Raw genomic sequence first — 45,975 nt, forward strand, 5'->3', positions numbered from 1 at the left:
TGGACTCCGCTTCGTGACCGAAAATCTTAAATCGGTTGCCCGAAACCTAAATAGCTAACTCCATCGAGAAACACAACCGCAGCGGCTAAAGCCTGATCAATCCGAAACTTCAAACGGCACGGCTGAAGCCGGTGCCCTTCCCCAAGCTAATTTGGACAGCCCTGTAGCACGCTGCGTTTCTACCATGTCGGTGGCCCATGCTAGGCCGCTTTAGTGCGTCAGAACGCTTGTGATGAAGTCTAGGGCTCTGGGATCGTTCGATTGACCCAACCAAAATACCGCCTGCTTTCTTACTACAGGGTTTCTGTTGTTTCGCGCCACCTCGATCAACTTCAGCACGCCTTCGTGGTCCGGCAATTGCGATAGCGCGAACACTGCCTTCTTCTTCACGTCGGTGTCGGGATCGTTTTCGATGGAATCGTTGATTACGCCGGCGACCCTCTTCCCCGCCTTCTGCGCCAGCCAAAACAACGCTTGTCCACGCACGCGTGAACTTGAATCCTGCTTGGCAACATGAATCAACTCTTCTTCCGCTCCTGGTTCCTTGCTTTGACTCAGGGGAAACGTAAGTTTGTCGCGAAAGTGATCGTCGGGATCGGATTCGATTAGCTTCTTCAGCGTGGCGTATCCATGTGCGCCGCGCGCGACTCCGAGCCAGAACGCGGCGTGCTCGCGAATCTTCTCCGGATAATCGGCTGCGGAGAACCGATCCAGGGCCGCATCGGCAGAGGCATCGGCATGCTGGGCAATTGCGTCGAGTGCGCGTCTACCCAAGTGAGCATCCCCGTCTTTCGTCACGAACGTGCTTAAATATGCGATGCTCTGCTTGGGATCGGCTCCAGTCACGATCGTCACCGGAACTCCGCCGGCATCGATCGCGCAGTTTTCGCTGAACAGACGAATGCTGCCGATCTTCTTGTCTTCCACTCGATAGAGCACGGTAATGCTCTTGGTCTCGACGTCGTTGCAATCATCGCGTGATCCCGAAAAAGTGTTGTGCTCCGACTCCAGACGGCATGTGCCGCAGCAGCCGTTCGTCTGCCAGCCGCCATCGAAGCAGCAGATCGTGCGATTCCCGCTGACTGCGGGAACCGCATAACCGATCCAGCCGATGCCGCTCTGGCGGGCGGCGAAGCCGGAGATTTGCTCCTGCAGATTCGCAGAAGTGGACACGGTCTCAAGCTTCGCATTGCGAATCTGCGGAGGCTGAGTCTGTGGGCCCTCGAGCCGCGCGACCTGCGCGCTGCCGAAGCACGAACTAATCAGAATGGCTATAGCGAATAGTCTTTGCATGGTGTCTTCTCGTTGGCTGCTGGATTCGTTTGAGTGTTACCGGCTACGGAATTCCTTTTTAAAACTGTCATCCCTCGCGCGCTGTTTGCGCGGGGGATCTGCTGTTTTGTGCGCACCGAGAGACAGCAGATCCCCCACTCCGCGTTAAGATTCTCGGCGCCATAAACAGCTTCGCTGCGGAGTGAGGGATGACAGTCTCTAGGGCGAAGCGCGCTCATGGAATTGAACTAACGTAGGTGCCATGTTTCGAAAACTGCCTAGTGCCTCTGGTTACTTGTTCAGAATCTCCATCAGATAATCGGTGGCCTCGCGATTGCCCATCACCGACATCTTCTGGACCAGCTCCCGCTTCAGTTCCGGATTGGTCTCTTTGCGCGCCAGTTCCACCAGGGAATGTGCGTCTCCCTTGATGAACAGCGCGTTGATCACCGCGCTGCGCACGTCGGGGTTCTGATCGTTCTGGTAAATCTTTGTCAGCGTCTCGCTGCTGCCACCGGAGATGCCGAGGTCTTTGATCGCTTCCATCCTCAACTTGGGATCCGTATCGGTAAGAGCAACCTTCTCCTGCAACTCGGTGTCACCGGAGACGATGGTGGAGTGCAGGACCTCTCGTTTCATATCGGGAGTAGTGGCCTTGCTATAGAGATCACGGAGCTGTTGCTGACAGCCGCCAACTCCCATGGCCTTAATCGCAGCATGGACCACTTCTGGATCCTTCTCATTTGCGGAGAAGCCCGAAAGCTGAGTGCACCCTCCGGAAACACCGAGATCCTTGAGCGCCTCGGCTCGCATTTTTGGATCGGGATCGCTCATCGCGACTTTCTGTTGCAGTTCGGTATCGCCAGAGACGATAGTTGAATGCAGAAGATCGCGCTTCACTCCGGGATCAGTGGTTTTGTTGTAAAGATCGCGCACCTCGCTCTTGCAGCCAGCGATTCCCATGGAGTGAATCGCCTCTTTGACGAGCGACGTGTCCTTCTCGCCCGAGGAAAGAGTTAGCAGTTCGCTGCAGCCGCCTGAGATACCCAGGCTGTGAAGAGCCGACTTCTTGGCTTCAACATTGCTGCTTCCCTGATAAATCTTCATCAGCGTGTCATGGTTCCCACTGATGCCGAGATAATGAATCGCCTTCTTCTGCAGCTCGGGATGGAGCTTGCCGGTGGCGATTTGCAGCATGAGTTCCCGAGCTCGAGGACTGTCACTCTGGGAAAGCACGAAAAGTGCTTTATCAAGAATCTTGCCTTCGCACTGTCCTGAATTGGTGCTGTTCAGCAATTTCTCAATGATCGGTACGGCCTTATCAGGATCGGTGTTCATGAGGCTGTTGACCGCGAGTAGCTTTAAGTCGCAGTCGGACTCCCGATCGGGTGTCGGCGTCTTTCCCTGCTTCTGTAGAATCTCCTGCTCAAGCGCTCCAGCATCCTTGATCCATTGGCTGCGTGGATACTCTCGTTTGATCTGGCCAATGGTTTTGAGAGCTTGCGGATCCTGTCCAAGTTTGTCTTGAGCTACGGCTTGCCAATAGAGGGCTTCGTCCACTCGGGCGCGGCCCGCCTTTATTACCTGTGAATAAAGATCAAGCGCCTTCTGCCACTGCTCCTGGTAAATTGCGTCTTTGGCCGCGGCAAGGGCGTCGTCAGTCGCGCGATCTCCACTCTTCTGCGGCTGAAAGCTGGAGATCGCTCCGGTAGGAAAATCGTCGGTTTGCGCTGCGGCGGTCACGCCCAGCGCAGTAATAAGAATCAGAATGAAAGTTATAAAAGACGTTGTTGTTTTCATTTCCTCAATTGCCTTGTCGTGCTTGATGTATGTGCGAACTGTTGAAGCCGTTCAATTTGAATTCATGAAACATAGGTAAACATCTGTCATCCTGAGCCCTGTTGTTGGCCGAAGGATCTCCCGGGATGTTTCGGACTTGAATATTGCGTCCTGGCACTTCCTCCAGAATCCTCGTGTAAGAGCCGGGACGCAGCAACTAAGCCGGAAATATTGCGGGAGATCCTTCGGCCAACAACCGGCCTCAGGATGACAGCTCTCAAAATGGATTTCCGTAATTCCATGCCTACAACCTCGAATCGCCAAGGCTCTTCTGCGGTGCTGATTCCGCCCGGCTACGGGCCTTCACCTTTGACTCGATCACCCGCACCTTGAACAGCACGCCTTGCGCTTCGATCCGTTGCTGAAGCTCTTCCAGCTCTTTTCCCGAAACGGAATCGGGATGGTGCGCGATGTCAATCAGAACTCGCTCTACCTGATCGAGGACATTGGCGATCTCGGGATCTTTGTCGCGCTGGGCGGTTTGGCGGTAGAGCCGATTCTCATTGACCAGCTCCTGAGCGAAATCGCGTTCCGCGGAGATGTCAACCTTGCTTTCAGGTCGAGTGTTGGCCAACTCCACGAGAATCATCTCGGTGCGGTCGAGGTGGTCGCCCACGGCGACCATGAGGACGCGGTCCCTGCCTGAGGGCGTCTGCTTGCTGACAACCTGAGTCGGGCTGGGCTGCTTCGGTCCTGAAATTCGACCAGCTAGGAACGCCAACACGATGACCGCGGCAAATGCCCCGGCAATCGCCCAGCGACGCGGTTGAAGAACCGCAGCCCATGCTGAGCGTCTTGGCGCCTCGCTCTGTTCGAGGCGTGGCCGCAGGGTGCTCCAGAGCTGAGCTGCATAGTCTGCCGCACGCTCAGGCACGGGATAATCGATGGCTGAAAGAGTCGCCCTAAGTTGAGCGAACTCGGCGGCGCACTCTTTGCACTCCGCGAGATGGCTTTCGATCGAAGAGGCTTTTGGAGCGTCGCCGTAAAAGTAGAGAACCAGATCCTGTTCGTCGGGGTGAGTCATCGTACGCCTCCCCGCATCGGTCCCGTGGTCATGAGCGGTTCAAGTTCGGTGCGCATCTTTTTGACTGCACGAAAAATCGTGTTCTTCACTGCTTCCTCACGAACTTTCAGAACGGCGCCGATCTCGGTAATCGAACGGCCTTCGAAATGGCGAAGCACGAATGCAGTGCGTTCAACATCCGTCAGGCGCTTCATGGCACCCGCGACGCGCTCTCGTAGCTCGGAGCTGAGCAGCATGCGTTCTGGACCGGGCTGCGGGCTGGCATAGTCAAGTGTCCGATCTTCGGGATTTGGATCGTCATCGCGGGCGTCGCTCTCGACAATGTGAGCCTTGTCCTGCTTCCGCTTGGCGAGCAGGTCGAGCGCGCAGTTGGAGGCGATGCGATAGAGCCAGGTCGAGAACGTGGAGCGGGCCTCGAAGCTGTCGAGCCGCTTGTAACAGCGCAGGAAGGTCTCCTGCACCACTTCGTCCGCGTCATGTTCATTGCTGGTCATGCGATATGCCAAGCCGAAAACCTTGCGTCCGTGACGATCGACCAGCACACGAAAAGACTCGTGTTTGCCGGCGAGCACCTCATCAACGGCCGCCCGGTCGGTAAGCTCCATTCGCAGGATTAGACCAGCTTTGAGAGGAAGGGGTTAGGGGAGATTTGGGGGACCGACCTAAAAAACATGAGACGGATCTCACGGAAACTGCACGGATTACACGGATTCTTCTGGATCCGGGTACTTGCGCCGACAGTCTTGCAGTTGGAAGCCGTAGAGACGCAGTAGGCTGCGTCTCTAAGAAACTGTGGCACAGCCGCCCTCGGCTGTGGACGATGCACTGAAAGCACGCGAACGCGTCTGTGCTACGCGATCATAAGCTGCGCAGGGCTAATACTGGGGACAGTACTCCCGCCAACGCATACGCCAGCGCTCCGCAAAAGAAGGTTACGTTCAGCCCAAAGTGCAAGGCGATCACCATCGCCAGCACCGATCCCAGAACGCTGGCGGAAGCATTCATTGCCCACGCCCATTCGGTGAGTCCATTAGTTCCAATTGCGGACTCGTCGAGTAGGCGCAGTCCCGTCGGAAAGGGCATGCCCATCACGAAGCCTAGCGGCACGATCAGTGCTCCGCTCACGAGCAGCTTCACCGCGAAGTTCAGTCCAACGAGCAATCTCAGGATGACAGGCAGCAATCCCAGGTAGGCCACTACAGCAATAACAATGATTAGCAGGACGGGTTTGAGTGCGCGCGTGCCTGCCGTCAGCCGTCGTGCGGTTAAGCTTCCGGCGCCGCTTGCCAGTAACATAAGAAAGATGACCACCGTGAGCGCATACGTCGGATGTCCCAGGAAGAGGACGAAGCGCTGAATGAGGGTGATCTCCACCAGAATGTAGCCGAGTCCTACGGCGATGAAGTAACTGAGGGGCAGAACCCTCGGGTGTGATGCTTGCGGTTCATACGCGAGTGGAATCACTAGGAAGGCGAGAACCGCGACGATCGAAATAAGAAACACCATTCCTAAAATCACGATGCCCAGATTCACGCGCCAATCCATGCCTCCGCGTGTGCCGCGCAAGTCGGCTATCGCGTTCGCCGTCTTCAGAGTGAAGAAAAAGAACGGAGAGGAGTCAAAGACGGGAGCTACGTTGTATTGGTAGCTCGCGGCGAATCCGCGCGGATCGTTCGAGCCAATGAGCCGGGTAAAGGCATTTTCCGCATTGTCATTGCCGGGGAGATACAGGCTTACAAGCTTCGGATGCAAAGTGAGGTGCGCTCGAACTGCATTCACCTCCTCTGTGGTGAACGCTGATTTCTTTGCCATCACGATCACTGGGCGTCCGTCCTGATCGAGCGGACCGTCGGAGGCGATGATGAAGTTCTCTCGCGGATTCGCAATGCCGAGTTGGTGCAATGCCTCTGTTGCTTGCGACACAACGCGCAGGGCTTCACGCGGCTGGCGGAATTCCCAGCGCGTGATCGCGATTATTCCGTCCGGACGCAGGTGATCGAAGTACTCGCGAAATGCCTCCACCGTGTACAGGTTGTTCTCGCTCAGCGCGTATGCTCCGGCTGCGGTTGACGCCCAAGTGTCTACTAGCGTCATCTGCACAATGTCATATTGATCGTGACTACTGCGCAGGTACGAGCGGCCATCCCCGACGTGAATGTGAATCTCTGGCCGCTCGTACAGGTGATACGCGTAATCCGCGTATCGTTCGCGCATGATCGTGTTCGCGATCAGCGGATTGATCTCGATGCCGGTGACGTTTCTGCTGCCATTGGCAACGGCGCGCAGCACGTCGACTCCACCGCCGGGGCCGATGATGGCGAAGTCGCCGCGCGGACGCAGCACGTTTGCAAGCGACGGAGCCGCATCCATGAGGTTGGACTTCCAGTTGAACGGTGAAGACTGCTTCCACGTTCCCGGATCGGAACCAACCGGCACGTCGCGATCCCAAAGCGCGGGATCCACGTTCATCATCGCCGTCGAGGCGTCGGCGTCGATGACTATGTACTTTGCGAGACCTACTTGGTCTACCTCCACCCGTGACAGCGCATTCCAGCGGGCGAACTGTACCCAGGAGGCATCACGGCGCAGTCCCTTGGCATAAATAATGTCAATCAGTTTTCCGCTGTGGTTGGCGGCGATGAGTGCGACATACGCGAGTGCAATTACTGCCGCGACTGTTTTCTGCCGCTGAGTGCTGGCACAGAGAACCGCAGCAACCGCCATGAGGATAGCCGCGCAGAGTACGGCGTTAGGTGCCCCGAGAACGTTGAGAATCGGTACGAGCATCAGGCAGGCAAGCGCGCCGCCGATGAGGTCGAATCCGTAGAGACGAGCGATCTGCGCAGTTTCGCGCGCAAAAACTACAGAAAAAAGCAAACCGGTAATAAAGAAGGGAACTGCGGCGACGAGGTAAATGACGGTTAGCTTCTCGAAGTTGCGCAGCTCCAGGTTCAACGAGACGGCGGAGTGCAGCACAACTTCGAGGACAACGAGCATGATTACCGAGTTTGCAATCAGCAAGGTCTGACCCAGTTGCTCGACGGTCCACCGCGAAAGTCTTGCACGGAAGAGATGCGCGAAGACTCCGCCTGCTCCGAGTCCGAGTAGCGCAACTGAAATCGCGAGGAATGCAAAGTGGTAGAAGAGGACAACTGAAAAAAGTCGAGTGAGCGCGAGCTCAAGAAGGAGGCTGGCGCAGCTGACGATGCCAACGATCAGCGGAAGGCGAAGGCCGATAGTTGCAGCGGTCGCCGGTTCTGGTTGGGCGACCAGAGTCGAATCGGACATCAGGTGAACATATCAGATTGCGAGTGTGGCATTTGTTGGTTGCATGGCGCAGACGCAGCATGCTGCGTCTCTACCATGGCAAGAATAGAGGCTAGGGAACAAACATGAGATTTGTTGCGTAACATGTTGGCAGGAGATGTGTGATGTTTAGATTGATCGCATTCTTCTGTGCGGTCGTGCTCTACTTTGCGCCGGCGATCGTTGCTCATCACCGCCGACACCACAGCGCGGGAGTCATCTTTTTGGTGAACCTCTTGCTCGGCTGGTCGGTTATCGGCTGGATCGCCTGCTTTGCCTGGGCGTGTAGCGGAAATTCGCACCGAGTCGTCATACTCCCGCCGGAGCGCTATCGCTGAGTCTGGGTATCTACGTGCTGCTCGGATTTCGCGATTCCGGATTCAGGCGCGTGTGAAATCGGATACATACGACCTCGCTCCAACCGGAATTTCTCTCCTCTCCAAACCACGGTATTCCCTGCATAACTGGCAAACCAAATTGCCAATGCCAGCAAGTCACGCAGAGGCAACAGCCACAGGTTCGGAAGCACATGCTGATCACGCAGTGTTCTAACACCGACGCTTAGGGCAACTGCACAACGCGTAAGCAGGGCCGTTGCCAATAGCGTCCAGGCCCACCAACTGCCGGGGGCGACCACAGCGAGAAGAATTGCCCAGGGCAGGCCGTAGGTTAATGCCAATCCGCGGTATCCGGAGGAACGGGACACGCGCATGGTCCGCGCCCAGCGGAGTTGATGCTCCCAGAATTGCTGGAAGGAGTAGGCCGGGACGGACGTCTCGACTATTTCGTGTGAGAGAGCGACTTTGAAGCCGCCATCGGCGATGCGTTTACCTAATTCATAGTCATCGGCCAGGCAGTCGACTACGGCATGGAAGCCCCCGATTTTTTCCAGCGCTGTGCGGCTCATTGCCAATGTTGAGCCAAGGCCGAACGTGAGCCCGCGGTCGAGAAGGCGCGCCGTCAGAACTCCAGGAGCGAAGTCAGTCGCGATGCCGAGAGTCTCGAGCCTGGAGCCGAGCGTTTTGGCTGGATTACCCTTGTACAGGCAGGTGACCATTCCCACTTGCGGATCGTGAAAGTCCGACATTACTGCTTGCAGATACCCTGGCGAAACCTTGATGTCGCCATCGTTCACGACGACGTACTGGTATTTCGCCTGATGCAGGAGATGGATTAGATTGCTGACTTTGCGATTCGAGCCAAATACTTCCCCACAAACTATGAGGCTGATTTCTCGATTCGGGAATTCCGCTATGAGCTTGCGGACTAGTGGAACCGCCTCATCATTGGAATCGTTGACGCCGAAAAGAATCTCGTAGGTCGCATATTGCTGTTCGCAATGGCTGCGAAGAGCAGCATAGGTTTGACTGTCAGCGCCCTTCAGAGGTTTCAAAATGGAAACTGCGGGAAGAAATTTCGAAGCGAGGGGCGGGCTGCTTTCCCGCCGGAAGTCGCGAGCGCTCCACAGAGCGATCAGATAGAAAGCAATCCCGCACAGAGTCAGGAGTGCGAGCACGGCTTCGATGGCGAGGTGCAGCATGTCTGGTCGGTGGCGCGGCTTCGATTATCGCAGGTAACATTTGCCTAGCTACTTAGATAGACGATGGCGAACTTCGGACCTGACCTTCCTATTCAATCTGGATTTCTCCTGGCCGGAGAGTGGCTCGCCGATGGCGAGCGCGTCAGCATTCACTCACCTTATGACGGCAAGGAGATCGGCGTAACCTGGCTTGCTGGTCGTAACGAACTGGAACGAGCGATCGCTGCTGCTTCCCAAGCCTGTTCGGAGCTACGGGAGATTCCTTCATTCAAGCGTAAGGAAATTCTGCTCAAGACTGCAGAGGCGATCGGAGCGCACGCGGACACTTTCGTGCGGTTGATGGCGCTCGAAGCGGGCAAGCCAGTGAAGGCCGGGCGGGCGGAGGTCGAGCGGGCAGTTCTGACGTTCACGACCGCTGCCGAAGAGTCGGTCAGAATCTACGGAGAGTACCTGCCGCTGGACTTCATTCCCGCTGCCGAAGAACGCTGGGGAATTGTGCGGCGATTTCCTGTAGGAGCGATCGCGGCAATCACGCCATTCAATTTTCCATTGAACTTGGTCGCGCACAAACTGGCTCCGGCTATCGCTGTCGGATGTCCGGTCGTGCTCAAACCAGCCCCGCAGACTCCATTCTGCTCGTTGCTTCTCGCGAAGCTGATTCTCGAAGCAGGATGGCCGCCGTCCGCACTAAGTGTTCTGCCGTTGACTAATGAAGACGCGGCACTACTGGTGGCCGACGAGCGCATAAAGCTGCTCAGTTTTACCGGCAGCGCTGCTGTGGGCTGGCAGCTCAAGCGAAATGCGGGCAAGAAGCGGGTTTTGCTGGAGCTCGGCGGCAATGCCGCTGTGATCGTCCATAGTGACGCAGACCTTGAGCAGGCAGTTTCGCGTTGTGTCTCGGGAGCCTTTACGTATGCTGGACAGAGTTGCATTTCCGTCCAGCGCATTTTCGTGCATGCGGAGGTCTTCGATCAGTTCACGGCGCAGATGGTGGAAGCTGCTGGTCGTCTACAAATAGGGGATCCCTCAAACGAAAAAACTGATGTAGGTCCGATGATTCGAGCTTCGGATGTGCAGCGAGTGGAGCGATGGATCCAAGAAGCCGTCACCGGCGGAGCGAAGGTGCTTTGTGGCGGTAAGGAAAAGGGTTCTGTTTTGGCGCCCACGCTGCTCTCGGCTACGGCTCCACAGATGAAAGTTAACTGCGAGGAACTCTTTGGACCAGTGGCGACTGTCGAGCCGTATGAAAACTTCGATTCCGCACTCGAGCAGGTGAACCAGACACGTTACGGTCTGCAGGCTGGGCTATTCACGCGAGACGCTGGCTTGATCTTCCGCGCATTCGAAAAGCTCGAAGTCGGAGGCCTGATTGTCGGCGACGTGCCGACACTCCGCATCGATCCGATGCCCTACGGTGGCGTGAAGGATTCTGGGCTCGGACGCGAGGGAATTCGCTATGCGATGGAAGAGATGACGGAGAGGAAGCTGTTGGTTTTGTCAGGGTTCTCGGGTTCTTGAGCACCGAGGAAAGGCGAACACGAAGGTCACGAAGGGAAAAAATGAGGTCACATGGCGAAGGGATGTTCGAGAGTCGACACACATTAAGTAGATTTTCAAATTCGTGACCTCTTCAGTTGCCTTCGTGACCTTCGTGTTCGCCATGCTCGTACAAAAACTTTTCAGAAACACTTTTCAGAAAATTCTCGCCTGTTATAATCGTCCGTTTTATTCCCGAGTGTCGTAACTAATTGTTCGCAAGTTTTAACTGGTGCACTCCTATTGGCTGACGTCAGTCTTGCGCGGCCTCACCGTGCCCCTTACATGAGATTCAGGACACGTTTCGATGCCACAAGTTTTTAACCGAGGTGCCAACGGGCTTGCGCGGATGAGTCTCGTGATCCTGGGGCTCGTCGTTACCAGCTTGGCGCTGACTCTGAACGAACTGCAGCGTTCTCCCTACGTCACCAAGCAGGGTGAACGGCTCGAGCAGCCGGTACCGTTTAGTCATCAGCACCACGTTGCCGGTCTCGGACTCGATTGCCGTTACTGTCACACGTCAGTGGAGAACTCCAGCTTTGCTGGCATTCCGCCTACCAAAACGTGTATGAACTGCCATTCGGAGATCTGGACGAACGCCGACATCCTCGAGCCGGTGCGTGCGAGCTACCGCAACAACACTCCGATCTGGTGGACTAAGCTGCACGACCTTCCGGACTACGTGTATTTCAATCACGAGATTCATATCAATAAGGGGATCGGGTGCAAGTCGTGTCATGGACCAGTCGACGAGATGCCGCTTACCTATGCTCACGCGAGCTTGCAGATGGAATGGTGTCTCGATTGTCATCGCAATCCGGCGAAGAACATTCGTCCGACCGGCGACCCGATCTTCAACTTAGGATGGAAGGGCCCGAGCACAGACAATCCGGTTTATTGCGAGCAGGGAAGCGGCAATTGTTCGTTGACTGGTCCTTATTATCAAACCACCGGACAGCAGATGCAGCATCCGCAGAAATTTGTTGACCAGATGAGTATGGGCAAATACCTGGTCGCGCAATATCACATACGCACGCCGAATGAGATTCAGAGCTGCGAAACCTGCCATCGGTAATGTACGCGTGGCGCAACTGAGTTGAGACGCTGAAGAGAGACATGGAGAATCACCCCGACGAGTTGGTGCAGATCAAGGCTTCACCCCAGAAGCCGAAGCTGACCTTGCAGGAAGTGCGCGAGCGGCTGTCTACCGCCAGCGGGAAAAAGTATTGGCGGAGCCTCGAGGAGTTGGTCGACGAGCCCGGCTTTGAGGAATTGCTGGAAAACGAATTTCCGGCCGGCGCCGCTGAGTATGAAAACGATGGTGTTTCACGCCGCAACTTCCTCAAGCTGATGGGCGCTTCAATGGCGCTCGCGGGAATGACCGCGTGTACGCGTCAGCCCGACGAGCCAATCGTTCCCTACGTTAAGCAACCCGAAGAATTGATCCCGGGAATTCCGAAGTTTTTCGCAACCACCATGCCGTTCCCCACGGGTGCGATTCCGCTGCTGGTGAAGAGCAATGAATTCCGACCGACGAAAATCGAGGGAAACCCGCAGCATCCGGCGTCGCATGGCGCGACTGATGTTTTTGCTCAAGCCTCGATCCTCGATCTCTATGATCCGGACCGCTCGCAGGCCTCGAGCTTTCGCAGCGAACATCGCAATTGGGGCGACTTCCACACGGCGATCGATCAGTACAAGGTGAAGGCTGCAGCTTCGGGTGGCGCGGGATTGCGCTTCCTGTCAGAGACGGTGATTTCGCCGACTCTGGCGTCGCAGATTCAGGCGGTGTTGAAGAAGTTTCCCGCTGCGAAGTGGTATCAGTGGGATGCGGTGAATCGCGATGCGGCGCGCACGGCTTCGCAAACGCTGTTTGGGCAGTATGCCGAACCGATTTATAAGTTCGAGGCCGCGAACGTCGTGCTGTCGCTCGATGCCGACTTCCTCTCCGGCGCGCACTTTCCCGGATTCCTGCGGTACTCGCGCGACTTCATCAGCCGCCGGAAACTCACCACCGACGCACCGATGAACCGTTTGTATGTGGTGGAGAGTTTCTCGACCACAACCGGAGCGCTCTCCGACAATCGCTGGCCAATGCGCGCGTCAGACATCGTGCCTTTTGCCGCGGCTCTGGCAGGGATGCTCGGCGGTGGTTCGGCAGCGGGTGCGCAGGGCTTTACCGCTGAGGAGCAGAAGTTCTTAGAGGCTCTGGCGAAAGATTTAAAGGCGAACACTGGAGCCTCCATTGTTGTTGCCGGAGATCAGCAGCCGCCGGAGCTGCACATGCTTGCGGCGCAGATCAATCAGGCGCTCGGAAATATCGGAAAGACTGTCGTCTATTCGGATCCGGTGGAACTAGTGCCGACCGATCAGGCTGCGGGGTTGCAGCAGCTTGTCGCGGACATGAACGCCGGCAAGGTCGACATGCTAGTGATCCTCGAAGGCAATCCTGTGTACACCGCGCCGGTTGATCTGAGCTTCGAGGCCGCGATGGGCAAGGTGGCGACCAACGTTCACCTGAGCTGCTATCGCAACGAAACGACGCGTTTCTCGCAGTGGCATATTCATGGTGCTCACTATCTCGAGACCTGGAGCGATGCCCGCGCTTACGACGGAACCTGCTCTGTGGTGCAGCCGCTGATCGCGCCACTCTATGGCGGACGCAGCGCACATGAACTTGTCGCTTTGTTCTCCGACAATCCGGATGTGACGCCGTACGAGGCACTCACGACGTACTGGCGCCAAAATGGGAAAGCTTCCGGAGACTTCGATTCCAATTTCCGCAAGTGGCTGCATGACGGAATCATTCCCAATACCGCATCACCGGTGAAGACGCTTAGTCCGCGCGGAGGGGCTCCGGCAGCGAATCCGCTCGACAAGAACGCGATCGAGGTCGTGTTCCGTTCTGATCCAACCATTTACGACGGTCGCTACAACAACAACGGCTGGCTGCAGGAATGTCCGAAGCCGGTGCTGCGTCTGGAGTGGGACAACGCGGCGATGATGAGTCTCGATACGGCCGCGAGCAAAGGCTTCAATCAGGAAGACATCGTCCGCATCACCGTAGATGGCCGCACGCTGGAAGCTCCGGTGATGGTCGTGTACGGAATGCCCAACAACAGCATCACGCTGCACTTGGGCTATGGGCGCGATTTCGCCGGTCGCGTTGGTAACGGCTCCGGTTTCAATGCTTATGCGGTCCGCAGCAGCAAGACTCCCTGGATCGGCACGGTGGAGAAGATCGAGAAGACCGGCGACAGCTACAAGCTAGCCGTCGTCCAGAACTTCACTCTGATCGATGCCCATGGCAAGAAAGAGTACGAGAGTCGCTCTGTGCAAGGCTCAGAAGCTCTGCGGCGCGATTTGATTCGCGTAGCTTCGTACGAAGAATTCAAGAAGAATCCGCACTTCGCCCATGACGAGCAGTTCCTCGAGGATCCGAAGCCTGCGGAAACGATGTATCCCCCCTACGATTACAGCAAGGGATATCAGTGGGGCATGGCCATCGACATGAATTCGTGCGTGGGCTGCAACGCCTGCGTGATCGCATGTCAGGCTGAAAACAACAGTCCGGTAGTCGGCAAGGAGCAGGTGAAGATCGGTCGCGACATGAAGTGGTTGCGGATCGACGCGTACTTCACCGGCGACCTCCACAATCCTCGGGCTTTCTTCCAGCCGATGTTGTGCCAGCACTGCGAGAACGCGCCTTGCGAGCCCGTATGCCCAGTGGGTGCGACGACGCACACGCCCGAAGGCATCAACATGATGGTTTACAACCGCTGCGTAGGGACGCGCTACTGCCTGAACAACTGTCCTTATAAAGTTCGGCGCTTCAACTTCCTGTTGTTCTCCGACTTTGAGACGCCAAGCCTGAAGCCATTGCGCAATCCTGATGTGACGGTCCGCAGCCGTGGCGTCATGGAGAAATGCACGTTCTGTATTCAGCGGATCAACGCGGCCCGCATTCAGGCGGAAGTGGAAGAGGCTCACCTGCAGCAGTCGGATCCGAACGCCACGCGCGTGATTCGGGAAGGCGAAGTAGTTACCGCTTGCCAGCAGGCGTGTCCGACTGAAGCGATTGTCTTTGGCAACATTAACGATCCAAACAGCCGCGTCAGCAAAACCAAAGCGCAACCTCGCAACTACGGGGCGCTGACGGATATCAATACGCGTCCGCGCTTGACTTATATCGCCAACGTTGTGAATCCCAATATGGAAATCGGCGATCGTACCGGAGCGCCGGGTAAGAGCTACATTACAGACCTCCCAACAGCCGCAACACCGGCGTCTGCTGGGGACCCCCGTGGAGCCGAATCGTAATCATGGCAACCAAAGGCCTAACCGACCTGCCGCCATCTCAACGGCCTTATTTGGCCGATCCGCCGGTGATCGCGCCGGGGCATACATTTGCCTCGGTCACGGAAAAGATCATGCGGACCGTGCTTACGGGACGCACGCCGCTCGGTTGGATCGGCGGAGTGCTGATCGCCTTCGGCATCGTCAACATTCTGATGGTCGCCTTCGGATACCTGTTCTGGAAGGGTGTCGGCATCTGGGGCATTACCGTTCCGGTGGGTTGGGGATTCGCGATCGTTAATTTCGTTTGGTGGATCGGTATCGGTCACGCCGGCACCCTGATCTCCGCCATTCTTTTGCTCTTAAAGCAGAGCTGGCGTACCTCGATTAATCGCGCGGCTGAGGCGATGACACTGTTCGCCGTCATGTGCGCCGGCATGTTCCCTCTGGTTCACACCGGGCGTCCCTGGCTGGCTGTGTATTGGCTCTTCCCATTGCCGCTGACGATGGGAGTGTGGCCGCAATTCCGCAGCCCGCTGATCTGGGATGTCTTTGCGGTTTCGACTTACTTCACGGTCTCGCTGCTGTTCTGGTTTACCGGACTGATTCCCGATCTGGCTACGTTGCGCGATCATGCCAAGTACCGCATCACCAAGATGATCTATGGGGTGCTGGCGATGGGGTGGCGCGGTTCTGCGCGTCACTGGGCGCGGTACGAAACCGCCTATCTTCTGCTCGCCGGTCTCTCGACGCCGCTGGTCCTATCAGTCCACACAGTTGTGAGCTGGGATTTCGCCGTGTCCGTAATTCCAGGTTGGCACACGACGATCTTTCCGCCGTATTTCGTTGCGGGCGCGATTTACTCGGGATTCGCAATGGTACTCACGCTGATGATTCCGATTCGTGCGGCATACGGCATGAAGGATTTCATCACCATGCGCCATCTTCAGAATATGGCGAAGGTGATGCTTGCGACCGGATTGATCGTGGCTTACGGGTACTTCATGGAAGCCTTCATGGCGTGGTACAGCGGAAATCGCTTTGAGCTCTACACATTCAAGAATCGCGCCTTTGGGCCGATGGGTTACTTCTACTGGATGCTTATTACGTGCAACATCGCGTTGCCACAGTTATTGTGGCTGCGCGGCTTCAGGAATTCACCAGTTCTGCTCTGGATGATGTCGATCGTCGTGAATATGGGTATGTGGCTGGAGCGTTTCGTAATCGTTGTCACCAGCTTGCATCGGGATTTCCTGCCATCTTCATGGGGAACGTATAAAGCGACGCGCTGGGACTACGCTGTATATATCGGCACGCTCGGCTTCTTCACCATGATGTTCCTGCTGTTTATCAGAGTGTTGCCCATGATTTCGATCTTTGAGGTGCGCGCCTTGCTGCCGCAGTCGCGGATCAACTCGCTCGCCCAGGAGAATCCTCAATGATCGAACCGGGAATCTATGGGCTGATGGCGGAATACGATACGGTTCCGGGCCTCGTAGCTGCTGCCGAACGGGCGCATGAGCATGGCTATCGGCGCATGGATACCTTTTCCCCGTTCCCGATCGAGCCCGCGGCTGAGGCGATTGGCTTCCATAAAAATCGTGTTGCGCTTGTAGTTCTCTTGGGTGGATTGCTTGGCGGCATGGGAGGGTATTCGCTGGAATATTGGGTATCGGTGCTAGCTTATCCGATCAATGTAGGCGGCAAGCCCTGGCATTCCTGGCCGGCATTCATTCCTGTTACGTTTGAATGCACGGTACTGGGAGCTGCTCTCTCCGCGTTTATCGGAATGCTGGCGATGAACGGTCTGCCTATGCCGTATCACCCAGTGTTCAACGCGCCGAACTTCACGGCGGCCAGCAAGGACAAGTTGTTTCTCTGCATCGAAGCCGCCGATCCACAGTTCGATTTGACTAAGACGCGGCAGTTCCTGGAGCAGACCAATCCGCGTATTGTGACGGAGGTATCGAATTGAGCCGCCGTCTCGATCTGCCAGGTGTGTTCGCAGTCCGTCTGATGTTCGCGGCGAGTGTCTTGCTCGTCCTTTCCGGATGCCGGCAGGACATGCACAACCAGCCGAAGTACGTTCCCTACCGAAGCAGCGAATTTTTCCAGGATGGACTCTCGGAGCGTCAGCAGCTTGTTCATACCGTAGCTCGCGGCGAACTACACGAGGACGCGTACCTGTACACCGGCAAGATTGGAATAAAAGAAGGAGATCGTTTTCCGTTTCCGATTACGCAGGCGGTGATGGAGCGCGGCCGCGAGCGCTATGACATTTACTGCTCGCCCTGCCACTCACGTGTAGGCGACGGTAACGGCATGATCGTGAAACGTGGTTACCGGCAGGCAGCGAATTTCCACGACCAGAAGTACGCAACCCAGACGGTTGGCCACTACTACGATGTGATTTCGCACGGCTCGGGAGCAATGCCTGACTATGCGGCACAGATCGAGCCTGCCGATCGCTGGGCGATTGCCGCGTACATTCGTGCACTGCAGTATGCCCGGAATGGAACTATGGCCGATGTGCCTGCCGATCAGCGCGGTCAATTAAAAGATCAATCGGAGATCACTACTAAAGAAGGTGTTCCATTAGCGCAGGCGATTGCGTCCGGCGGTAAGGGCGGTCAGGAGAGCGTGCCTGTGGGCACTAGTCCGACTTCTCCACATCCACCTCAATCCGGAGAGCCGCAGGAAGGAACACAGAAGAAGTGAGCATGGAAACTCACGCGAAACATTTGCCTGCCGACTTGAATGGTCCCGCGTGGCTGTTCGATCGCTACCAGAGCCGCGCTCTCATCGTTGGCGGCCTGTTCACGATCCTGCTGATTATCGGAGCGTTCATAACTCCGCATGGCTACGATCACTTTCTGAGTGCGTATCTGGCTGGTTATGTTATGTGGGCGGGCGCCAGCCTGGGATGCATGGCGCTACTGATGGTGAACCATCTATCGGCCGGCAAGTGGGGCCTGATCATTCGCCGGATTCTCGAATCGGGAACGGCGCAGTTTCCTTTGATGCTGATTCTGTTCATCCCCATCGCCATCGGAATGAACCATCTCTTTCCGTGGATTCCGGACGGCGTGCGCTGGATGCAAGCGAATTCCGATGCACACACCATCATGCAGCACAAGGAGATGCTGCTCAATAAGACGTTCTTCCTGATCCGCGTGCCGATCTACTTCACTATTTGGTGGGCCTTCTCAAGCACTCTGCGGCGCTGGTCGATTGAACGCGATCGCAATCCGCAGGGCCGCGATTGGCAACGCATTCTGGAAAACCTGAGCGGGATCGGCATCGTTGTCTACGCGATCACCATGACGTTCGCCATCGTCGACTGGATCATGTCGCTGGATGCCATCTGGTTCTCAACGATCTATGGATTGATTTATCTGGCGGGTCAGGGGTTGACGGCGTTCTCGATCTGCATCATCACGGTGCTGCTGCTTTCGCAGGAAGAGCCCATGCGCACGATGCTGCGCAAAACCGAGATGCATGACATCGGCAAGCTCCTGTTCGCATTCGTCATGCTCTACGCGTATCTGTCGTTCTCGCAGTGGCTGATCATCTGGTCAGGAAACATGCCTGACGAAGCACACTGGTACTTGAGCCGGCTGGCAGGGAACTGGATCAACCTTGGGAGATTCCTGATTCTGTTCGAGTTTGCTGTGCCGTTTGCGTTGTTGCTCTCGCGCAGATTGAAGAAGCAGCCGGCATTCATGGTGCCTCTGTGCTGTTTGATCCTTTTTGTGCGCATGGTGGATTTGTACTGGATGGTGGAGCCGAACTTCATTTCCATGGAACGGCAGATCACGTTCAACTGGATGTACATCGCCGCGCCTTTGGCAATCGGCGGATTCTGGGTCTTCTTTTTCATCCGTGACCTGAAATCGCGGCCGGTGCTGGTGGCCTACGATCCGCAGATGGAAGAGCTTCTGGAGCCTGAACATGCAACCGCCTAAACCGATGAAGCCGCAAGGCGGCCCGCTGAAGAGCACAGATCCGAATCTCGCGCACGAGACGACCGACATCAGTCTTACCGGTGTCGTAGCGTTCATCGTCGCGCTGGCCTTCTGCGGCATCGTCATCTTTGTAGTGCTGTGGGGTGTGTTCCATTTTGCAACCAACTACGCGGCTAAGCAGGACGAGATCGATAAGCGCGATCCCTGGGTTCAGCGTTCCGAGGGCCAGGTAGAGCAGGCAGCGAAAAAGCTACGCACCCCGGAAAACAAGGCGAAGGAACCGGGATCGATGGAGATGGCCGATTCGGAATCGCGTGTTCGCGTGAGTCGTTTCCCGCAGCCGCGCCTTCAAGACGATGACGTCCGCGACTTGGCCATCATGCGTGAAGCGGAAGATGTTTATCTGAATCAGTATTTCGTTTTGGACAAGAACTCCGGCAAGGTGAACATCCCGATTGCGCAGGCGATGCAAGTAGTCGTGCAGAAGGGATTGCCTGCTGTGCAGGCTCCTCCGGGCACGTCGTTACCTCCGACTGCCGAGAGTACTGGAGTTGTGAGACCGTCGATTCAGAGCAATCATGCCAAACAGCAGGGAGGCGGCATTTCGCCGCAGTAGCTGGAAAGATACAGAAGGGAAGTGTAGTCGTGAGTTGTACAGAAATAATGAGAAGAATCGCTAACGCGCTCGCATTGGCCGGACTGTCGTTGACGCTGGCATTGCCGCTGTGTGCGCAGGACGCGCGAGCCGGCGGTGCGGGCCTGCAGCCATCGAACGATGGCTCGACCAGCAATCAGCGCCCCCCGATTCTTCAACAGGTTGGTATCGATCAGCACTTGAATGAGCAGCTTCCTCTGAAGCTGCATTTTCGCGATGAAGCGGGAAAAGATGTCACCCTTGGCGATTACTTCAACAAGCGTCCGGTGATTTTGTCGCTCGTGTACTACCGCTGCCCGATGCTTTGCGGCGAGGTTCTGAACGGTTTGACTAGTTCGCTGAACGTTGTGAAGTTCGATATGGGACGCGATTTCGACGTGGTGAGCGTAAGCATCGATCCGCGCGAGACTCCCGACGTTGCCGCGAAGATCAAGGAAGTGTATCTGCGGCGATACAGCCGGAACTCAGTGACATCGCAGCAAGGATGGCATTTTCTAACCGGGAATCAAGATCAGATCGATCAGCTGGCTAAGGCCGTGGGCTTCCGCTATGTGTACGATCCGCGCATCGATCAGTACGCCCATGCCAGTGGGATTCAAGTAGCCACACCGGACGGACGGCTCTCGCAGTATTACTACGGCATCGAGTACTCACCGAAGGACTTGCGACTTGGCCTGATTGAGGCCTCAAAGAACCATATTGGGACAGTTGTAGACAAGCTGATCCTGTATTGCTATCACTACGATCCCACGACCGGCCATTACGGCGCGATCGCCATAAGGATTCTACGAATCAGCGGAATTGTGACCGTGCTGTTGCTCGGAGGATTCATCATTACTATGGCCAGGCGCGATGTGCGCGCGGGAAGACAAAACACAGGACGGACTGCCTAGATCATGCTTCCCCAGTACTTTCCGCTGTTCCCAGAATCGGCGTCGACGATGTCCACCCGAGTGGACGCGCTCTACTTCTTTATTCTGGGCATCACCATCTTCTTCACCATGCTGGTGGGGCTGCTGATCCTGGTGTTCGCCACCAAGTACCGGAAAGAGAAGCATCCGGTACCGGTGCAAATTCACGGCTCCATTCCACTGGAGATTTTCTGGACGCTCGTGCCGCTCGGTATCGCCATGGTGATCTTTGCCTGGGGAGCCGTTCTCTTCTTTCAGGAGATGCATCCACCAAAGTCGGCGATGGATATCTACGGCGTCGGCAAGCAGTGGATGTGGAAGTTCCAGCACCCGGGTGGACAGCGCGAGATCAACAACCTGCACGTCCCCGTCGGCAAGGCGGTACGGATGACGCTCATCTCTCAGGATGTGCTGCATTCCTTCTACGTGCCTGCATTCCGCGCACAGATGGACGTGATTCCTGGCCGTTACACCACCGTCTGGTTTGAGGCGACGAAGCCCGGCACCTATCATCTATTTTGTAATCAATACTGCGGCACGAAACACTCCGGCATGGTGGGAGAAGTAACGGCCATGTCGCCGGACGACTATCAGGAATGGCTTCGTGGGGCGGGCGCCTTCGGATCGCTCGCGACGGAAGGACAAAAGGTATTTGCCTCGATGGGATGTCCTACCTGCCACACGGGTGCCGACAACGCACGCGGCCCGAACCTCTACAATCTTTACGGAAGGATGGTTCGCACGGAAGACAATCGCACGGTGCTGGCCGATGAGGGATACATTCGTGAATCGATCCTGAATCCGAGCTCGAAGATCGTATACGGCTTTCAAAACATCATGCCGACGTTCCAGGGTCAGCTCAATGAAGATGAGATGATCCAGATCATCGAGTACATCAAATCACTGACTTATAACGGACAACTACTACAATTGCAGACCAATACCCAGCAGGAACCGCCGGTGAACCTTAATAAGATTCAGCAGGGCGTCGACGTGACCAAGCCGGGTACAAACCAGAATCCGGCGCCGCGCACCAGCGCAGTGCCGGTGACAGAGGAAGCCGCACCTGCGCCGCCGAGTACGCCTCCTGCCAAACAGAACGCGCCAAAGCAGCCCAGAGGCGCCGCGCCACAGGCAAGGCCTAATGGATCACAAGTGGAGCAACGATAGATGAGCACGGCAACGCAGAATTCGCTCGCGCTCGAAATGCCAAGCGATACCTATTTAAATTCCAGCTATGGCGTGAAGTCATGGTTCCTCACGGGGGACCACAAGCGCATTGCAGTGATGTACATTGTGTCCATCAGCCTGATGTTCCTTCTGGGCGGAATTTTTGCCACGCTGGTGCGTCTCGAGTTGCTGACTCCGCAGGGAGACCTGTTCCAGTCCGATACCTACAACAAACTGTTCACCATGCACGGCGTGGTGATGGTCTTTGGTTTCCTGGTTCCGTCGATTCCGGTCACGCTCGGCAACTTCCTGATCCCGATCATGGTTGGCGCGCGCGATCTGGCCTTCCCCAAAATTAACCTGGCAAGCTGGTACATCTACATCATCGGCATGGCGTTCATGCTGGCCGCGATCATCAGCGGCGGCGTCGATACTGGCTGGACCTTCTACACCCCTCTCAGCACGCAGTACCTCACGACTCATGTTATGTTTACGGCGATCGGTATTCTCATCGCCGGATTCTCGTCGATCTTTACCGGCCTGAACTTCATCGTCACCGTGCACCGCATGCGTGCTCCGGGCATGACCTGGTTCCGGCTGCCGCTCTTCGTGTGGGCGAACTACGCGGCCAGCATCATCATGGTGCTGGGAACGCCGGTGCTCGCTATCACGCTGATTCTCGTGGCGCTCGAACGTGGATTGGGCATCGGCATCTTCAATCCGGCGATGGGCGGCGATCCGGTGCTCTTCCAGCACTTGTTCTGGTTCTACTCGCACCCGGCGGTTTACATCATGATCCTCCCGGGATTCGGAGTGATCAGCGAGATCATCCCGTGTTTTGCCCGCAAGCGCATCTTTGGCTATAGCGCCATCGCTTTTTCGAGTATCGCGATCGCCGTATTCGGATTCCTGGTTTGGGCACATCACATGTTCATCGCGGGAATCTCCACGTACTCCGCGCTGATCTTTTCGTTCGTCACCTTCCTGGTTGCGATTCCGTCGGCGATCAAAGTCTTTAACTGGACAGCGACGCTATACAAAGGATCGATTCACTTCGATACGCCGATGCTGTATGCGCTAGCGTTCATCGGGCTATTTACTATTGGCGGGCTTACGGGATTGTTCCTCGGTGCGATCGGGGTTGACGTGCATGTAACGGCGACTTACTTCGTTGTGGCGCACTTCCACTACGTGATGGTGGGAGGCATGCTCGTGGCGTATCTGGCCGGCATGCACTTCTGGTGGCCCAAGATGACCGGCAGGATGTATCCGGAAGCTCCGGCCAAGCTCTCAGCGTTGATCGTCTTCATCGGGTTTAACCTAACGTTCTTCCCACAGTTTATTTTGGGATACATGGGCATGCCGCGCCGGTATCACAGCTATCCACCGGAGTTCCAGGTGCTGAATGTGCTTTCTTCGGCCGGCGCGTCCGTGCTTGCAGTTGGCCTGCTGATGCCGATGTTCTACATGCTGTGGTCGCTCAAGTACGGTGAGGTTGCGGGCAACAATCCTTATCGCGCAACTGGCCTGGAGTGGCAGACTACCTCGCCTCCCCCGACGCATAACTTCCATGAGACACCTATCGTCACTCAGGAAGCCTACGATTACGAAAGCCAGACTGAGGAGGTCGAAGTTGTCGGATAGCCAGACCACGACGCTCCAGCCGGCGCATCAGCACCACGATCCGTCCCTGCTGGTGCAGTTCGATAGCGCTGACCAGCAGAAGGACGCTTCCCAATTCGGGATGTGGGTATTCCTCATCACTGAAATCATGTTCTTCGGTGGACTGTTCGGCGCTTACCTCATCTATCGTAATCTTTACAATCCGGCATTCGTGGCCGCGAGTACGTCGATCGACATCAGGCTTGGAGCCGTCAACACTGTAGTGCTGATCTGTTCCAGCTTGACGATGGCGATGGGTGTTCACAGCGCAGCTTTAGGTGCACGCAAGCTGTTGGTTTTCTGGCTGGTGGCGACGTTAGTGCTTGGCGGCGTGTTTCTCGGAATCAAGGCGGTCGAGTACCACGAAAAGTATGTCGAGCACCATATTCCTGGCGCAAACTTCGATTTCAACTACGAGCGTGTGAAAAACGGCGAACAACCTGTTCCCGCCGACGTAGCCACACAGACATCGATCTTTTTTGCTCTCTATTTCGCGATGACCGGCATGCACGCGATGCACATGATCATTGGCGCCGGCATCCTCATATTCCTGATCTGGCGAGCGTATAAGGGAGCTTATCCACCGCATCACTATACGATGGTCGAAAACTTCGGCCTGTATTGGCACTTCGTGGACATCATCTGGATTTTCCTGTTCCCGTTGTTGTACCTGGTCAGTCGAAGTCCGGTGCATTGAGCGTTACGTGAAGCAAGTGCTTAAGGGGTGAGTTGCTTAAGGAAGTAAATTCGGCAGGAGCTATTGAGGTAAGAGGAATGTCGGCTGGCGGAGACCACATCGTTTCACCCAAGATCTACGTAACCATTTGGCTGATTCTGCTCGCCTTTACCGGAATCACAGTTTGGGCAGCCTTCCAGCACTTCGGAATCTTTAACCCGATCGTCGCCCTGGCGATTGCCTGCACAAAAGCCACGTTGGTGATCCTCTTCTTTATGCACGTAAAGTACTCGCCCAAGATGATCGCCCTGGTGATCGGCTGCGGTCTCTTCTTTCTATCCATCCTGATGGTGCTCACCTGCGCGGATTACATCAGCCGAGCGTGGGCGACTTAGACCCGACGCCAGGGACTCGCGAGCGGAATAACACATAACAGCAAAAAATATAGGGAACTTTCCAGTTCTAGGTCGCAGAATTGCCAAATTCTGCCCAAAATTCCCGGCGAGGCGCAGGGAACCAACAGGGAACCCAGGGATTTTTCTCGATAACCCAATATCAATCAGCGCCTTGCCGTCTTTTTTGGCGGCAGGCGTGGAAACGAAACAGGGACCACTCACGGATTTCGTCTGTGAGTTCGGCATTTCGGAGTCCCGCGACCGCACCTATGCGCGACTCTTAAAACCGAGAATTGCATTTTTCCTCAATCCCTATTAATAAGCGTTTCAACCCTTGCTAATCGTGCTAAGTAATCCAATATAGGCGTTTAATCCCCTATGCAATTTCATATGTTGCCCCCGCAATAGATGCAGAGTTCTGTAGGGAATCAACTTTTCCACAGTGTAAGTTACTGAATCCTAATCATCTCGTTTGGTCCCGCATATGCTCTTTCCATACCTGTTATCCGTTGCTATATCCCAGCGTTGGTGAAAATCCAACTGTCTTCTTTGTCCGACGTTAGCTCCGCTGTTCGACGTCAACCCGCTCGGTCGCCCTAGAAGACCTGGGTAGAAGTTCCAACAAATTTCAAGCTCTGGAGGGGACTGTGAAAGCTTTGCATAGAACAGCTCTTGTCACGTTTTGCGTTTTGCTGCTGTCGTTTACAGCGTATGGCCAGTTCACCGGCGGTGACCTCGTTGGGTCGGTGGTCGACAGTTCCGGCGCAGTGGTTCCGGGCGCCACAGTTACAGCAACCAACCAAGCCACCAACGTAAAGTCAACGACCACAACCAACAACAGCGGCGAATATCGCTTGAGTAATCTTCTCGCCGGAAACTACACCGTAAGCGCTACCGGTAAGGGATTCGAGACCACGACCGTGAGAGATCTGCTTGTCTCACTGAACCAGACCACCACCGTGCGAATCCCCCTGAAAGTCGGTCAGGTTGAGACCACTGTGGAAGTCACTGCCGAATCGGTCGGGATCGACACGACCACGGCTCAGCTTGCGACAACCTACGATATGAAAGAAGCTGCCGACTTGCCGACTGCAGCAGTCGGAAGCGGTGTGCTGAACCTCTCGCTGCTCCAGGCTGGAGTTGGCACTAGTGGAGGCATCGGCGCGGGTTCGGGTCCGTCGGTCGGCGGACAGCGTCCACGCAATAACAACTTCATGATTGAAGGTGTCGATAACAACGACAAGGGCGTCACCGGCCCAGACATCATCATTCCAAACGACGCGGTGCAGAACTTCACCGTGCTTCAGAACCAATTCAGCCCTGAGTTCGGACACTCCACGGGCGGCCAGTTCAATCAGAGCGTGATCAGCGGAACGAATACTTGGCACGGTCGCGCGTATGAGTACCTGCAGAATCGCAACCTGAACGCCCTTGATGTCTCACGCAAGCTGCAGGGAATCACCAAGCAACCACGCTATGACAACAACCGCTTTGGCGGGCAGGTCGGCGGTCCGATCATTAAGAATAAGCTGTTCTTCTTCACGAACTACACCTATAACCCCATCGGGCAGGCAACCACTCCATCGGCGGGCGTGTTGGCTCCAACAGCGGCGGGATACACGCAGCTGGCGGCGATCAGTGGTCTATCCGCTAATAACCTCGGTATCCTGAAGCAGTACGCCACAGGAGGCGGATCGACTCAGAACGTTAACGTGCAAGGCCCGAATTGTCCTGCCGCCGGCTGTCCGGTGCAGGTTGGAATTGTGCCCATCGTTGCTCCCAACTACAGCAACACGAAGTATTTTGTCAGTTCAGTCGACTACAACATTGGTAATAACGATCAGCTGCGCGGCCGCTACATCTATAACAAGAACGTCCAGATTGACACTGCCGCTACGCTGCCGGTGTTCTATACACCGATTGAGACCCCCGGCCACATCTTCACTCTGAGCGAGTTCCACACATTTTCACCGAGCATCACCAACGAGTTTCGTGTGGGCTTCAGCCGCTATGGCAACGCCCTTACAGTGGGTCCACAAACGTATCCGGGCCTCGACGCATTTCCGAACATTCAACTTGAAGATCTGAATCTGAATATAGGTCCTGACGGGAACGCGCCGCAGTTCGGCTTTAAGAACTTCTATCAGGCAGTCGACAACGTGAGCTGGGTGAAGGGCAATCACACTCTGAAGTTCGGTATTGACACTGCCCAGTATATTTCGCCGCAGCAATTCACGCAGCGTGCGCGTGGCGATTACGACTACAGCACCATGGATCAGTGGCTGCGAGATGTGGTGCCGGATGTGTTGGCAGAGCGCAGCCTTGGCAATTCCAATTACTACGGCAATCAGTACTGGATCTTCGGCTTCGCAAACGACATATGGAAAGTTCGTTCGAACCTCAGCCTCAACCTCGGCCTGCGCTGGGAATATTTGTCGACGCCCCAAGGCTGGGCTAAGCAGGCTCTGAATACTTCTGCGAATGTTCCGGGACTCATTACCTTTGACGCTCCGTCGGCGCCCAAGACTGACTTCGCGCCGAGAATCGGATTTGCCTGGTCGCCTGAAACGAACGGTGGACTGTTAGGGATGCTGCTCGGTTCCAGCAACTCGAGCTCTATCCGAGGCGGTTTCGGAATGGGCTATGACGTTCTGTACGACAACATCGGCGTTCTTTCACTTCCCCCGCAGCTTAGCCAAACCAGTGATTGTCCTGGTGGCCCAGGTTGCGGACCTAATACGGGATTTCTCGCGGCCGGTGGCATTAAGCCGTTCACTGGAACTCCGGTGCTGACGAAGGACTTCTGCACGAACGTTATCGGCGTGCCGGTTCCAGATGACGCCCACTGCGCACGACTGCTGACGGCCTCGTTTCTGCCGAACGGTACTCCGGCGACTGTGAAGTATCCGCAATCGTTCCAGTACAACCTGGGCATTCAGCGAATGTTCGCTCGAAACTACGTGGTCGAGGTGAGATACGTAGGAACGCAAGGCGCCCACCTGAACGTGCAGAATCGTCTCAACAAAATCGCGTCGGTGGATTCCACTCATTTCCTGCCGTACTTCACTAGTGCGCCCAGTCAAGCGACACTCGACTCTTTGAGCACTACATTGACAGGCCTGCGTAACCGCTTCACTGGACCCTTTGGCGGTGTAGGGTTCGATCCCGTGTACGCTAACCCAGGATTCACCTTGTCCAACATCGTTGGCTTTGTACCGTTCGGGCACTCCAGTTACAACGGTCTGCAGACGCAGATTACTCGTCGCCTGAGCGAAGGCCTGCAGTTCCAGGTAGCTTGGACCTGGAGCCACGCGATCGACAACAGCACAGCCGACTTCTTCTCCACCGTGCTGTCGCCTCGTCGTCCGCAGGACTTCCGCAATCTCCAGGCGGAGCGCTCAAACTCCGCGCTTGACCGCGCGCATCGCCTGACCATCGCAATGATCTATGACATGCCGTACTTCAAACATTCCAACTGGCTCATGAAGAACCTGGTTGGCAATTGGGAAGTGGCTCCGGTGTACACGTTCGAGACTGGCGAATGGGCTGATCCCCAGAGCCAGCAGGACGCTAACCTGAACGGCGATGCCGCCGGCGATCGCGTAATCTTCAATCCGAGCGGCGTTCCCGGAACAGGAAGCGACGTGACGGCCCTGAAGAATTCTTCAGGTGCAACCGTCGGCTATCTTGTCACCAATCCGAACGCGCAGTTTTACAAGGCGCGTCAGGGCATGCTTGCCAACTCGACCCGCAACATCATGCAGATGCCTGGGATCAACAACCTCGATCTGGCGTTGATCAAACGGTTCAACTTCACCGAGCGGATTTCATTCGAGTTCGCCGCGCAAATGCTGAACTCGTTGAATCATTCCCAGTTCATCGGCGGATCGATCAACGATATTCAATCTATCGGACAAACCGGCTCGGCTTCGACGACCTACCTGGTTCCGGGATCGTCGAACTTCAACAAGCCGGAATTGACGTTCCCGAGCAACTCCCGTTCGATTCAGTTGGGAGCGAAGGTCATCTTCTAGGCAATCGCAACTTCTTATTACTTCTAAGGAGGGCGCGTTTCGCGCCCTCCTAATTTTCTTTGACAAACAACAGTGAGTGTCTGGGTGGTCGCGCAGCCCCAGGAAAGCGCTGGCCCTGTCAATTTGCTCAGGCCAGCTTTGCGCGACCCACAGTTGAACTTGGAAAAGGGGCAATCTGCTAATCCAGTTTCCCCACTCATGTTGGACTTCCCGCTGCCCCGATCCCGTGGCGCGTTATCCGTAGCTTGTCCCTTAATTCCCACGTTTTATACCTTGGTATATGTTCCCAATTCGGCATCTCTCTGTCCCCAGCTTACCTGCTGAAATTTACTAACACTAGAAATGCTTTTGGTCCCGATGTGGGAAACTCAACCGATCGCTTTCGCGTTTTGTCCCTGTAAATAAGCTCTTAATCCCATTGCAAAATACGGAATTCCATAGCCGATTGTTCCGTAAATGCAGACTTTGGTATCTCTGTTTCCGACATTCGTCCCTAACCGATTGACCCGAAATCGGATTTCATGAATGCAGGGGATGGAACGCAGCGTGCGTCTGATACAAAGTTCCAAAAATGAGATAGGCGGCCGAAGGCCAGCCCGAACTTTCAACGATCATACGAAGGGGTGTGCTGTGAAGCTAGTAAAGTTCGTATCGTACGGAGCGGCAATCGTTCTGTTGCTCGCAAGTCTTGGATTTTCCCAGGCGATCAGCGGTGATTTGGTGGGGACGGTGACTGATGCCACCGGGGCAGTAGTTCCCAATGCGACAGTTACGGCAACTAATTCCGCAACCAGTATTAAGAGCACTGGCAGAACCAACGCCAATGGTGAGTATCGGTTTACAAATTTGCCCATTGGCAACTACACCATCGATGTGGAGGCAACCGGCCTGAAGGGCGGCCTGGCAAATGTTGCAGTTCAATTGAACAAAACGGCGACTGCCAACGTCACTCTGCAGGTCGGTACTAGCACTACGACGGTCGAAGTAACTGCACAAAGCACGACGATCGATACAACGACGCCACAAATCCAGTCAAACTATGAAATTAAGCAGACGCAGGACCTCCCTACGGCTGCTATTGGCGTTGGAGTGATTAATCTTTCACTGCTTAATCCAGGAGTTGCTAATTCAGGAGGAATCGGACTTGGAGTGGGGCCGACGGTCGGCGGGCAGCGGCCCCGCAACAACAATTTCACGATCGAAGGCGTGGACAATAACAACAAGGCGATTACGGGACCGCTTGTCTTCATTCCCAACGATGCGGTGCAGAACTTTTCTGTGCTGCAAAACCAGTACAGTCCGGAGTTCGGACACTCGTCTGGTGGTCAGTTCAATACGGTAATCCAAAATGGAACCAATAGCTTCCATGGACGTGTATATGAATACTTCCAGAATCGAAATTTGAATGCTATTGATGCCGCTACCGCTCGAAATGGGAACAAGGAAAACCCACGTTATGATCAGAACCGTGTGGGGGGCCAGGTCGGCGGCCCGATCATTCGCGACAAACTCTTCTTCTTCACTAATTACGAATACAATCCCGTCGCCTACGGGATATCTTCACAGGTGTGCGCCCCCACAGCGGCCGGGAATGCAACGTTGAACGGTATTGCGGGGCTCTCGAAAACCAACTTGCAGCAGTTCCAGAAGTATGTTCCGGCGGGCACGATTCCTGATACGGCAGGGGTCGCGTGCGCAGGACCTACTGAACCTATTACGAATGCCGGAGCTCCTGGTGGAACGACGAATATTCCGGTCGCGCTGGTGCCAATTACCGGCAGCACCTTCACCAATCAGCACTACTCGACCAACGCCGTAGATTTCAATATTTCCGACAGGGATCAGCTCCGCGGGCGCTACATCTACAACAAGGTTAACGGCCTGGACTCATCTGCCTCCTTACCGGTATTTTTCAACATCGAGCCGCAGCGTTTTCACTTGGTTACGTTGAGTGAGTACCACAATTTCACACCGAACATAAACAATGAGTTCCGAATTGGGTACAATCGATTTTCACAGTTCATTAATGTACCGACGCAGTTCCAATATCCGGGTCTGGATCAATTTCCGAATATTACGATTGACAGTTTCAATGTAAACATCGGTCCCGATCCGAATGGCCCACAAAGTACCGTTCAGAACATGTATCAGGCAGTAGAAAACCTGAGCTGGACCAAGGGCAATCACAACCTCAAATTCGGCTTGGAAGGCCGAAAATTCATTTCGCCTCAATCCTTCACGCAGAGGCAGCGTGGCGATTACTTCTACACAGGGCTCGATGTGTTTCTACATGACTTGAGTCCGGACGACTTCGGTGAGCGAAGCACTGGCAACTTCTTCTACTACGGAGATCAAAGCGCAATTTACGCTTACGGTAACGATGTCTACCGCGTGACTCCAAATCTTTCCGTGAATCTCGGATTGCGGTGGGAGTTTACGTCGGTTCCAACCGGCGAGCGTACGCAGGCCCTGAATTCTGCTGCCAGTGTTCCTGGGCTGATTGATTTCAAGGAACCACAGCCGCAATACAAGAATTTTGCTCCCCGCGTTGGTTTCGCCTATTCACCCGGAAGTAGCGGCAATACGTCGGTTCGTGGCGGCTTTGGAATGTCGTATGACGTGCTTTATGACAATCTTGGTACCCTGTCCTTCCCCCCGCAGTTCAGCGGCACGCAGGATGTAGACACGAGCGTCTCCACGCCGAACTTCCTGGCCACGGGAGGCCTGCCACCAGGAACAGGCGGACTGCAGACTTTTCCAACTGTGGCTGCACAGCGGGCAGCAACTGCGGCTTTTGTTCCCGATCAGAAACTGCCCTATTCAGAGCAGTGGACTCTCGGTGTTCAGCATGTCCTGGCAAAGTCATACACCGTGGAAGCGCGATATCTGGGAACCCGCGGTATCCATCTTCCCGTACAGGATCGCCTCAATCGCCAATCCGTTGTTGGACTGGACAATTTTCTCCCAACCTTCCTGAATCCGTCATCAGTTCCGTCGCAGGCTGTTCTAAATTCGATGAAGACTCTGGATCAAGTAAAAGCGTTCCGGCCTAGCCGCGTGCCAGCTTATTCAGCAGCGGGATTCAGCAGCAATATCACTTCTTTCCAACCGTTTGGGAGCTCGATCTACCATGGATTGGCCACGTCTGTTGTAAAACGCTTTGAGCGTGGTCTATATCTCAACCTCTCCTATACATGGAGTCATCTGATTGATGACAGCACGGCCGATGTGTTTTCTACTGTATTGACTCCTCGTCGTCCGCAGGATAACCAGCATGTCGGATTCGATCGGAGCACTTCTGCTTTGGATCGCCGAAATCGTCTGACGATCAGCGCAATCTACGACCTGCCATTCTTTAAGCAATCCAATTGGGTGATGAAGAATTTGGTTGGCAATTGGGAGATCGCACCGATCTACACATTTGAGTCACCTGAGTTTGCGACCGTCCAGAGTGCCTCGGACTCAAATCTCGATGGTGATACTTTCACTGACCGGGTGATCTTCAATCCAAGCGCAAAGTCTGCGACGGGCACCGGTGTTACTGCTTTGAAGAACTCCTCTGGTGCCGTTGTCGGCTATGTAGCGAACGATCCTAACGCTCGCTACGTCGTTGCGGGCAGCGGAGCTCTCGCAAATACAAGCCGGAATACACTTTCGTTGCCGCGGACCAATAACTGGGACCTGACCTTGGTGAAACGTTTGAACTTTACCGAGAGACTTGGCTTCGAGTTTATGGCCCAGGCGTTCAATGTGTTCAATCACTCGCAATACATTCCCGGAAGCATCAATCAGGCGAACTCAGTCAGTCTGATCGGAAGGCCTCTGGATTTCACTACCACAACCACACGCAACTTCCTCACTCCCGATTCATCAACCTTCAATCAACCGAACTTGGTTTTCCCCAATAATGCCCGCACAATACAGCTTGCGGCGAAGGTCACCTTCTAGTGAACTAATCAGCTTCAAACTGGTCTCAATTTCGGGAGCCGTAAGGCTCCCGTTTTTTTTTTGCCCAGGGACTCAAGAACTCGAGGCTTTTTTCTTGCAACGTTCAAGTTGTGCCGCGTTTCGCGGCACAAGGTGAATTGAGCCCGACGGAAGCTGCCGGGAAAGAGCCAGTAAAATTGAGCCCCTTTGAGGGGCGGCGCATAACCTGGAGTGTCGCCCCTACAGGGCTCGAATCAGATTGCTCGTTCCCGGCACCAAGTGCCGAGCTCACATCGCATCGTGCCGCGAGACGCGGCACGAGGTTGAGGGCGAGGTCAAAAAAAGGCTATTCGCTCCGGCACCGCCGCGGAAACTCGGACGACTATTGTGAGTGGATGCTCGCAGGCTCTCAGGCTATGTCTTGTAGTCTTGTAATCAAGGATGCTATCTCGTTCCACTCTTCGAAACCGCACTTTCTTCCTGACATTTCTGTGCTTTGCTTTGGGTCAGCCTGGCATTAGCCAATCCGCCGAGGAGCAGCTGTTTTCGAAGTCGCGCGGGGCGATGGGAACGACATTCACGATTTATCTGTACGCTCCCAATCAAGCAAAGGCAGACGAGGAGTTAGAAGCCTCCTTTGATGAGATTGAGCGAGTCGAGGAAGCGCTTAGCAACTATCGGGAAAGCAGTGAACTCTCACGAATCAATCGTCTCGCGGCAATCACCGCGACGACGACTGATCCGGAGGTGTTTAAGCTGCTGCAAACATCCTTTGACTACAGCCGGCGAAGCGACGGAGCATTCGACATCACTGTTGGCCCACTCATGCGGACGTGGGGCTTTTTCAAGCAGAGCGGTCATTACCCCACTAGCACGCAGCTCTCACATGCACGGTGGAGCGTTGGCTGGAATAAAGTGAAGCTCGATCCGGCGCAACGCACGGTCGAATTCGACGTTCCTGGAATGGAACTCGACATGGGCGGCATTGGTAAAGGTTATGCGGTTGATCGCGTGATCGATATCTTGCGCGATGCCGGAGTGAAGGCAGCGCTCGTCGATGCCGGTTCAAGTACGCTTTACGCTCTCGGTGCACCGCCGGGCAAAGAGGGATGGAAAGTGATAGTGCCGCGCCCGGCAGATCGTTTGCACGCGGTATCGGAAGTAGTTCTGCGGAATAATTCTCTTTCGACTTCAGGCAGCTATGAAAAGTTCTTTCGTCTGAATGGACGAACTTACTGTCACATCATGGATCCGCGGACCGGGGAACCCGTGCAAGGGACGCTGCAGACTACCGTGATTGCTCCTACCGGCACTGCGAGCGACGCACTATCTACCGCGATGTTTGTCATGGGTCCAACCGCAGGCGGGAAGTTGCTCGAATCAATGCCGAATACGAGCGCCATCTGGATCACGAATAACATCAACGAACCGCATTTCGAGCAGTGGCACTGGCCGGGGCGGCTTTGCCGAACAGCCGATCACTGCGTAACGGCAGGAGAGGGAAACGGGACACGATGAATCGAAGAGAATTCATGGGAGGTGCGGCGGCATTAGCTGCGTCGAGTTTTGCAGAGCAAAGCGCTGCGACGAAACTGCCGGCATCCGATCAGGTGAACTTGGCAATCATTGGTCCGGGCAGCCGCGGGCAACAACTGATGCGGACGTTCTTGCGAGTGCCTGGAGTGCGCTTCGGAGCGCTGTGCGACATTTATGAGCCGCGATGGGGTCAGGCACGCAAGATTACTGGCGAGAACACGCGGGCGTTGAAGGACTACCACGAACTGCTGACTGCGAAAGACATTGATGCCGTCATCGTCTCCACGCCTTTGTCGCTACACTCCGAGCACGTGACCGCCGCTCTAGACAGCGGTCATCATGTCTATGGCGAGAAGAGCATGGCCCTCACGGTGGAAGAGTGCGGCCAGATGCTGCAGGCAGTGAAGAAGAGCGGCCGGCATTACCAAATTGGGCTGCAATATCACTATGCTCCCTGGTACCGCGAAGCGATCCGGCTGATCAACTCAGGGAAGATCGGCCAAGTCACGCAGATTTATGCATATTGGCACCGCAACAATAGCTGGCGACGGCCTGTTCCTAACAATGATCCGAAGCTCGAACGGTTGATTAACTGGCGGCTGTATCGGGAGTTCTCCGGTGGCCTCGTTGCTGAACTTGGATCGCATCACATTAACTTCGCAAATGAGGTGTTCGGTGCCATTCCCGAATCGGTAGTTGGCAGCGGCGGAGTCGACTTCTGGAAAGACGGCCGCGAAACTGCGGACAACGTCCAAGTCACGTACCGTTACCCGGGTGGAAAGACTCTGTTTTTCAGCGCGATTACTACCAACCGATTTGTTGGCTGCCAGGTGCAGGTATGCGGTACCGGCGGAAGCATTGTTCTGACGGAGGCGGATGGCACCTACTACTACGAACCCAACACAGGTGCTTCAGCAGTACCAGAAGGGCTGGCAGTTGAACACGGAGTCGTGACCGGCGCAAGCTATCGCGCCGAGCTGCCTTATCGAGGCCAGGGGCGCCCGCTCACCGTTCCGGCTGGAACGCAGGGCAATCCAGACTTTCTGGCTTGCAATTCATTTATCGACAGCATTCGCAACAACCGACGTCCGAAGGCTGACGAGCAGGTTGCCTGGAATTGCGGTGTCACGGTCGCAATGGGCAACTACGCCATTGATCACGAGGCGCGTGTCAAATTTGCGGATCATGTACGCGTCTGAAGCGGCGGGACCACGTAAATCCGAGAGGGATGCAATACATTTAGTGCGTTGCATGTTCCTCTAGCTCGAGTCGCAACGCCAAGGTTGCGCGCACCAGGATGTTGCGTGCGGCTGCCTCGTCAATTCCCATAATGGCTGCGATCGTGTCGAGCTTCAATCCGAAATACTGCTTCAGCTCCAACACAAGTCGCTCTCGAGGCGATAGTTGCTCTAGTGCTCCTTGGAGTTGCGAGGCTTGGGTGACGTTATTTGGGACTCGTCTGCTTAAGAACTCCATGCAAGTGCGTACGACGATCCGATAGATCCATAAGTAAAAGGAGCATTGAAAGCGGTAATTGCGCAGCTCCCGGTACGTTTGCAGCAACGCTTGTTGAAATAAGTCGCGAGCCTCACGTTCCGAACCGGTCAACCTTAAGGCCAACGTCAAGATTGCGCGATCATAATGACTGGCCACTTCGGTGAAGGCTTCCCAGCGGCCTGCCTGTGCCTGCCGGACCAACACCGTGTCGTCGGTTACGTAGGAGAGGCTCGCAACACCAGGATGCGGGCCTGAAGCGGTACCGCCTGCTGTTCCTGTCCGAAATTTCGCCTCAAGTGATCGCATCACATGCTTACCTTGACGATGCTCCGGTTACGACTAGCAGAGTCAGATCGTCGGTTCGTTGGACTCCATGCGCGAAGTCCTGAGCTGCGGCAATGATCGAAAACAAAGCTTTGCCGGCAGACAAGTTGCGCGAGTGCTTCGCTTGAGCGAGCAATCGCTCGATGCCAAATTCCTCGTCGTCGCAATTTCGGCATTCAATTAGTCCGTCGGAATAGCCGATAAACAGGTCGGACGGGGCTAGCCGAATGCACTTCTGATCGAATTTGGAGGAAGGAATCACCCCGAGCGCCGGCCCACCGACTGAAAGGCGTTCTACTCCGCTGTGGCCCCGTCTGATGAACGGCGGGAAATGTCCGGCGTTGGAATATGTGAGTTCGTTCCGTTGCCAGTCAAGCGTGGCAAAGAACATAGTCGTGATCGGTACGCCCGAACCCACTGTGCACAGATTCTGATTGATGGCTGACACAATCGAGCCGGGGGCGTCAAGTGAAGCAGAACAGCTGCGGACCAGGCTCATCACGTGTGTGGACCACATGGCGGCGGTCAGCCCTTTGCCCGCAACGTCTCCCAACGCGATGACTGTGGAATCACCCTGATCGAATATGCAGACGAAGTCTCCAGAAAAATGCTGGACGGGAAAGATCTCTGTCGCGATTTCGAACTGTCCACGCTGTAGCCTGCGTGCTCCGCTAAGCCTGCGTTGCACTTGCTGCGCTTCGAAGACTTCTTTGTAGAGCGCGCTAACCTCGTCCAGATTTAGAGCGGAATTCCACTCCTGCGATTTCTGCGGGCGCCCAGAGGCGGGTGCGTTCGAGAGCGAACTCGCGTGCTCCAACCAGACTGCCGCATTTGTAGGATCACTCTTTGTGATTCGATGTGTTGCAGCGGAAGCCATTGCTTTCAACCCTCAACTTAGGTCAACCGACAAACCGATATCCCATTCCATGAACGGTGAGAAAGAAACGCGGTTGTTCCGGACTGGGTTCAAGTTTCTGACGCAAACGAACCAGATGTGCATCCACAGTTCGCGTCGTTGGATACCTCTCGTATCCCCAGACATCCTCGAGCAGGCGTTCACGACTCAGGACTTCGCCCGCATTGCAAATGAAATACTTCAAGAGCTCGAACTCCATTGCAGAGAATTCGATCTCGTTGCCGGCGCGGGTTATACGGCAAGCGCGAAGATCGACTTCCACATCGCTGAAGGAATATCGATCATGTTCTTTGGGCAGCGTGTGGCTGCGGCGAAGAACGGCCTTCACCCGCGCGACCAGCTCCCGAATCGAAAACGGCTTGGTTACGTAGTCGTCTGCTCCGAGTTCGAGGCCGACGACTTTGTCGATCTCCTGGCCGCGCGCCGTGAGCATAATGATGGGAATTGAAGGCCGCTTGGCTTTAAGTTGCTTGCAGACGTCGAGGCCGCTCATCTTCGGCATCATCACGTCGAGGAGTACCAGATCGGGAGAGTGAGCTAATGCTTTCTCGAGTCCTTCCGATCCGTCGTATGCGCTGAGAACTTCATACCCTTCAAACTCGAAGTTGTCGCGCAATCCTGCGACCATATTTGGTTCGTCTTCAACTATCAGTATTTTGGTCATGCCCCCACCGTATGTACCTGTTCGCTTGCAGTCCCTGCCGTCTGAGCAGGCTTGATTGCTGCCTGAAGCGGCAGAACGATCGAGAACTTGCTTCCTTTACCCGACGTGCTCTCGACCGAAACCTCTCCTCCGTGCGCCTGAACAATATGCCGCACTAGAGACAGTCCGAGACCGCTTCCCTTGTTCTCGTGGCAGAGCGGGTCGCACACTCGATAGAACTTGTCGAAGACTTTGTGTTGTTCCGCCCGGGGTATTCCGATTCCATGATCGACAACATCCAGCTTCACCGATCCATTGGATCGATAAAGACTAACGGCCAGGTACTTTTCCTGATTTGAATACTTGATCGCATTGTTTACGAGGTTCAGAAGCGAACGCGCGATCGCCTCGCGATCGACTCGCACAGGCGGCAACTCGTCAGTGATGTACTCCTCGTAGGTAAACCCATTCTGCTCGATCTGGTAACGGTAAGCATCGAGCGTGCTGCGCACCAGCGACGAGAGATCGGTGTCGCGAAACTCGTATTCCTTCTTGCCGGCTTCAATACGCGAGAAGTCGAGAATGTTATTGATGAGCGCAGTAAGCCGCTCGCTCTCCTTGCGGATTATTTTGTAGTACTCGAGCTGCTTCGTCTGTTCGGGTATGCGTCCCAACTCCAGAGTTTCAGCGTAGAGGCGAATCAGGGACAATGGCGTGCGCAGCTCGTGGGAGACATTCGAAACGATGTCAGATTTCAACTTCGCCAGTTCCATAGCCTTGTTCACGCTGCGATAAGTGAAATACAGTCCACTGAGAAGCAACAGCGAAATACTGCCGAGGATGATGTAGCTCGTCTTTAGGAAACGCTCCGAAATCGCCTGGATGGTTGTGCCCTGGTATTTGATGGCCAGTACCAGCTCGGGAAACGCGCCTTCAAGTTTGCGCTCGACTTCTGGTTCCCCACCGTCCCATGCCGGGGACGCGGCCAGGGACTCCCAATCTCTATATTGATGGAGCATGATCCCGATCTTTGGGTGGGAACTATCACGCCCAGCATCGGCTTCGGTATCTGCCATGATGGATTTCAGAGTGTCTGGAAAGAATTCACGCTGCAGATAAACAGAATCGAAACAGATGCCGCCTAGGGTGATGCGATCTTTACCCGCGGCATCGATGGGGAATACAACCACGTTTTGATACGGATGTTTCTCACCCTTCAAGGTCGGGTATGAGAAGGCGAAGTACGGTTTCTCGCCCTTAAGCTGCATCTTGCGGAGCTTCGTCAAGAACATCTCTGCCTCGATGTTGAACCAGATCTGCACTTCGTTCTGCAGCTTTGTGCCTTCCGGGTGCGTCTCGGGATCCTCCATCTTTCCGGATTGAGACCGAACCAGCGTTCCTGTCAGCTTGTCATAGATAAAGACGTGAGCAGCCCAAGGATTCTCAGCGAGGATTTTTTCGAGTTCCTGGCCTGCATTCGGCGCTCCAGGACAGGGGAATTTATGCCTCGCTCCATCCGCCATCTCGTAAGCGCGTTCTGTGAGCCGCTTTTCGGAGATCGCCAGCATCTGCTGAAAGTCGCGCTGGAAGGCGGCCTCGACCGCGCGGTCGCGTTGGATCGACTTGAGGTGCAGCACGCTGAATATCACAAGCGCCGCTGCTGGAAGAGCCACCAGCTCAAGCGTAAGTAGCATCCGAGTGCGTGCATTCCAAAACGGTTTCTTCATCGAAAAACCCCGTCAGCTTTCGTACGGTCCCTCAAGATCTGTCAAAAACATACTTGGATCAAGCGGACGACGTGCGAAATGGCTGTAAATGATGGTAAAAAACTTGTAAAAAGATGGTGCGTTCGCTGGGCCGCACTATATATCAATATCGAAAAATCGATATCGAAAGCGACAGCCGAGGCTTTTGATTCATCGAGTTGCGCGCCAACGCGGCTGTGATTGACATGATCGTGATTGATCCATACATTGGCGTGCTGTTCTTTTCGTGAAGGAGAACCATGCGTAGCGAAATGAGCGTTTTGGAGGTTGCAAAGGCAATTGTTACTGACATCCACTTCTTAGTGCCCGTCGTTGTCCTCTTAGTTGGAGTGGCTCTTCTGGTGAAACTGCATTGATCTCCATCATCTGCGTTCCCAGTACAGCGGAGCACGGGTTTACCTCAAACATATGAGCACAGCGACACAACCGCATACCTCTCAACGAATCGCATCGTTCCACAGCCTCGGCGTGATTTGCGGACTCGGAGCCGGTGTATGGCTCGGCGCGGCCGAGGCTCCGACAAAGCTCGTCAACTCTGGACTATCTCCGTTTGCTATTTCGTTGTGCATGGTTGCCGGAGTTTTCACCGCGCGATGGACCTTTCCTACACTGATCAAGGGCACTCGCTCTGTGGTTTCCGATCTGATGGAAAAGAAGCACTTGATCATCTGGGCTCTGGTCGCTGGCGCCTTGTGGGCAGTGGCGAACACGCTCACTGTGTTTGCGATTCGCGATGTTGGACTCGCTATCGCATTTCCGTTGTGGAACGCAAACTCCTTGATCGGGATATTTTGGGGATGGGCGTTGTTTGGAGAGTTGCGCGGCGCTGATCGCGGAACTATTGCGAAGGTTCTGCTGGGCGCGATCGCCATTGTGATTGCAGCAATTCTCCTCGGATTCAGCACGATCCAGGGCGGGATCACCACTCCCCATGCGGCGGTCCGCGGAATTATTGCTGCTGCGGGGGCTAGCTTGCTTTGGGGCACGATGTACGTGCCGTATCGCAAGGCTTACATCAGCGGCATGAATCCGCTCTCGTTTGTAACCGCATTCACGTTGGGTGAACTGGGGACCATGATTTCTCTGGTCCTCGCTCTGGATGGCGGAACTAATTCTCCGGTCTTCCATTCGCCCGAGGTAAGGCCCATGCTCTTCTGGTTGTTCCTGGGCGGATTCGTCTGGGTAATCGGCGACCTGCTCCAGCAATTCGCGGTGAAGTATCTCGGAATCGGCCGCGGTATCCCACTGTCGAACACGAACCAGCTTTGGGGTCTGGCCTGGGGTGCGTTGGTCTTTGGAGAACTGGCGCACGCGGATTTCACGCACAAGATCCTGGTCATTGCCGGCTCTGTCGTTATGGTGCTTGGGGCGTTGTCGATCAGTTCGGCTGTGGCTGGACAAGGCGAGCACTCTTCGACGAGCGAGGCGGTTCTAGCCGAGTGCAATCGCTACAAACTGAATTACGACAGAGTGCTAGCTGAATTCCGCGGGCAGGCCGAGGAGCGCCGGAAGGAGCGAGGCTGGTGGGACTACCTCATCATCGCTTCCGCGGTGGGTGTCTTTATCTGGCTTGGGATCCAGGCAGCGGTTCCTCCGATTTCCATGAATTTGTACTGGCTTAGCGTTCTCGTAGTCATTCTCGGAATTTCGCTGGTGGCTTGTGCGTGGACGCTTTGGCGGGCGACGAAGTTCTCCTAGTCTCCATTTTCCCTGCTCAGGGAAAATAGCAGGGAATTTTTCCCGTGAAAAAAATTTCTGATCGCGAGACCCGCATGAACACAGGCGATTTGCAACTGACCAGGGAATCAGCAGGGAAATAGCAGGGAATCTGTTTCGCTTGCACGGCCGGCTCGCCCCTTGTCTTCCAGATTTCCGATAAACGAGCACCGATTCTGTTTGACTACCCACAACTACCCTGGTACCACGAAAAGAAAGGAGGCACAAGGAGCATCTTCGCAGAAGTCGTGGCAGAGTCGCTCTCGGCTGTGGCCCCGCTCAAAGTCAAGAAGGGCGAGGCGCCAGGCCGCTATTACATCAAGCCCGCGCTGTCTGCAGGACCCGACTGTTTCTGCCGCCGGTACTGCTCAGTAGTTAACGTAAACGGGGTTTCCGAGCAATTCTAATTTTCCGGATTGGGATACAACGTCGGCGCGCAGCCAGTGCCGGTGGCCATCGCTGTGCCACTGTAAAGCCAGAGTCTGATCGGGCGACATGATTGCGGCCAACGGAATCGAAGCGTCTGGTTGGCCATCGACCAGGATGCGCAACTGCGAGCCCGTGCAGGCGAGCACGTGAGCCGACAGGCTGACGATCTCGCCGGAACCAGCGCGCAGCGTACCCCCCATTGTGACCCCGGCTCTCCCCGCCTGAGCGCTGAAGTCGAGCACACGATCTTTGGACGCGGTCAGGTCAACGAAGACGCGCCCTGAACGGATCCCCGCCAGGATCCCCGCCACCGACAACTCCGATGCATACACCACGGTTGTAGGACTCCCCACCGAACCAGGCTTGTCCAGGGGGAGTTCGGGGTTGTGATTATCGCTGCCACCAATCGCGGTGGGCCGGTAACCGGCGCTCACTTGCTGTTCCCAGAATGGAATTCCGGAATACGGACCCTCTTCCGCGCCCCCATTCACAGCTTCCACTGCGGCAATGAGGCTCATCTCTCCTGACTTCGGACGCCACCCACAGCCCATGCACGCCTCTCCAGTAGGCGCGCCAGGGTGGTTTATCGAGATGAGCGCACCGCGCTGACCATCGCGCACCAGGAGACTTCTCATATCGGGAACCGAGCTGGACCCAACACGAAAATCCACAAACTCAGTCTTTCCGTAGAGGTTGGCGTGTCCCTCAAAGGTGGTAATCTCCCGCCCGGGAATCAGCAACAAGCGATCGAAGTAGGGTTGCAACTCTCGGAGTGCGTCGAAGTGCGAGACCGTGTTGTGATCCGTAACCGCCACGAAGTCCAGCCCGCGAGCGGTTGCAGCCTGAAGCGTGACAAACACGGGACAAGGAACCTTGTTCCCATTCTGGCTCTTGCATTGAGCATCACTGTGTGCGGAGTGCATGTGCAGATCACCGCGATACCATCCTGCACTCGAGCGCAAGGGCGTCTCTGAGAATCCTTCCGGAGCCTTCTCCACTCCGGCCGGCTCGAAATAGATCTGGGCTTCATACGACGCCACGCTCTTCTGCCTGATGTTGGGCACGCCGATCCAGAGCTTCCACGTCCCCGGCAGCACTACTCCCGAAAGATACGACGGAGTGGCGTCGGTTGCGCTGATTGTGAACGAACTCTTGTTGCCTCCACTCCATCCGCGGAAACGCTGCGGATCCTGAATGCCGATATCGAGCGTCGTCCGCTCTTCTTTACCGGTGTAGTGAAACCGAACGGTGAGCCTCGCCGTGTTCGCAGGGACCTCGAACGGGGCTTCAATGTACGTGTTGTTCTGATCGCCTTTCACGGTGCCGCGCAACACCAGGTTCGGCTGTTGCGCAAACGCGGCTACCGTGATTAGGACAACAACGATCAGCAAGCGCGGAGTATTGGTGCGATAGGTTTCGATTTTGCGTTTCATCCAGAAGATCCGAGGGTGAATAGAGTTTCCATTATCCACGAGCAGGACGTCATTCCAGGTTTCGGGTCCTTCCGGTTCATGAGCGGCACCCGAGCGCCGAAAGGCGGGTGAGCTGGCTAATTGATTGCTGCGATTTCGAGGCAAACCTCTGGCACACCTTGGCGCTCGAATTGCTCGTCACGTGTAGTGACTTTCTGATGTAATTGTGTCAACTCCCATTAAGTCGAGACTGCCTTGTCCACACCGAATAGTCCTGCTGTTTCAACGGTGCTGAGTGATTGCGCCGATCAGCTTCATCAGATTGAGACATCCCTTGCAACGCTGGCGAAAAGCGCCGGCCGGCACAGTGGAATTGTTGCGCACGTTGCGTCCAGTGTTGGCACAGCTTTCTCCATAACCCGCTCTGCCTCCGCCGTGATCTGCTCCATAGAACTCCACAATCGGCATGTCGCTATCAGCAAAAAGGCAGCGCAAACGCCCTCAGGGCATGTCAGATGACCTCGACGGCAGCCGGATAGAGTCAAACTACTACGTGGCCTCCTCATCAAAGTGGCACGTGCAGTTACTTCTTGAAGGCCGTTTTCTGCAGTGAGGGATGTCCAATCGGATAAGCTTGGCTCTACCATCATGCGGAGCTGTCCACCTCTTGTGCCAATGCTCGGGCACGGCATGTGGGTTGCTCGTCTTAGGAGCGAGGACCCTTTCGTGGCTGGGGCGAGATTCCGGAGGGCAGGACTAGCGAGTGTGGCAGCGCTTCTCATCTTCGCTCTCCCGCCCGGTTTGCATTTCTCCGTCCTGGCGGGCTCATCTCCTCCCACCTTCTACAAGGATGTTCTGCCGATCCTGCAGCAGCATTGCCAGGTGTGTCATCGCGGAGGCGAGATTGCGCCGATGCCGCTGGTGACTTTTGCGCAGGCGCACGGCTACGCGGAAAAAATGAAGCGGATGACGAGCGCGAAGATGATGCCTCCGTGGTTCGCCGATCCGCGCTTTGGACATTTTTCCAACGACAACTCACTTAGGTCGGAACAGATTGCCACCATTGCGTCCTGGGCTGACGCTGGAGCGCCTTCCGGCAATGCAAACGACGCTCCGCCGATCCCGCACTGGACTCGCGGCTGGAACATTCCCGAACCGGAACTGGTGATCGGGATGCCGAAGCCGGTGGCGATTCCTGCGCATGGCAACGTCGAGTACACCTATGAGATCGTGGCAACGGGATTCACCGGAGACAAGTGGGTGCAAGCTTCCGAGATTCGTCCGACGAGCCGGGATCATGTGCATCATGCCGTGGTGTATATTCGTCCGCCCGGCTCGAAGTGGCTGCGCGATGCCCCGGTTGGACGCCCGTTCTCCGCGTCGGACATGACGTCCGGCGAGGATCTCCACCAGGCGTTATTTACCGACAGCGACATGCTGCTCGTCTATGCTCCCGGCAGCTCGCCAGATCAGTGGCCTAACGGAATGGCAAAATGCATTCCCGCCGGGTCGGACCTGGTCTTCCAGATGCACTACACAACAAACGGCCACGCTACAACCGATCAGACGAGCATCGCTATCGTTTTCGCGAAGCAACCGCCAAAGCAGCGCGTGCTTACTCTGCAGCTCACCAACCACAGCTTCGTGATTCCTCCCCAGGCCGACAACTTTCGTGTAGAGGTCTTCGGCACACTGCCGAACGATGCAACGCTGCTGAGCTTCTTCCCGCACATGCACCTTCGCGGCAAGCGCTTCGAATACGACATTGTGCATGCGGATGGGACGATGGAGACGCTGCTTCGCGTGAACTACCACTTTCATTGGCAGATGAGCTACAAGCTCGCTGAGCCCAGGTTCCTGAAAGCCGGTACCAAGCTGCAGGCAATCGCATGGTTCGACAACTCAAGGAACAATCCGCACAATCCCGATCCGGAACAAACGGTGCGCTGGGGCGGGCAAACGTACGAAGAGATGATGGTAGGATTCTTCGATCTGGCGATTCCGGCGAACGTCGATAAGTGGCAGTACTTTGTTCGCCACGATCAGACACAGTAGGCGCGTACTAAGACCCCTTCAGCGCCGAGAGCCCGGAGGCGAGACTGCCAAGAAGGCTGCATGTCAGCGAGAACAAGGTGCGCCACTCCCCTGAAGAAATTTGCTTTGAGCGCAAGATTCGGATAGCACGGAGTCAGTGGGTTGTAATATGGTCCTCCAGCCATAATAGGAGTTCTGGTCCTTCGACAGACCCGTCAGAACAAGGATTGAGTAAAAGGCTTCACACGTAAAAGAAGGAGTTAGCAATGACCACGGCACAGGCGGGACTCTGGGTTTCCGCTCCACAGGCTTATCGCGAGAAGATGTTCAACCTCTTGGCAGGCCGAGATCCTTTGGAGGTGCTGGCGCAGACGGCATCTACCTTGGCCGATATTGTGGGCAAGCATGCGGCGGCGGTTCTTCGCACTCGACCATTTGACGGGAAGTGGACGCCGAACGAGGTTGTCGGCCATCTCACGGATAGCGAATGGGTGTATGGGTATCGCCTCAGGCTGATTCTTTGCGAGGACGACCCTACTATTCTCGGCACCAAGCAGGATTTGTGGGTGGCCGCGCTACGGCACAATGAGCGTGAGCCGTCGGAGCTTGTCGAAATCTTTCGGACGATGCGCCAGTTCAATTTGGCAGTGTGGAGACGAACGTCACCGGAGGATTTGCAGCGCACAGGGCAACACAATGAGCGCGGCCCGGAGTCGCTGGGCGTGATGTTGCGACTGCTGGCCGGTCATGACCTTTCACACCTGAATCAGATCTCTCGTTATATTGAAGCCATTCAGCAGCGGGAGTAGCGCCTCGGCGCATGCACCCAGTTCCGAGTCGTCCGTTTCGAAAGGGAACGTGAAGGTTTTTTTGACAGCTTGTGTTCTTCCAGAACAAGAACGCCTCGCTGTTAGGTCGTGGAGGTCATCTGGTCTTTATAGGCCTTCTGCCCAGCAAGTGCTCACCCAGGAGCACTTGGGTGAGCACTTACGCACGCAGGTTTGAGGTAAAGGCGTCAACCAGACCTTATTTCCTGCGAGGGCACGTGACTCGACGATCAAGATACGCATGGTACAACAAAGTAAGGCTTTTCTGCATGGCCGATGCCTGTAGAAAGGGCCGAGTTGGCGATGATGCTTCCCGCTTGCGAGATTCTAATTTGAAGAAAGAGACCGGGTTTTTGCCCGGTCTCTTTCTGGGCTGGTACCCTCCCCCAGGTACTTCGCCAACTTACTACTGAAGCGGAGTGTCTGTGCTGGCGGCCGTTCCAGCAGGATTGAAGCGGATCACACCGCTCGCGTCTGCGTAGAAGTAGCGGTTGCCGGTTTGTCCTTGAGAAGCTGGATTGCCGTGCAGTGCGAAACTGATATTGGTGAAATTAGAGACAGCATCCGCTTGTGGCGTATACGCGAAGGTATATCCACTCTTCGGACTGCCTGTGGCAGCCCCGGCGAGAACCGCGTCAATTAGACAAGTTTGCGTCGAAGTCGGCAC

The 45,975-nt window shown here is 55.5% G+C and carries 34 protein-coding genes; 21 read left to right on the forward strand and 13 right to left on the reverse strand.

The genetic code is table 11. From position 1 onward, the window contains the following. Positions 1–210: 210 nt before the first annotated feature. The 5 genes from VNX88_09855 to VNX88_09875 form a co-directional block, all read right to left on the reverse strand. Positions 211–1,293, reverse strand: coding sequence for a HEAT repeat domain-containing protein (locus VNX88_09855; GenBank protein ID HWY68959.1), 1,083 nt, complete (start codon positions 1,291–1,293; stop codon positions 211–213). A gap of 270 nt (positions 1,294–1,563) precedes the next feature. Further along, positions 1,564–3,072: a tetratricopeptide repeat protein gene (locus VNX88_09860; GenBank protein ID HWY68960.1), complete on the reverse strand. Its 1,509-nt coding sequence runs from the start codon at positions 3,070–3,072 to the stop codon at positions 1,564–1,566. A gap of 283 nt (positions 3,073–3,355) precedes the next feature. Next, entirely contained in the window at positions 3,356–4,135 is a 780-nt protein-coding gene (locus VNX88_09865; GenBank protein HWY68961.1) for a hypothetical protein, read from the reverse strand. Further along, complete coding sequence (locus VNX88_09870) at positions 4,132–4,740, reverse strand: sigma-70 family RNA polymerase sigma factor (protein HWY68962.1); 609 nt, start codon at positions 4,738–4,740, stop codon at positions 4,132–4,134. The genes VNX88_09865 and VNX88_09870 overlap by 4 nt, the downstream gene beginning before the upstream one ends. A 253-nt stretch (positions 4,741–4,993) precedes the next feature. Beyond that, complete coding sequence (locus VNX88_09875; GenBank protein ID HWY68963.1) at positions 4,994–7,423, reverse strand: hypothetical protein; 2,430 nt, start codon at positions 7,421–7,423, stop codon at positions 4,994–4,996. 143 nt (positions 7,424–7,566) lie between these two features. Between VNX88_09875 and VNX88_09880 the strand changes: the two genes are divergently transcribed. Then, complete coding sequence (locus VNX88_09880) at positions 7,567–7,779, forward strand: superinfection immunity protein (protein HWY68964.1); 213 nt, start codon at positions 7,567–7,569, stop codon at positions 7,777–7,779. On the opposite strand, the gene hpnI is transcribed toward VNX88_09880, so the two are convergent. After that, positions 7,770–8,981, reverse strand: a complete 1,212-nt coding sequence (hpnI, locus tag VNX88_09885; protein HWY68965.1) for a bacteriohopanetetrol glucosamine biosynthesis glycosyltransferase HpnI — start codon at positions 8,979–8,981, stop codon at positions 7,770–7,772. The genes VNX88_09880 and hpnI overlap by 10 nt on opposite strands. Positions 8,982–9,044: 63 nt before the next feature. Here hpnI and VNX88_09890 point away from each other — a divergent pair, with 63 nt between their 5' ends. The 17 genes from VNX88_09890 to VNX88_09970 all read left to right on the forward strand — a co-directional run bounded on the left by VNX88_09890 (position 9,045) and on the right by VNX88_09970 (position 34,943). Further along, entirely contained in the window at positions 9,045–10,499 is a 1,455-nt protein-coding gene (locus VNX88_09890) for an aldehyde dehydrogenase family protein (protein ID HWY68966.1), read from the forward strand. Positions 10,500–10,824: 325 nt separating this feature from the next. Further along, on the forward strand, positions 10,825–11,592 hold the full coding sequence (locus VNX88_09895) for a cytochrome c3 family protein (protein ID HWY68967.1): 768 nt from the start codon (positions 10,825–10,827) through the stop codon (positions 11,590–11,592). A 41-nt stretch (positions 11,593–11,633) separates the two neighbouring features. Further along, a complete protein-coding gene (locus VNX88_09900; GenBank protein HWY68968.1) occupies positions 11,634–14,837 on the forward strand; it encodes a TAT-variant-translocated molybdopterin oxidoreductase in 3,204 nt (1,067 codons plus the stop codon). 2 nt (positions 14,838–14,839) lie between these two features. Further along, complete coding sequence (gene nrfD, locus VNX88_09905) at positions 14,840–16,255, forward strand: NrfD/PsrC family molybdoenzyme membrane anchor subunit (GenBank protein HWY68969.1); 1,416 nt, start codon at positions 14,840–14,842, stop codon at positions 16,253–16,255. Beyond that, positions 16,252–16,788, forward strand: coding sequence for a DUF3341 domain-containing protein (locus VNX88_09910; protein ID HWY68970.1), 537 nt, complete (start codon positions 16,252–16,254; stop codon positions 16,786–16,788). Before nrfD ends, VNX88_09910 begins: the two co-directional genes overlap by 4 nt. Next, on the forward strand, positions 16,785–17,531 hold the full coding sequence (locus VNX88_09915) for a cytochrome c (protein ID HWY68971.1): 747 nt from the start codon (positions 16,785–16,787) through the stop codon (positions 17,529–17,531). Before VNX88_09910 ends, VNX88_09915 begins: the two co-directional genes overlap by 4 nt. A gap of 2 nt (positions 17,532–17,533) precedes the next feature. Next, entirely contained in the window at positions 17,534–18,778 is a 1,245-nt protein-coding gene (locus tag VNX88_09920; protein ID HWY68972.1) for a hypothetical protein, read from the forward strand. Next, entirely contained in the window at positions 18,765–19,394 is a 630-nt protein-coding gene (locus VNX88_09925; GenBank protein HWY68973.1) for a hypothetical protein, read from the forward strand. The genes VNX88_09920 and VNX88_09925 overlap by 14 nt, the downstream gene beginning before the upstream one ends. Positions 19,395–19,441: 47 nt before the next feature. Further along, positions 19,442–20,326 carry an SCO family protein gene (locus VNX88_09930; GenBank protein ID HWY68974.1) on the forward strand — a complete coding sequence of 295 codons (885 nt, stop codon included), beginning with the start codon at positions 19,442–19,444 and terminating at the stop codon, positions 20,324–20,326. 3 nt (positions 20,327–20,329) lie between these two features. Beyond that, entirely contained in the window at positions 20,330–21,514 is a 1,185-nt protein-coding gene (gene coxB, locus VNX88_09935) for a cytochrome c oxidase subunit II (GenBank protein HWY68975.1), read from the forward strand. Then, positions 21,515–23,158 carry a cytochrome c oxidase subunit I gene (ctaD, locus tag VNX88_09940; GenBank protein HWY68976.1) on the forward strand — a complete coding sequence of 548 codons (1,644 nt, stop codon included), beginning with the start codon at positions 21,515–21,517 and terminating at the stop codon, positions 23,156–23,158. Next, positions 23,148–23,873: a cytochrome c oxidase subunit 3 family protein gene (locus VNX88_09945; protein ID HWY68977.1), complete on the forward strand. Its 726-nt coding sequence runs from the start codon at positions 23,148–23,150 to the stop codon at positions 23,871–23,873. The genes ctaD and VNX88_09945 overlap by 11 nt, the downstream gene beginning before the upstream one ends. Positions 23,874–23,950: 77 nt before the next feature. After that, complete coding sequence (locus tag VNX88_09950) at positions 23,951–24,247, forward strand: cytochrome C oxidase subunit IV family protein (protein HWY68978.1); 297 nt, start codon at positions 23,951–23,953, stop codon at positions 24,245–24,247. Positions 24,248–24,894: 647 nt separating this feature from the next. Then, a complete protein-coding gene (locus tag VNX88_09955; protein HWY68979.1) occupies positions 24,895–28,281 on the forward strand; it encodes a carboxypeptidase regulatory-like domain-containing protein in 3,387 nt (1,128 codons plus the stop codon). Between the two features lie 630 nt (positions 28,282–28,911). Beyond that, entirely contained in the window at positions 28,912–32,229 is a 3,318-nt protein-coding gene (locus VNX88_09960) for a carboxypeptidase regulatory-like domain-containing protein (GenBank protein HWY68980.1), read from the forward strand. Positions 32,230–32,772: 543 nt separating this feature from the next. After that, on the forward strand, positions 32,773–33,726 hold the full coding sequence (locus VNX88_09965; GenBank protein HWY68981.1) for an FAD:protein FMN transferase: 954 nt from the start codon (positions 32,773–32,775) through the stop codon (positions 33,724–33,726). Beyond that, entirely contained in the window at positions 33,723–34,943 is a 1,221-nt protein-coding gene (locus VNX88_09970; protein ID HWY68982.1) for a Gfo/Idh/MocA family oxidoreductase, read from the forward strand. Before VNX88_09965 ends, VNX88_09970 begins: the two co-directional genes overlap by 4 nt. 40 nt (positions 34,944–34,983) lie before the next feature. Here the strand turns inward: VNX88_09970 and VNX88_09975 are convergent, their stop codons facing one another. The 4 genes from VNX88_09975 to VNX88_09990 are packed head-to-tail and all read right to left on the reverse strand — an operon-like array spanning position 34,984 to position 38,851. Continuing rightward, complete coding sequence (locus VNX88_09975; GenBank protein ID HWY68983.1) at positions 34,984–35,547, reverse strand: sigma-70 family RNA polymerase sigma factor; 564 nt, start codon at positions 35,545–35,547, stop codon at positions 34,984–34,986. Positions 35,548–35,554: 7 nt separating this feature from the next. Then, complete coding sequence (locus VNX88_09980) at positions 35,555–36,442, reverse strand: PP2C family protein-serine/threonine phosphatase (GenBank protein HWY68984.1); 888 nt, start codon at positions 36,440–36,442, stop codon at positions 35,555–35,557. A gap of 22 nt (positions 36,443–36,464) precedes the next feature. After that, positions 36,465–37,145 carry a response regulator transcription factor gene (locus tag VNX88_09985; protein ID HWY68985.1) on the reverse strand — a complete coding sequence of 227 codons (681 nt, stop codon included), beginning with the start codon at positions 37,143–37,145 and terminating at the stop codon, positions 36,465–36,467. After that, positions 37,142–38,851 (reverse strand): HAMP domain-containing sensor histidine kinase, encoded by a 1,710-nt coding sequence (locus VNX88_09990; protein ID HWY68986.1) that lies wholly within the window; start codon positions 38,849–38,851, stop codon positions 37,142–37,144. Before VNX88_09990 ends, VNX88_09985 begins: the two co-directional genes overlap by 4 nt. A 447-nt stretch (positions 38,852–39,298) precedes the next feature. On the opposite strand from VNX88_09990, the gene VNX88_09995 reads away from it, so the two are divergent. After that, positions 39,299–40,588 carry a GRP family sugar transporter gene (locus tag VNX88_09995; GenBank protein HWY68987.1) on the forward strand — a complete coding sequence of 430 codons (1,290 nt, stop codon included), beginning with the start codon at positions 39,299–39,301 and terminating at the stop codon, positions 40,586–40,588. Between the two features lie 386 nt (positions 40,589–40,974). Here the strand turns inward: VNX88_09995 and VNX88_10000 are convergent, their stop codons facing one another. Both VNX88_10000 and VNX88_10005 read right to left on the reverse strand, forming a co-directional pair. Continuing rightward, positions 40,975–42,468, reverse strand: coding sequence for a CehA/McbA family metallohydrolase (locus VNX88_10000; GenBank protein HWY68988.1), 1,494 nt, complete (start codon positions 42,466–42,468; stop codon positions 40,975–40,977). Between the two features lie 261 nt (positions 42,469–42,729). After that, positions 42,730–42,915, reverse strand: a complete 186-nt coding sequence (locus VNX88_10005; protein ID HWY68989.1) for a hypothetical protein — start codon at positions 42,913–42,915, stop codon at positions 42,730–42,732. Positions 42,916–43,212: 297 nt separating this feature from the next. Between VNX88_10005 and VNX88_10010 the strand changes: the two genes are divergently transcribed. Continuing rightward, on the forward strand, positions 43,213–44,502 hold the full coding sequence (locus VNX88_10010) for a hypothetical protein (GenBank protein HWY68990.1): 1,290 nt from the start codon (positions 43,213–43,215) through the stop codon (positions 44,500–44,502). Between the two features lie 245 nt (positions 44,503–44,747). Then, on the forward strand, positions 44,748–45,290 hold the full coding sequence (locus VNX88_10015; GenBank protein ID HWY68991.1) for a DinB family protein: 543 nt from the start codon (positions 44,748–44,750) through the stop codon (positions 45,288–45,290). 424 nt (positions 45,291–45,714) lie between these two features. Here the strand turns inward: VNX88_10015 and VNX88_10020 are convergent. Then, positions 45,715–45,975 (reverse strand): hypothetical protein (locus VNX88_10020; protein HWY68992.1); only part of this gene is annotated, 261 nt, incomplete at its 5' end.

The sequence above is a fragment of the Terriglobales bacterium genome, assembly GCA_035567895.1.
GTDB lineage: Bacteria > Acidobacteriota > Terriglobia > Terriglobales > Acidobacteriaceae > Gp1-AA112.

Excerpts from the sequence above, each read along its gene's own strand:
- VNX88_09855 (HWY68959.1), bottom strand. The coding sequence starts at position 1,293 with ATGCAAAGACTATTCGCTATAGCCATTCTGATTAGTTCGTGCTTCGGC.
- VNX88_09860 (HWY68960.1), bottom strand. The coding sequence starts at position 3,072 with ATGAAAACAACAACGTCTTTTATAACTTTCATTCTGATTCTTATTACT.
- VNX88_09865 (HWY68961.1), bottom strand. The coding sequence starts at position 4,135 with ATGACTCACCCCGACGAACAGGATCTGGTTCTCTACTTTTACGGCGAC.
- VNX88_09870 (HWY68962.1), bottom strand. The coding sequence starts at position 4,740 with ATGGAGCTTACCGACCGGGCGGCCGTTGATGAGGTGCTCGCCGGCAAA.
- VNX88_09875 (HWY68963.1), bottom strand. The coding sequence starts at position 7,423 with ATGTCCGATTCGACTCTGGTCGCCCAACCAGAACCGGCGACCGCTGCA.
- VNX88_09880 (HWY68964.1), top strand. The coding sequence starts at position 7,567 with ATGTTTAGATTGATCGCATTCTTCTGTGCGGTCGTGCTCTACTTTGCG.
- hpnI (HWY68965.1), bottom strand. The coding sequence starts at position 8,981 with ATGCTGCACCTCGCCATCGAAGCCGTGCTCGCACTCCTGACTCTGTGC.
- VNX88_09890 (HWY68966.1), top strand. The coding sequence starts at position 9,045 with ATGGCGAACTTCGGACCTGACCTTCCTATTCAATCTGGATTTCTCCTG.
- VNX88_09895 (HWY68967.1), top strand. The coding sequence starts at position 10,825 with ATGCCACAAGTTTTTAACCGAGGTGCCAACGGGCTTGCGCGGATGAGT.
- VNX88_09900 (HWY68968.1), top strand. The coding sequence starts at position 11,634 with ATGGAGAATCACCCCGACGAGTTGGTGCAGATCAAGGCTTCACCCCAG.
- nrfD (HWY68969.1), top strand. The coding sequence starts at position 14,840 with ATGGCAACCAAAGGCCTAACCGACCTGCCGCCATCTCAACGGCCTTAT.
- VNX88_09910 (HWY68970.1), top strand. The coding sequence starts at position 16,252 with ATGATCGAACCGGGAATCTATGGGCTGATGGCGGAATACGATACGGTT.
- VNX88_09920 (HWY68972.1), top strand. The coding sequence starts at position 17,534 with ATGGAAACTCACGCGAAACATTTGCCTGCCGACTTGAATGGTCCCGCG.
- VNX88_09925 (HWY68973.1), top strand. The coding sequence starts at position 18,765 with ATGCAACCGCCTAAACCGATGAAGCCGCAAGGCGGCCCGCTGAAGAGC.
- VNX88_09930 (HWY68974.1), top strand. The coding sequence starts at position 19,442 with ATGAGAAGAATCGCTAACGCGCTCGCATTGGCCGGACTGTCGTTGACG.
- coxB (HWY68975.1), top strand. The coding sequence starts at position 20,330 with ATGCTTCCCCAGTACTTTCCGCTGTTCCCAGAATCGGCGTCGACGATG.
- ctaD (HWY68976.1), top strand. The coding sequence starts at position 21,515 with ATGAGCACGGCAACGCAGAATTCGCTCGCGCTCGAAATGCCAAGCGAT.
- VNX88_09950 (HWY68978.1), top strand. The coding sequence starts at position 23,951 with ATGTCGGCTGGCGGAGACCACATCGTTTCACCCAAGATCTACGTAACC.
- VNX88_09965 (HWY68981.1), top strand. The coding sequence starts at position 32,773 with ATGGGAACGACATTCACGATTTATCTGTACGCTCCCAATCAAGCAAAG.
- VNX88_09970 (HWY68982.1), top strand. The coding sequence starts at position 33,723 with ATGAATCGAAGAGAATTCATGGGAGGTGCGGCGGCATTAGCTGCGTCG.
- VNX88_09975 (HWY68983.1), bottom strand. The coding sequence starts at position 35,547 with ATGCGATCACTTGAGGCGAAATTTCGGACAGGAACAGCAGGCGGTACC.
- VNX88_09980 (HWY68984.1), bottom strand. The coding sequence starts at position 36,442 with ATGGCTTCCGCTGCAACACATCGAATCACAAAGAGTGATCCTACAAAT.
- VNX88_09985 (HWY68985.1), bottom strand. The coding sequence starts at position 37,145 with ATGACCAAAATACTGATAGTTGAAGACGAACCAAATATGGTCGCAGGA.
- VNX88_09990 (HWY68986.1), bottom strand. The coding sequence starts at position 38,851 with ATGAAGAAACCGTTTTGGAATGCACGCACTCGGATGCTACTTACGCTT.
- VNX88_09995 (HWY68987.1), top strand. The coding sequence starts at position 39,299 with ATGAGCACAGCGACACAACCGCATACCTCTCAACGAATCGCATCGTTC.
- VNX88_10000 (HWY68988.1), bottom strand. The coding sequence starts at position 42,468 with ATGAAACGCAAAATCGAAACCTATCGCACCAATACTCCGCGCTTGCTG.
- VNX88_10005 (HWY68989.1), bottom strand. The coding sequence starts at position 42,915 with ATGCCGATTGTGGAGTTCTATGGAGCAGATCACGGCGGAGGCAGAGCG.
- VNX88_10015 (HWY68991.1), top strand. The coding sequence starts at position 44,748 with ATGACCACGGCACAGGCGGGACTCTGGGTTTCCGCTCCACAGGCTTAT.